We start from the raw sequence: 57,516 nt of genomic DNA, 5'->3' as shown, positions 1-57,516 counted from the left end.
TGTGATGAAGCATCTCCGACGACGAAGTAGGACAGGTAGTCCAGGATCTTGTACCCCAGCAGCGCCAGCAAGATGAGAGCCGCGCCGCGCAGGACCGACTCCCACCACTCCAGCGGCGTGGGCCAGGATGCCGACCGGAACCCGGACAGGAACCCGCCGGGAACGGCTCCAGCCGCGGCGCGCAGTTCGGCCGCGTAGTCCTGGGGCTGCTCGACAGTGATCTGGTCAGGATGTTCCCGGAGGTGTTCCTGCAGGTCGGCGATGAGCTCACGCCGACGACGCCACGGCACGTCCAGCAGGAGGTCGTCCACCGCTATGACGTAGTTCCGGATGGCTTCCGATGACACGGATGGGTCTTCGCCGGCAGATGCGGCGGATGGCTCAGCGCTGCTCACGTTCATTCCTCATCTCCAGGAGTCGGTTGACGACGCGGGCGAGCCGTGACCACTCTGCGTCGGCGGCGTCCAGGTCGGCTCGGCCTTTCGGGGTGATGCTGTAGTACTTGCGGGCGGGGCCGCTGGCCGACGGCTCCAGCCGGGCGGTGACCAGCCCGTCCTGCTCGAGGCGGCGTAGCACCCCGTAGACGGATGGGTCGCCCAACGGTGTGAGGCCTTCGCCCCGCAGGCGTTCCAGCAGCTCGAGGCCGTACAACTCGCGACGTGACAGCGCGGCCATGACGGCGATGTCCAGCACGCCCTTGAGTAGTTGACTCGATCTCACCTAGTCTGTATAGCATAGAACCGTGCATCGCACACAACCTCCACGTCGCGCCGCCACGGGGGCGGTCGCGGCGTGGAGGGCGTATCGACGCGGGAACTGGTGTCCTGGTCAGCCCGATGGCGGAGGACTCAGATGGAAACAGGCGGCGGAGCAAACTTTGACGATCGGCCTTCCAGCTCAGCGTGCGGGATGACGGCAGGCTGCTCAAGGCCCGGATCGCGCGTAAGGGTATCGAGTCCTCGCCCCGGCTCGGCCGGCATCGCTACGTCATTGAGCGTTGCCTGGAGTGGGTCACCCGGTTCCGGCGTCTGGTCCGCCGCTACGACCGCAAGGCTTCCCACTTCCGCGGATTCCTGCGCCTGGCCTGGCCTTCGACGGCGCCGGAACTGTAGGGCAGAGTGAGTCCGGCGGTGACCGCGGCCGGCAGACGCTGGTGCCGCCGGCGGGGGTGCGCGCAGCCCTGGTGCCGGCCGCGGTGATCGGCGGTTGCGCCGGGCTCTACCCGGCCATACGCGCCGCACGCCTCTCCCCCACCGAGGCGCTGCGCACGATGTGAAGAACGGGTACGGCCATCAGCGAACTCGGTCGGGTGCTGGAGGACTCCCGGGTCTTACTCGGCCTCCGGCGCCGTCAGGTATCCGGCGTCGAGCGTCTGCAGCAGCCAGACGACATGGGGGCGAGGGCCCCGCAGCCGGCAGTCTATCCCCTGGTCCGAGGCGAGCCGGTGGATGGCGGCGAGCACACGGGCGCCGGCGCAGTCGCAGAAGTCGACGCCGGCGATGTCCATCGTGATCAGCCGGGCCCGCGTGATGACCACGAGATCACGGAGCCGGGCGTAGAGGCCGGGCCCGGTCCCGCAATCGAGGTCGGTGCTGATGGTGATGGTCAGCCGGTCCCCCTCCTCCGTCGTGACCACCCCGGACGGAAGCGGCGTGGCGCCCGGCTCCTCACCTTCGTGAACGCCCAACATCATCACGGCTCCTCCACGTCCGGGCACGGCGTTCGGACTCGCGCCGGTGTCCCCTGAAGGATCGGACGTCGGCGACGGGGCGCCTAGTACGTTCTGTGCACATCCGGTGACTGCTGTGCGGAGAACGAAGCTCACGCGCCGCGCAGGACGGCGCTGGGCAGGACGCCGTAGGTGGCGCGATACGTCGCGGTGAACCGGCTGTGGTTGGCGAAGCCCCAGCTCGCCGCGATCGCCGACACGGTCGCGGTGGTGGGGTCGGCGTCAATGAGGGCCTGGCGAACATGATCCAGGCGCACCTGGCGCAGGTAAGCCGTCGGTGTGGTGCCGAGGTGGCGGCGGAAGGCCAGTTGCACCGCGCGGATGCTGACGTTGGCGGCCGCGGCGACGTCGGCGACGCCGATGTCGCTCCCGGCGTGACTGTCGATGTAGGCGACCGCCCTGCGCACCGTGGGGGTGGAGGCGTCGCGGCGGTCCTCGATCGTCGGCTCGGTGAGCGCCGTGTTCGGGAAGGTGGTCAGCGTCGCGGCCGCGAGCAGCTGAGCGGCGCTGGTAAGGACCAGCGGTGTGGCGACCTCGGGGTCGCCCAGCAGGTCCGCGACGTAGGACCGGGTCGCCCACCAGTGAGCCGAGGCCGCCGGCGACACGGGGTCGAGGCTGGTGAAGCTGATCGGTCCGCCGCGCCGGCCCGGCGCGGTGGCGGCGACCCGGGCGAGCAGCGCCGGGTCGATGACACAGTTGGCGATCTCTCCCGGGTACCAGCGGCAGGTGTAGAAGGCGTCCGGATGAGCCGCCAGGAACAGATCTCCGACGTCGTACCGCCGCTCGTCGAGACGGCAGGTCCGTTCGATCCGGGCGGTGGTGACCCGGGTGACCACGACGGTGTGCATCGGGTCGACCGCGAAGGTGCGGTCGGCGGGTTGCTCGACGACATCGATCGCGAACGTCCCGGCATCCGTACGCCGGTGACGCAGGAAGCGGCGCTGGTCGGCGCTGCGGATCCGCATGCGGGTGCCGTAAGCGCCGGCGAGGAACAGCTCGATGGCGTGCGGATCGGCCGACTCGAACGTGGTGGTCCGCGGGGCGGTCGTGCTCGTCGCCATCGGTACCCCTTCAGGCGCGCAGCGTACGGCCCGGTGATCGGCCGAAGACTCTGCGGTACTCCACGGCGAAACGGCCCGGGGCGGCGAAACCCCACCGCCGGGCGATCGCGGCGACCGTGTCCCCGCGCGACCGGTCACCGGCCTGGAGGTCGCGGTGGGCGCGCTCCATGCGGACCCGTCGCAAGTACGCCATCGGGCTGACGCCCCGGTGCCGGGCGAAACCCGCTTGCAGGCCCCGCACGCTGATGCCGGCCGCCGCCGCGACCTGCTCGAGGGTGAGCGGTTCAGCGGCGTACGCGTCCAGATACGCGATCGCTCGCCGTATCGCTGCCGGGGTGATGCGGCCGGGACCGGCGGCGTAGTCGACGCTCATGGTCGTGTTGGGAAAGACAGCAATCGCCACCGCGGCAAGGGACTGCAGCATGCTCTCGCGCAGCAGCGGATAGGCGATGGCGGGTTCCGGCCCGTCGAAGGCCCGTTCGAGGTATCCCACCGTGGACACCCAGTGCCGGTTGTGGGCGGCCGACAAGGGCGCGGTCGCCACGAAGCGGAAGTCCACCGGCTCGACGCCGAGCCGGCCCGCGGCCCGGGTCACCGCCGCGATCGGGAAACGGACCATCTGAACGTCGACCCGGTCCCATCGGATGGGTACCGAGGTGCTGGTCGGCAGCAGTACCGCGGTGCCGGGCGCGACGGGGCGGTAGTCGTGGTCCTCCCGGATGGCGTAGCGGCCCGCGGTGACGACCAGCGCCGCCACCTCGCCGAGGGCATCGACGGTTCCCTCGAGGGTTGCCCAGTTCCGCACGCGATCGACACCGCACCCGCCGACCGCTGCGGACTGCGCCCGGAAGACGAAGTCCGCTCGGTGGCGCACCAGTTGTGGCCGGTACTCGACATAGTCGCGGCTGAGAAGTTCCTCGGCCACCGCCAGGTCCTTCGTCTCCATCTCGGCACGCCGCACCGGAGTGTGCGTCAGCTCCACGGCAGCTCCTTCAGATGTCAACGCTAGGCCGGCTGTGCTCCCTCGCTACGCTTCTACCCTGGGAACGACCACCTATGTCGATCGATACCGATGGTCCCTCGATCGGACCACCGCAGGGCGGTGAAGGCCGCCTTCGCCGCCGAATACGGCCCGTTGCGCGTGCCGAGGCCGTCAGCCGCCGATGAGCCGAGGCCACCACGCAGGCCCTGCCTTCCACCGTGAGGATCGCGGCGGCGGCCGCGCCGTCGATCAGCGGCCCGAGAGTGATCTCGGCGGCAGCGAACCCGGTGGCCGCAAGCCGATCCTTCGTACGTCGGCCGGAACTCAGTTGAGGCCGTTGGCCTCTGCCCTGGTTTGCCGGCACCGCCAGATGCGGTCGGTCAGCCGCAGGTGAAGTACGGCGTTGGCCGCCGCCAGGACTGCCGCACGAGGTGCGGGCCGTCGGTGGCGCCGCCGGTCCTACGAGGGGGCCGCCGAGCGCTGAGCCCGTCGTTTCGGCTCCGGACGTCAAACAGCGCTTCGCGCGGGTGTGGATACGGGTGATTGCTGCGACCCGGGGCTTGTGGACCCTTCACGACGGGCGTCCGGAGGAGAAGACTTCAGAAGTCATGCACCACGCGCGATGACTTCACTCCTGAGGGTTTCGCTATGGATACCGGAGGAAACGCGGAGGTTTGCCCCCCGGGTTCAGCGAGTCGTCGCCCCGCCGCCAGAGACTGGCCGGACTCGCTCAAACCGCACCCGGCTCAGCCATCCCGGGAAGTCGCTGAGCACGTACAACTCGCCGTGCACGTCGGTACCGATCGCGGTCGGCTGGGTGGGGAAGTTGCCGATCGTGGCCGTCTCGTAGCCGCCGTCGCGCTTGGGCCGCACGGCGAACACACGAGGCGCGCAGTAGTCGCTCGCGACGTAGGTTCCCCACGCCTCGGGGGTCCGGGACCCTCGGTACACCACGCCGCCGATCACCGAGCAGCTCTCCGTGAGGAAGTGTTCGTACTCGAAGACCGGGTCGACGTACCGCACGCCGGGCCGGCATTGCTCCGGGTCGAAGACCGGGGTGCCCTCCTTGCAGGACCAGCCGAGGTTGGCCCCGCCCTGCCAGGGACGGATGTGGTTGATCTCTTCGATCAGGCCCTGGCCGACGTCACCGACCCACAGCGAGTTGTCGACCGGGTCGACGGAGAACCGCCACGGATTACGCAGCCCGTAGAGCCAGATCTCCGGCCGCGCGCCCGGCGTCCGGACGAACGGGTTGGTGGAGGGTACGCAGTAGGGCTTCGCCCCGCAGGTCCGGTTGACGTCGATCCGCACGATCTTGCCGAGCAGGGTGCCGAGGTCCTGACCGGCCTTGAACGGGTCGTTCGCGTGGCCGCCGTCGCCGGTGGACCAGTAGAGGTAGCCGTCGCGGCCGAACGCTACCTGTCCGCCGTTGTGGTTGCCGTACTCGGCGTGCTCCTGGGTGAGCAGCACCTGCAGCCGTTGCGGGGCGCCGATGGGCAGTCGCGCCAGGGTCAGCGCGCCGGCCGGCAGGCTCGTGTAGGCCACGTAGAGGATCCCGGTCCGTGCGAAGTTCGGCGCGGGCGTGATACCGAGCAGGCCGCGCTCGTTGTCCGACGTGTCGACGCGGGCGGAGAGATCGAGTACCGGCTCGAGCGCCAGGCCGGTGTCGGGGTGGTAGGCGCGGATAGTGCCGTTCTTCTCCGCGATCAGCATCCGGCCGTCCGGCAGCCCGGTGATCGCGATCGGACGCCGCAGACCGGAAGCCACCTGTTCGGACACCACGGTCAGCTCAGTGAGTGGCACCGGACGGCTGTGGGACATGCCAGCCGCGGCGGTGGCGGCCACCGACACCGAGGTCAACGGCAGCGCGGACAGGGCCAGAACGAGCAGGCCGGCCAGCATGGTGGCCGTGCAACGACGCCGTTGCGACATGGTCGGCTCCTTGAGCAGAGTGGCGGACGCAATACGGGAGCGCTCCCACGCTACATCGAACTTTGACAATATTTAAGCCGTCGTCTTGCTGAGTTCCGATTCGCTACCCTTGGTCACCACGCCCTCAGAAAGGGTCAGCGACTCCACGAGCGGGAGCAGCGCCAACCCGGTGACCGCTATCACCGTGCGCGTATCCGAAGTGTTGATCTCGAACACGTCAACCCCGACCGCAGAATCTCGCGCTGCGACTGATGCCCCAACATCAGCACGAGCGCCTGGTGCACCGGATCGTCCGGGTGGATCGGCCCGCCCGCCTCCGGCAGCCTGCCTGCGGGCTTCGGGCCGGTGGACGGCGGGTCAGCACGCCCCGCACAGCGGACCGCCGTGCGGGGCTAGAAGCATCTCACTGGCATCCCGATTAGGGGCCTCGGATGGCTACGGCCCGCCCGAGGAAAATCCACCCCACCGTGCTTGACGCCATCGTCGTGTGCGATCTGACAATCTGCGCGGCCAATCGCCGGTAGCGTCAGACACGTTGCCCGTATCGGCCCATTCGTAGGGTACTGGCGATGCGGCGTACTCGTGTTGCTGCGCCAGCGACGTGCCACGGGGCCAACTCCTGACCAGCCGAGCGCCGTGGGAGGCGGGCAATGGCCGGCGAAGAAGCCCTCGGCCAGGACTACGTGTTGCACGAGATCATCGGGCAGGGCGCCAGCGGCGTGGTACGGCGAGCGACCCATCGCGACGGCGGATCACCACTGGCAGCGAAGGTCTTCTGCCCCGAGCTGGCCGCCGACCGGCGGATCCGCACCCGGTTCCTGGAAGAGGAGGCCGTGCTGCGCACCCTGCGGCACGACGCGATCGTCGCGGTGCACGATCTGATCCTCGACCGCGGCCGGCTTGCGCTGTTGATGGAGTACGTCGACGGACCCGACCTGCGCCGGTACCTGGCTGATCAAGGCGGCACGCTGCCACCGGTGGACGCTTGCGCCATCACCGCGGACCTGGCCGCCGGGCTGGCGGCGGCCCACGCCCAGGGAATCGTGCACATGGATCTGAAGCCGGAGAACATCCTCGTTGATCCGCACACGCAGCCACCCTCGGTGAAGATCAGCGACTTCGGTGTGGCCGTCTGGTTGGTGGACGCGGGCTGGACTTCGACCTCCATCGGCGGCACCGCCGGATACCTGGCGCCGGACATCCGCGACGGCGGCCCGGTGACCGCCGCGGCGGACATGTTCGCCCTCGGCGTATGCCTCGTCGAGATGCTCACCGGTACCCGCCCTGAAGGCACCGAGGCGCCCTGCGTCGCCGACGTGCCGGATCCACTACGGGCCCTCGTACGCCGATTCCTGGCCGGCGACCCGCGGGACCGACCGACCGCCCGTGCCGCCGGCCCCCTGCTTCGCGAAGCCCTGCCCGCTCTGGCGGATTTGCGGGCTCTGCCGCCCGTTTCGTCGTCGCGTTGGGCTGCGGAGACCGTGCTGCGCCGTCGTTCACCGGAAACCAGCAGACCCGAGGAAGCGTCCGGTTTCCGCACCAAGCACCGGCGCATGACGATATGGGCGGCCGCCGCAAGCGGCGTGCTCCTGCTGGCTGCCGGTGCGATGGCCAGATTACTGGCGACACGAGTCGACCGGCCGCTCAAGGAGGGACCGCCGGCCGCCTCGGCGCCGGCCAGTCCGCTCGTACCGTCGACGCCTGCGCCGACGCCGATCGCCACTCCCGGCGTACGGCTCGGAACGCCGCTGCCGTCGACCGCCTCACCGCCAGTGGTTGCCGCGTATCAGGGCTGCCCGGCCGGTTACGTGTGCCTCTATCCCCGGGACGCCGGCTGGAACGACGGACGTCCGTCGCACATGTGGTACCGGTACGGCGCCTACGATGTCGAGGAGGAAGGCGTCCACTGGTTCTTGAACAACCAAACCGGTGGGGCCGTCGCTCGTAACTGCCGCAGTTCCCATGGCACTGACTGCCGTGGCGCTCAGTTGGCCGCTACCTGGTGGATGTACAACTACGACGGATACAAATCAGTTCTTCTCGAGCCATCCTGATCCTTGGCACGGCACAGGCGTGCCGTCCGGTATCGCGGAGTCGCGGCGCAGAGCATGCCGTTGTCACTACGGTGGCCCTAGAGGCTACGGCGCCGTTGCGGCAGCGAGCGACGCAGCGACGCAGCCATGGGACAGACGATGTCCTCAGGTTTCCCCGACGGGACGCGGCGACACCGCCGGTAAGGACCGCTGCGGCTTTGTGACACGGGTGACATGCGAGGCGAGTCGCCCGGTGAGGTGACTCATGCAGATCGTTTTCCGGGCCGACGACGGTGACCACGAGCTCGACGTGGAGCTGCGCAATCCCGATGCGACGCTCGGCGATCTTGTCCGAGCGGTGCGGGGAACACCCGTGCCGCCGTCGGTCGCCGTTGATGATCGGGTGGTGCCTTCCTCCTGCTTGGTGGTCGAGTCCGGGTTGCATGAGGGCGGCATCCTGACAGCGCCACCGGACGAACCGTCCGGCCCGGCGGCGGCGAACGAGGCGGGGTTCGAACTCGTTGCCGTCGCTGGTACGGAAGCCGGACGAGTGTTCCCTCTGGTGGCCGGACGGTCGTCGCTGGGCCGTGACCGGGCCGGCACGATCGTGCTGGACCATCCGACCGTCTCCCGGCACCACTGCGAGATCGAGCTCGCCGAGTCGGGCACCGGCACGATCGTCGACCCGGGATCCGGCAACGGAACACTCGTCGACGGGACCTACTTGCGACCGGTGGAAGCCGCCGAGGTCAGCCCAGGGTGCGTGATCCAAGCCGGTGCGCTGGGCTTCACCATCCGCCCGGTCGCCGCCACCGACCGGCCGCGTGGCCTGGACCTCAGGCGCCCGCCGGGCCTGGGGGGCACGGTCTCGTTCAACCGGCCTCCACGACCGGCCAGAGCGCCGATACCCGGGCCGATCGAAGTGCCGACCGAACCGGGTGAGCCGGCGAAGCCCCACTTCAGCGTCGTGTCGTTCGTCGGCCCGCTGTGCCTGGCCGTGCTCCTGATGAGGGTCAGTGCCGGGAAACTCGCGCTCGCCCTGGTAGCCGTACTGAGTCCGTTCCTCGTCGTCGGCATCTACCTGGAGTCGCGTCGGCGAAGCCAGCAGGGCGCCAAGCGGGACCGCCGTCGCTACGAAACCGAAGTCGGCGAGTTCGAGCGCCGCGTCGGCGAGACCGGGGTGGCCGAGCGTTCCCGGCTGAGGGAGCTGTGTCCCGACCCTGGTGAGATTCTCCGCCGTGCCGCTCTGCCGAGCGTGCGACTGTGGGAGCGACGAACGCAGCACGAGGACTTCCTGCGGCTTTTCGCCGGCCTGGCCGACCTGCCATGGCAGCCACCGGTCACGAACAGCGCCGCCAAACTTCCGCCGGAAACGGCAACGGCGCTGGAATCCAGCCGGCTGCGGGCCGCGCCGGTCTGTGTCGATCTGTCCCATGGCGGTGTCGTCGGCGTCGTCGGTGATCGCGCTGCCGCGCTGGCCACCGCGCGAAGCCTGGTCTGCCAGGCGGCCGTCCATCAGGGGCCCGCCGACCTGACGATCGGTGTCTTCGTCGACCCGGGCCGGGAACCGGACTGGGAGTGGTGCAAATGGCTGCCGCACACCCGCGGCACCAGCGGCGGTGACAGGTGGTTGTCCGCCCAGCGTGACACCAGCGACACGCTTCTCCGCGCGCTCGCCGGCGGCGCCGGGACAGGAACCGTGCTGGTCGTCCTCGACTCTGACGTTCTCACCGAAGGCAAGAACGCGCCCGCCCGGGATCTGCTGAGCGCCGCCGACGACCGAGGACACCACGCCTCGGCCGCGGCCACGGTGCCGGTCGCGGGGATCGTGGTCTCCTCCTCCGCGGACCGTCTGCCGGCCGCCTGCAACACCATCATCGAGGTCCTGAATTCAGACGGCGACGCTATCGTCCGCCGACCCGAGGAGGGCGCCGAGATCGGCGACGTCCTCCTCGCCGGTCTTGCGGTGCCGACCGCCCGCACCTGCGCGCGCAACCTCGCCCGGTTCGAAGACCCCGAACTGCACCAGCCCGGCGCCGGACTACCCGACAGCGTACGGTTGCTGCCGCTGCTGGAGATGGAACGAATCGATGCCGAGTCGATCCGCAAACAATGGCGGCTCACCGGGCCCACCGCCGGACCGGTGGCGCCACTGGGCGTCACCGAACGCGGCGTCTTCAACCTCGATCTCGTCCGTGACGGGCCGCACGGTCTCGTCGGTGGCACCACCGGCTCGGGCAAGAGCGAACTGCTGCGCAGTCTGGTCGCCGCGCTGGCCGTACGCATCGATCCGACGCACCTGACGTTCATCCTCATGGACTTCAAGGGCGGCGCCGCGTTCGACGAATGCGCGCGACTGCCGCACACCGTCGGCATGGTCACCGACCTCGACGAGCAACTGGCCGAACGGGCATTGCAGTCCCTGGAAGCCGAGGTCCAGTATCGGGAGCGGACGCTGCGCGCCGCCGGAGCGGACAATCTGCAGGAGTACCTCGCGCTTCATCTCCCGGAGCCTCTCCCCCGGCTGGTCGTCGTGATCGACGAGTTCGCGACGCTGGCGAAGGAGAACCCGGAGTTCCTCTCCTCGCTCGTCAGCGTCGCCCAGCGAGGTCGCACGCTCGGCGTACACATGATCCTGGCGACGCAGCGACCGGCAGGCGCGATCAACGACAACATCCGGACGAACACCAACCTGCGTATCGCCCTGCGCGTGCAGGACGCTGCCGACTCCGTCGACGTCATCGACAGGCCCGACGCGGCGGCACTGAGCCGGCACCTGCCCGGACGGGCCTACATCCGGCTCGGCCCCGGCGAGATCGTGCCCATCCAGACCGCCCTGGTCACCTGCGTGACCGACGAGAACGCCGACACAGCCGTCGACGTCGCGCCCTTCGTGTTCGGGCCGGCACTCCGCCCGAAGATCGAGGAGGCGGGCAGCGCGGTGGACCCGGCCGGCAACCCGGAGCCGCAAAGGTCGGACCTGGCGCGTCTCGTGGACGCCGCCATCGCGGCCAACCGGGCCGAGAACATCCCGCCGCCCCGGCGTCCGTGGCCGGAGCCGCTGCCGGCGCACATCGACGTCGCCGACCTGGTAGCCGCTGCCGTTCCAACACCGGGTGCGGCACGGGCCGTCGTAGCGCTCGCCGACGATCCCCGCCGGCAGACCCAATACCCCGCGGGCTGGGACCCTGTGGAGGGCAACCTGCTGATCTTCGGCATCCCCGGCAGCGGTACGACGACGGCCCTCGCCGACCTGGCGCTCAGCCTCGCCACCGTGCTCTCCCCGGAGGAACTGGAGGTGTACGCGCTCGACTTCGGAGCCGGCGACCTCAAGGCGTTGGAAGGACTGCCCCACACCGGATCGGTGATCCTCGCCGATGACCGCGAGCGGCAGGTACGGCTGGTCCGGCACCTGCGCGCTGAGCTCGACCGCCGGCGCGGCGGAGCACCACGCCGACGGACCCTCGTCCTGATCGACAATCTCTCCGCCATGCGCGCCGAGTTCGACGACACCGAAGGGCTGGAACTGATCGACGAGGTGACCCGCGTGTACGCCGACGGGACGGACATGGGCATCTCGTTCGCGGTGACGGCGGACCGGCTCAACACCGCCCCCAACGCCTGGATGTCGGTCACGACCCACAAGTGGTTGTTCCGGCTGCCCGACCCCTACGACTACGTGTCCGCCGGCCTGACCCGCAAGAACGTTCCGCAGCCGATACCGGGGCGGGCCGTCATGGTGCCGAGCGGGCTGCAGATCCAGTTCGGGCGGCCCACACCGTCGCTGATGGCAGCGGTCGCCGCCGTCGCCGCGCGGTACCCGCAAGCGACCCGCCTGGCGAGCCCGATCGGCATGCTGCCGGCCGAGGTGTCGTTCGCGTCGCTCGGTGCGATCAGCGACCTGACCAGTGAACCGTGGCGCATCCCGATCGGGATGCGCCAGTCCGACCTGGGGGTCGCCCACCTGGAACTGTACGAGGGTGATCACGCTCTGGTGACCGGGCCGGCGCGGTCCGGGAAGAGTCTCGCCTTGTGGACCATCGCCGCATCGCTGCGCACCGGGCAACAGGGCGGCGAACTGCATCTGGTCGCTACCGGCGGGCGCCGGTGCCCACTGCGGGAGTGCCCTGCATTGGACCGCTTCGCGACGGCCGGCGGTGAGGCTACGGCAGTGTTCGCGTCCATCCGAACCGTCACCGGCCCCGTAGTAGTGTTGATCGATGACGCCGAGAGCTTCGACGACGCGGACAGCGCGATCGCGGGCCTGTTCTCCTCTGGCCGCCCCGACCTGCATGTGATCGCCGCGGGACGCTCCGACTCGCTGAGGACGCTGTACGGGCACTGGACCTCGACCGTCCGGCGCTCCAAAACAGGACTCCTGCTACGGCCGAACGTCGACCTGGACGGCGACCTACTCGGCGTAACCCTTCCCCGTCGCACCCCAGTCCGAATGACCATCGGACGCGGCTACGCTGCGAACAACGGTGAACTCGACATGATCCAGGTCGCAGCGCCGCTTATCGGGTACCGACCACCGATTAGGCTAGAAGACCACTGAACAATCCCGGTTTCCTCCAGGAGGCAGGACAGAGGTGACGGGGAAGGTTTCTCAAGTGGCCGTCTGGCCGCCGTAGGTCACCGCGTTTGAGGACTGCGAGGATGCCTTCCCATCGTTGGAGCGATCTATGGCGGGTTGTGCGGTCAGGGAGGCGCTGGTCTGGGTGAGCCTCAGGCGAGGGCCCAGCCGGTGGGCTGCCAGGCGACGCCGCGGTTGAGCAGGCGGCGCGGGTTGAGGTCGGCGATGCAGGTGCGTGTAGCCACCAGGCGTTCGCGGTGGTGCCGCGGTATCGCAGTTCCAACAGCGGGCTTTTGCTCCGATCAGCCGGCCAATGGAGCGTTCGACCATCGGCCGGTAGTAGCCGGCACCGAAGATGCCGGTGCGTTTGCCGTCAACCGGCGGGTTACCCGGTCGGGCAGATCACGGTTCCGGCCAATTCATCAACGGTGAGCTCGTCGATCGTGTATCCACCGGGCGCGGCCGAGCGCAGGGGCAGGGTGCAGGTTTAATGATCGCCGTTCGCCCGGCCTCGGCCAGGGTGGCGCGGGCCTCACCGGTCTTGTAAGCGGTGTTTCCAGAATCTGGCACCTGCCGAGGCGATGATCATGTCGTTGACCAGCCAAAAGCGTCGCGGGCGTTCTGGTCGTCCCAGTCATGGGCATGACACCGCGCGGCGATGACCTTGGCACGCCCGGAACCTCCCGGCCGACCCGGAGCATTGCTGCGATCAGCTGGGCGAGTCCAGTAGAGCAGGCCTGTCAGACGCTGGCCGAAAAGATCACCCAGAGCGAAGCTCACGCTGGGGAACACGAGAATGCTGCTGCACCCGGCCCCGAGGAACGGGACCGGGACCGGGACGCCAGTCTTCCGCAAGTTCCGCGCGCAGAGTCCCCGATACTTCGATCGATTCGCCCAAGCGTGGAAGCGCAAAGGCCATCGTGCTGGGAATGTCCAGATCGACCCGCAATTGCGGGTCGGTAGCTAGGAGCACTTCCTCGCCTACTGAGGCGACAACTTCACCTGTCGCGCGGTACTGGACTCCTTCTAGCTGCACCAACTCCGCCGCATCTTTCGCCAACGACTTGCCGATAGATCCGCTCCGTTCAAGCCACAAATCAATGCGAACCACGTCGCCGATGCTGATCTGCCGCCATAACTCCCCGCTATTCATTACCACATGGCACGTAAGTAACGTGTTCGCAACCTCACCCTCCAACTGCCCTTCGTACTCATTAAATTCCGCCCACGGCTCAATCTTGCTTACCCTCATATCGTACATAATATGAAGAGTCATGAGAGTTTGGTGAATTTCTTGAAGTCCCCATTTTGGAATGTAGATATCCGACCCTTGTACTTCAGGACAGAAATGCCTTTCTGTCCAGCCGACCAAGGCGGAGATGATCCATCCTTTGCAACGAAGTACGCCGTCTTTTCACCTAGCACTCGAACCCCCTCCGGCGGCACGTTGGCCACAAGGCCATCCAGCGCGGTCGTGACTTCTGTTATTACATTCGGATCATTCACGTCGAAGGGCCCGCGTCCAGTGTACTCTTCGAGCTTCGCGAGGCGGTTGGTCTTGCCAGGCCCACCAGATCCGCTAGCGTAATCAATGATGTGTGTGACACCCTGGTTTTTACCGGACGCATCCACATTCCATCTGTCCAGCGCCCTTAATACATTGACCTGCTGCGCTGGCGTAAGTTTCGCGATGTACTTCGCGCCAAGCCCTGTGGTCTCCAATTTCCTAACCACCGCGCTTGCCGCCTTGGCCGCCGCGCCGGCCCCCTTGGCCGCCTTGGCCGCCGCGCCGGCCCCCTTGGTGCCCAGGACCGCCTCGACGACGCCGAACACCACTTGGCCGGATGCCCGAGCGGGGTCTTCCTTCCAGGTATCCCACGCCAGCAGCGATTTGCCGGTGTCCACCAGGGTCCTGCCGAGTTCGCCACGCTTGAGCCCGGGAAGGTCAGTGAACTCGTTTACAGCCGTCGTCAACGGGTTGAGCGCAAGTGCGAGTTTGCCCAAACCGATCCACGACGTACTGAACGTCTCCCAGTCCGTGAAGTTCACCATGCCATACAGGCTCTTGACGGTTCCCCAGGCGCCGTCGACCCAGACGCCCTTCAAGTAGCTCGTCACCAGCCTGTTCACGGTGGAGAGTGCCCCAGGAGCCCTCCCGGCTATGTCATCCCGCTCTGCCTGAGATACGGGTCGACCCCCGAGATGGCGATCCTGCGTGACCACTGCGAACAAGTCCGCAACGTCGTGGGCACGTTGCGTGAATCCGTCGAGCGACTCCCCGGCAATCTTCCGGCCGTTATCGCTGAGCAGTAGGCCTGAGGAGCCAAAGACGCCCACGGCGACGGTGTCCCAATTGTCTTGTAGCCAGTTGGGTGCCTCGCGTTCCCAGAGGTTGTGTCCCATCTGGTCGCGGTGCTTGCGGAGTTCGGCGTCGCTGACGGGCCGCAGGCCGAGGGGGTCGACAAGGTTGATGGGGTTGTTGCCGGCGTAGTGGTAAGGGTTGGCAGCCCAGGAGGTACCGGGCACGGGCGGACGTGGGTCCGGCTGCAGGAACGAACGGGTCGCAGGGTCGTAGACCCGGTTGCGGAGCCAAATCAGCCCGCCGAATTCGACCTCACCCCGGTAGCCCAATCGCGGCGCCGCGGTGGCGACAGTGCCCGATGGAGTCGGGGCGGCCGCGCCCCAGGGATCGCGCGCCTCGCCGATCGTGCCCTGCCAGTCGGGCGCCAGCCAAGTAATCTCCTCGGCGCCGGCCAACCCCCAGGGTGAGCCGTTGCCGATCACTGCTTTCCCGCCCATCCAGCACAACGGCGTGAGCGGATCCGCGGTGTCCCACAGCAGCGGTGTCCCGTTGACCTCAGCCAGTTCGCCGAGAGCGTCGACAACGGCTTCAGGCGCGAATTCGTCGGCGTCGTCAGAGCCCACGCTGTCGTCGCTGTCCGAGCTGGCTTCGGTCTCCGACACCCGTCGGCCTGAACCGTCGTACTCATACGTAGTCACGACGGACGCCTGTCGCCGGGAGATCAGCTGCCCGGCGACATCGTGTCGGTACTCAACGGTCCCGGCCGGAGAAGCCTCGTGCACGAGCCGACCGTTGGAGTCGTAGGTGAAGGCGAACGCGCCGGCGGGGATGGCGGCGGATGTCATCAGGCCGGCAGCGTCGTACGAAAAGAGTTGAACATCGCCATCTATGGCCCCGGAGGCGACGCGCCCCAGCGCGTCGCGCGTCAGCTCCGTCACCCGCCGCTTGCCGCCGGTCTCGACTTCGTAGCCCGTGAGCTCGCCATTGTCGTAGCGCCAGCGGGCACGCATGCCGTCGCCCGTGGCCCCCACCAGTCGCCCCGACAGGTCACGCTCCAGCTCGACGGTGCCCAGCGCGGGGTGGTGTAGGCCGGTGACGAGACCGGCCGGGTCGTAGGTGTACGTGGTCTCGGTACCGTCCGGGTAGCCAATCTCGGAGCGGTCCCCATCCTCGTTGTAGCGCCACCGCATGGCGAGCCCATCGCGGTGCCGCTCGACCAGCCGCCCAGCAGGGTCCCAGCACAGTCGGTGGCGGAAGGACCCGGGCTCGTCGATCACGACGGCCCGGCCGAGCGCGTCGCGCTCGATCGTGACCGGCGGCCGGCCCACCGGGCCGAACGCGCTGACCCGGCCGGCGGTGTCATAGGAGCACCGCATCCGGTTGCCGGCTCCGTCGACGTGCTCGGTCAGCCGCCCTGCGGCGTCGTAGGTCAGGGTAGCGGTCCGGCCAAGGGCGTCGGTCTCGGCGACGATCCGGCCGGCCTCGTCGTAGCGGCGGGTGACCGTGCCGCCCATGGGGTCGACGATCTCGATCGGCCAACCGCGTTCGTTGTAGGAGTAGCGGGTGGTACCGCCGTTCGCGTCGATCGCTTCGACGAGCCGTCCCGCAGGGTCATAGCTGAATCGGCGGAGGCCCGCGACCCGATCGGTGATCGACACCACGCGGCCCGCGGCGTCGTACCCGTAGCGGGTCGTCCCTTGACCCGTGGTCGTCGACTCCACTAGCCGGCCTGCGGCGTCATAGCTGAAACGTTCGACATCTCCCCCGGGTGAGACCCGCTCGGTGAGCCCGCCGTCGGCGTCATACCGGTGCTCCCAGCGCCGACCCGCACCGTTGATCCGGGCGGCTAGACGGCCGCATCGGTCATACTCGTACTCCACCACCCGGCCCGACGGCGACGCGACGCGACGGATTCGTCCGGCGAGGGTGTACTCGGTGCGGGTGATCGCTCCGGTAGGGTCTTCCACCGTGGTCGGCCGGCTGCATCGGTCATAGCTGGTGCGTGTCTGGCTACCGTCCGCACGGCGGTGAGCAAGGACGCGGCCCAGCGGATCAAGGTCAAAGGTGCTGGAGAAAGCCCCATCACTGACGGCAACAACCCGACCGGCCAGGTCCAAGGTGGTTGTGTGGCGCGTGCCGACCGGGTCGATGCTGTCGGTCAGGTTGCCGTTGACGTCGTACTCGCGCAGCCACATCGCACCGGCCGGGTCCGCAAGACTGGTCAGACGGGACAGCTCGTCGTAACCCAACTCCCACTTCGCGCCGTCCGGGGCGACCATCCCGATCAGGTTGCCGAAGGTGTCGTAGCGGCTGCTGGTGGCGTGACCGAGCGCGTCGACGAAGGCGGCCGAGTTGCCGTGCTCGCCGTAGTGGATCTCCTCCCGGGCGCCGGTCGGGTCTGTCACGCTCGTCATCCGCCCGCCTGGGGTGTGTCCGTAACGCCAGACCGCGCCGATCGGGTCGCGTCGTTCGAGCGGTTTTCCTTGTGCCTCATAGGCGAAGGTGGTGCGCCAGCCGGAGGGGGTGATGGTGGCGGTTATCCGTCCGGCGGGGTCGCGGTCGAAACGGGCGGTCTGCCCGTCGGCGTCGGTGGCGGCGACGACATTGCCGTCTCGGTCGAACGCGAATCGAAGCTCGACGCTGTCTGGGTCGCTGATTCGCTTGATCAGGCCACCGGCGACGGTCAGCTCCGTGACTCCGCCCTCTGCGTCGACGATTTCCGACGGGGTGCGCTCCTCGCCCTCGTAGCGGTACCGCGTGACCGCGTCGGTGGATGCGGCGACCTCCACGACCCGGTCCGCGTCGTCGTAGGAGAAGGTGAACTCGGCGCCGGTGGGCAGCACCCTCCGGACCAGGCGGGCCCGGCCGTCCCACTCCTGCACCGTCACCGCACCGTTGCGTTCGGTCACCGCGACGGGGTTGCCCCAGTCGTCGTAGTTCATGGTGAACCGCTCGCCGTGGCCGTCGATGACGGCGAGCAGCCGGCCGACCCGGTCATGGATGTAGGTGTTTGTGGGGCCTCCGACGTCGTCACTGGTGACGGTGACCCCACCCGGCAGGTAAGCGAAAAGCGTGCGCCGACCGAACCGGGACCGTTGCTCGATCACCCGGCCGACGGCGTCGTAGGTGTTGACCGCCTCGGCCACGCCGTCGGCGTCGGTCACCGAGACCAGGCGGCCGTTGTCGTCGACGTCGTAGCACCTCGTACCCGTCGCGCCTTCGACCTCCACCAGGTGTCCAGCCGGGTCGTAGCGGTAGGAGACGCGGCGGCCGTCCGAGCACGCCAGCGAGGTGATACGCGCACCGTCCCAGGCCACACTGAGGCGCTTGCCGGCCGCGTGCGTGAGTTCGACGAGCTGCCCGTCGTCGTCGTGCCGCAACCAGATCGCCGTGCCGGGCCCACGGTCGGCGCGCACCGGCAGCCCGGCGGCGTCGAACTCCCATCGTCCCCCGCCGAACCACTGCAGCACCCACCCGGACGGCAGCGCCTCCACCAGTGCGTTGACCCCGAGCACCCGGCCGTAACCCGCCCCCATCCGGGGAAACACGGCCCGCTGACCGTCCGGTCCTTCGTACTCCATGCCGTCGGGGCGGGGACGCAACCTCGCCGTCGCCCACGACGACCAGCCGGGACCGAACGGACCCGCACGGTCCGAGCGGCTGTTGTACGTACGGGTGAACCGCATTCCCTCCACCAGGCCGGTGAACGACAGGTCGTCCTCCACCTGGATGAAGTTGCCGCTGGCGGTGTTGACCGGGTCATTGGTGTAGCCAGTGGTCGGAGGCATGCCGTAGGCCACCGGATCGTCGAAGGTGACCGACGCCCGGCCGCCGCTCAGTCCGGCGCCCCGCAGGCTCGCCTTGATCGCCGCATCCGGCAGCCGGGACATGTTCCCGCTGCCTCCGGCGGCCTGGAACGCCGCCGCGATCTGCACCACCCATTGCGCGTCGACCTCGTTGAGGTCGAGGTAACGATCGAGCCCCCGCAGCAACGAGTCGGCATCGAAGTGTCCCCAGCTCGTTCCTGCGAGGAACTCGCGGTAGACCGCGATGAGCTTCGTGTGGTGCCCGCGCAGGGCCTCATCGGAGGCGCGACTCTTCGCGGCGAAGGCGTTCAGGTCATCGGGGCGAGCCGAGCTGATGGGCATGTCGACTACTCCCGGCCTCCGGCGACCGGCGCCGGCGCGGTGAAGTGGGGCTGCTTACCCGGGGGAGGGGCGGGCGGTTTGTCGCCCTCGCCCGTGAACAGCTCCTCGACCTTCTCGAGGAATCCTTCATTCTTCTCCCGCGCCGCCCACTCACGAGCCCGTTTCCGATTGTTCTGCTCCTCGCGAGCCAGCCCCGCCAGCTCATCCACCTGATTTGCGGCTGCCCGCATCGCCTCGGCCAGGCGCTGTGTGTCGCTCGTGCAGGTGCGCAGACGTCTGGTGAATTGCTCCGCGTACACGCCCCGCCATTCCCGTTTCGCCTCTCCGGCGATCGTGTTGCGCTGCGAAACCTGTCCCTCGAGGATCGCCGCGGTAGCCTGGAACTCCGCCGCGAGACGCTCTGCGGCAGCCCAGGCAAAGCGAACATCGTCCTCGATCGCTTCCATTTCGGCCATCACCCCTCCCGAGCCGGCCGGAGCCCTCACAGAGTGCTCGCGCGGCTTACCGATTCGTAAGTCCGACTGACACGGACCAGGGGGGCCAGTACGGTGAATTTGCGCTGAATACGTATAGGGAGGGAGAACGGAAATGGCAACCCGTGTACTTTCTACTGAACAGGCCAAAACCGCCATCAGTCAAATGCAGGCTATCATCAGCGGCGGACTGGCCGAGCAGATCACGAAGCTTGACGGTCAAGGTCAGACTCTTTCTGACTCGAACGTCTGGGATGGGCCCCTCGCGGAGCAGTTTCGCGGCCAGATATGGCCGGATACGAAGAAGGCTTTGGACCGGGCGCAAGAAGAACTCGGGCAGTTACGGGAACAGCTGAACAAAATTTCGCAGAACATCATGGCGGCTGGTGGTGGTGGCTGACGGCGGCATCCCCGTGCGGTTGAACCTGACCTTCCAGTACGGAGACAGCAGCCGTGGTCAGCAACAGGCTCGGTGCCGAGCGTGAGGGAGGCGTCCGTGGCGCAGGAGGAGACTCTTGGCCGGGACTACGTGCTCCACGAGGAGATAGGCCGCGGGGCGATCGGGATCGTCCGCCGCGCCACCCGCATCGACGGCGGTCCGCCGCTCGTCGCCAAGCTGCTTCGTCCCGATCTCGCCGACAACCGCGCGCTGCGCAACAGCTTCCTTCAGGAGGAGGCGGTCCTGCGTGGCCTGCAGCACGAGTTCATCGTCGAGTTGCGTGAAGTCGTCTTCGAACGCGGTCGGCTCGCGCTGCTTCTCGAGTTCGTCGACGGACCCAATTTGCGGCGTCACCTGGCCGAACAGGGCGGCACGCTGCCTGCTGCCGACGCCTGCGCCATCGCCAGTCAGGTCGCCACCGCACTGGCCGCCGCGCACGCCCAGGGCGTCGTTCATCTGGATCTGAAACCGGAGAACGTCCTCGTCGAACGAAACAGCCGGCCACCCAGGATCAAGATCACCGACTTTGGCGTGGGAGCGCTCGTGCTCGAGGCCGGGCACCGCGGCACCATAGGCGGCACCCCGGGATACGTAGCGCCGGAGCTGCGTGCCGGGGGATCCCCCACAGCAGCCGCCGACGTCTTCTCGCTCGGAGTGGTCGTAACGGAAATGATCACCGGCGCCCGCCCGGAAGGCGCCGACGGCGCCGATGGGCTTCCCGATCAACTTCGTACCCTCGTCGTGCAATGCCTGGCCGAAGATCCGCGAGATCGGCCGACGGCCCGCACCCTGGCCGCACGGCTGCGCGCCGCCACTGCGCCGCTGACGGGAAGCCCTGCGCATGCCGCCACGGCACCGGCGAGCCCGGGCGAGCCGACCAGAATCCGCCCATCCGCCGCGGGCGCCCGTCAGCCGGCCCCACGCGCGGATGCGCCGGCACGCGAAAGAGGCCGCGGGCCATTGATCACTCTGACAGCCGGCCTGGCCACCGCGCTTGTCCTGCTCGGCCTCAGCATGAACGCCACCGGGAACGATCCGGCACGGCGTGCGGAGACGGCGGCCGCACCGCCGCCGGTGGTGAACTCACCGACGGCCCTGGCGACGACGGCCACTCCGGGGCCGGAGCGCGCAGCCTATGCGGGACGGGTGAACGGGAACGACGCTGCCATCTCGATCGCGGTCCGCGGGGACAGGGCCATCTCGTACCTGTGCGACGGCACCCGGCTGGAGGAGTGGCTGCGGGGCACGGCCTCCGGCGGGCGGCTGGACCTCACCGGACGAAACGATTCACGGCTGCAGGCGACCTACGACGACGACGCGACCGTCGGAAGCGTCAGTGTGAGCGGGCGGCGGTTGACATTCGACATCGCTCAGGCGAAGCCGCCGTCGGGGCTGTACCGCGCCACCGCGAAGATCCGCAACGCGCGGATCGTCGGTGGGTGGATCCTCCTGCGCGACGGCAGCCAGGTGGGCATCGTGACCAATAACGGTGTCCCCGCACCGGCTCCCCGCCTCGACCCCTCCACCGGCACAGCCACCGTCGACGGCATGCTGGTCACCGCCGAACCGATCGAAGGCGGCGAATCCTGACCCCCGTCTTCGGACAGGAGAGAGTGAATGACCGCACCACCGCACGCCCGCTCGTCGCCGAGCCTTTCCGACGCCGCGAAACTCCTGATCCCGGTGGCGATCGGCAGCGCCGTCGCTGTGACGCTCGGCGTGTACGCAAGCCTGCACCGCCCCACCGGTGTCGCCGTGACCATGCTCGGCGTTTCCAGCCCACTGGCCGTCAAGGCCTGGCTCGCCTCGGCATCGGCCTTGCTCGGCGCGTTCCAACTGGCAACGGCATCGGCCATGTATGGCCAGCTTCCACGCGTGACCGCGCCCCCGTGGACCGGCACCGCACACCGCTGGTCAGGGCGGATCGCGTTTCTCCTGTCCATACCCGTCGCGGTTCACTGCCTCTACGCGTTGGGCCTGCAGAGCTCCTCTCCCCGGGTGCTGCTGCATTCCCTGCTGGGCTGCCTCTTCTACGGTGCCTTCACCGTCAAGATGCTCTTTCTGACCAAGCAGGGGCTCACCGGCTGGGCGTTGCCCACGGCCGGGGGGATCGTCTTCGCCGCCCTGACAGCGCTCTGGCTCACCTCATCACTGTGGTTCTTCACCGCCGCGCCGTGAAGGGCCGACCGGGCTCGCGGCAAGGACTCAGGTCAATTCGCGTCCTGGCGCCCTCGCTACCCCCACACATCGGGCACCGAATGGTAGAGACCTTGGTACGAAACCGGTTGGGATAACCCATCCGGCCCCCGAAGCCATCGGGACGAAGCTGAGATGAATCAGCAGGTGAGGGGTGCGAGCGAGGCCGGGCGGGACCCCGAGACGATCGGCTTGTTTCGACATGGACGACGCGAGGTTCGCCGTCTGGCCCACAGTCGCCGCAGTCGAACGCGATCATGTCGTGGCCTGCGGAAGGGCAGTCAGGGAAGTACACACCGATCGAGATAGTCCCTTCGGCATCCACTGCGTCGGTGGATCGAGGCGGGGTGCGGTAGGGGTCAGCCCACGGTTCTGGTGTCGTCGTGGCTGGGTGTGGTCGGGCAGTCGCGTAGGACGCTCCAGCCGAGCATTCCGGTGAGCTGTTCGATTCTGTTTCCGACGGTGACGCCGTTGTCGGTGATGTGGCAGGAGTGCATGCCGTTGTCGTGGCGGCTGTTACGCATCTTCAGGACGTTGAGAGCCCGGTCGATCTGTGTGCAGTGTTCGATGTAGCGAATTTGGACCACATTGTGGAACAGGTACATGAGTCCGACCAGGGGGTCTTCCATGGGTCCGAATGTTCTGGTCTCGCTGGTGACCCAGAGGCAAGCGCTGGCGGTGCGGACGATGCCGACGAGGCTGCGCAGGTAGGCGGGGAACCGTTCGGCTTCCCGGGCGGCGTGTGCCATCTCGGCCAGGCTGTCGATGACGACCCGGGCGGTCGTGCCGTCGGCGAGGCCATGGCGGATCACGGAGGCCAGAACGTCCAGGTCGAGGTTGCCCATCGGTACGTGGGAGATCACCAACTGGCCGCTGCTGCGGGCGGCCTCGAAGTCCCAGCCGAAGGTGTCTGCCATGTCGACCAGTTGGTCCCCGGGGTCCTGGAAGCTGATGTAGAGGCAACGCTCGCCTCGGGCCAGGCCCTCGGCGACGAAGTTGAGACAGCTGATGGTCTTACCAGCGCCGGAGGGACCGAGCACGAGGGTGGCAGCAGCGTGCGGTATCCCTCCACCCATCAAGGCGTCCAGACCGAGAATCCCGGAAGGGACTCGTTTCCCCTTCGGCGCTACCGTTTCGGGCAGGAACGACTCGACCCGGGGATACACCTGGAACCCGCCGGCGGTGATCTGTACGGTGTGCGTCCCGTTCAGATGGGTGGCGGCACGCATCTTGACCACGCGCAGGCCGCGCCGGTCGTTCGGTTCGCGGGACTGGTGCGTCAGCTGCACGATGCCGTCGGCCAGGGCGAACTCCACGCCGGTCTGCATGTCCTCGGGGGTATACTCACCGAGCAGGAGCAGTACCGCTCCGCTGTGGGCGACGCGGCTGGTCAGGTCGTAGAGCGCCATCCGCACGGCGTGATCGCTGACGAAGTCCCGCAACATCTTGGTGCTGTCGATCACCACCAGCACCGGCTGATCGTCGAGGGCCTTGCGGACCACTTCGTCGATCAGCGGTCCCAGGTCGGCCTTGCCGGTGTCGCGCAGCATGTCGCCCAGGTGCACGTACTCGATCTTCGACCCCAGAGCCGCGGCATCGAAAAACGGAAATCCGCTCAGGTGTTCGATGAGTTTGTCATGCGGCTCCGACAGGGTCGTATAACAGACGGCCTTGTGCTCAGCGGTGGCGTTGGCGAAACAGATCTGCTGGGCCAGGATCGTCTTCCCCGCCCCGGGAGGCCCGGTCAGGACCACCACCGAGCCCGGTTCCAGGCCGCCGCCGAGGATCAGGTCGAGGTCCGCCAGCCCGGTCGACAACCGCTTCACTGCGCGTCACGTCCTTCCCGGAGCAGACCTTCGGCAAGCTCAAGCAACTCGGCGTGCCGGCACGGCTTGGCCAGCACGGCGTCGGCGTCCGCCGCCAAGTGTGAGTCGCCGCTGACCACCAGGACCGGAATCGCGGTGGTCACGGGGTCGGCCCGCAGCGCTCGGATGAGTTCGACGCCGCTCATCACCGGCATCATCATGTCGGTCACCACCAGATCCGGCGGCGACTCGCGCACCGAGGCGAGAGCCGCCGCACCGTCACCTGCTTCGGCAACCTCGTGACCGGCCCGCGCAAACACCCGCCGCAGTATGAACCGTAAATCCGGCTCGTCATCGACCACCAGAATCCTGCCCACCGAACCCATCCGTTCACCAGAGCAGCCTCAGGCCCCCGACCATCGTCAGGATACTGGAATAAATAGCAATCGTAGGTAGATCATGCTATAGCGGATAAGCCAGATGATTGACATACACGGTTTCGGTGGTGAAGCGTTTCGGCTGGTCGCGGGCGGTTCGTCGCGGCCCGAGCGCATAGCCGGTCACATTCCGATGAAGCTCACTGTTTCTGTCATATCCGCCCGCCCGGTCCGCAGCCGTGGCACGCCTTCCTTCTCGAATCCCACCGCGACACCGCAGAACAGCGAGAGCCCGTCGCCGGGCCCGACTATCCGGCTGACAGTCTCGCGAAACATCGTCCACATCACCTGCGGACAGCTGTGCAGCCCTTCCGCTCTCAACAACAGCATGACCGTCTGCAGGTACATCCCCGCGTCCCCCCACTGCCCGGGCCCCATGGTCCGGTCGAGGTAGCAGAACAGTACAACCGGCGCCCCGAACGCGTCCGTGTTCAAGGCGGCGATCTTCATGGGCCGGGCGGGGTCGTCCCGCTCGATCCCGAGCGCCGCGTAGCGCTGCGCAGCCGCGGCGACAGCACGGTCCCGATACGGCGAGACCAGATCGGCCGGGTACATCGGATATTCCCGCTCGTCACCCGGGTCCCCGGCCCGCGCCCTGGCCGTCGCACGCCGCTTCAGCTCGGCCAAGGGCTCACCGGCCACGACATACACATGCCACGGCTGAAGATTCCCGCTCGACGGAGCCCGCGCCGCTGCCGTCAGCACTCGTTCGAGCACCTCCTTGGACACCGGCTCATCGCTGAACGCCCGCACAGCGCGGCGACTGTCCACAGCTTCGTACACGTCCAACGCCGTCTTGTCCTCTCAGTTGAGCCGCCGCCGACGCCCCCGGTCGCCAACAGGCTGGTGACGGCCCCCGGCCCCGGCATCCTCGAAGATCAGCCATACCAGATCACCGGGAACATTCTCTGCGGCCCGACTTGGACGCCGCTGAGGGACTCTCAGCGTGGGCTCAGGTACGCCGCCCTGCCGGTCCTCGCCTGCAAGGTGTGCCGCTGACGACGCCGGGCCACAGGTGCGGCGGTCAGGCCGCGGCCGCGATGGCGCCGCCGGCGGTGGCGACGCCCCACGCTGCCCTTGCCGGCCTCCGGGACCGGACCGGTTGGTAGCGGGGTCAGCCCGCCCGCCTTTTGACCCGGAGACCTACCGCCTGCGTCATGCCGTGGAATGCGGCACCAACCAGCTCAAACAACACCGAGCCTTGGTCACCCGGTACGACTCGCCGTCCGCTACGAAGCCACCCTCACCATCGCCGCTATCAACCAATGGCTGCGAGCACTACGCACACGGCCTAGGCGCCGAAGAACGTGTCTGGTCGGCGCCGATCGGCTGGACGTAGACCTCGCCGAAGCCTGCGTCGACGTACTGCTGCACCGACTGGGCGTGCTGGTCGAGGTCGAGCCCGACCGGCAGCGGCGAGTGCCGCTGGACCGTCCGCAACTGCGTCAATCGCGCACGCGCCGGCCCATCCGACCTGCGCACCCTCACAGCGCTCGTCCGCCGCGACGAGTTCCACGCGACAGTCCGCGACCACGCCGGCGGGCAGGACTTGGCCGGCGTTCCGGCCCAACGGTTCCCCGTCGACCGCACCGTCCGCTACTACATCGCCCGGCCCACCGGCAGCTGATCCGGGCCCGGCTAGAGCGTGTTTCGTAGTGCTCGCAGCCATTGGTCGGTAGCGGCGATGGTCAGGGTGGCTTCGTAGCGGACGGCGAGTTTGATGCCGCACTTCCACAGCGTGCCGCAGCCGGTAGGCCTCAAGGGCGAAGGCTGGTGGGCGTCCCGGTTGGCCTTGGACGTGTACGCATTGTCGGCCAGCACGACGTCCGGCCGGGCTCGTGGCCGACCGCCGCCGGCTCGGGGACACGCACCTTCGCGAGTACGGGGATGAATTGCGGGCTGTCGCCGCGTTGTCCGGCGGTCACCACCGCGGCCATCAGTTCGCGGCCTTGTTCGCAGGCCAGATGGGTTTTGGTGGTCCATCCGCCTCTCGGCCGGCCGAGCCCGTGATCTGCCGGCTCTGCCTGCACACCGCAAGGTGACTCTTTACGCGCCGTGCCGTCACGGCGGGGCCCCGCGGCCCGGGCACGCCACCGCCGATGACGGTGTCCGCGCGTGGATCAGAATCAGTTCACCTTGGTCAACGACTTTCCCGATCACACCGTGCTGAACACGGCATTGACATCGCTCACGGGCGGCCGCGGGGTCCGCGTCCGCGGGCGCGCGTCACTGCGCTGCCGTTCTGACCGTGCGGGCGCGGTAGTACCGGGCCTGGCGAAGGTTGTGGCCGCAGGACTCGTGGCAGTACCGCCGCGCGCGGTGACGCCGGACGAAGAGCATCGGGCAGCCGGGCCGGGCGCAGATGCGGACGTTGCCGATGTCTTCGCCGCCGAGGAACAGGATGCACCGGCTGGCGGTCGCGGCGACGAGGACGTCAGGGAGAGGACCTTCGTGGGAGAGCGTCCAGCCGGGCCCTTCGCTGCCGGCGCTGGCCTCCAGGATGAGGTGGGCGCGGGCGCGACGCGCCGATGCGTGCAGCGTCTGCACCGCCGTCGCGGTCTCGGGCCCGTACGGCGGGCGGGCCGGGCCGCGAACCGCGGCGGCGTGTTCGAGCAGCGCGCGGACGGCGTCTCGGACGCTGCGCAGGTCACGGGCCAGCTCGGCCGAGACCTCCCGCGGGAGCGTAAGCCCGGCCGCTGGCTGCGCGAGGGAGAACCAGGAACGGACTGCCGGCGGCGTCGCCAGAAAGTCCAGGTGCTCGTGCGGGCTGCGGTACAGAGAGTTGGCGAACTCGACGGCGAACTCTTCGCCGAGCAGCGGGAGTTCCTCCTTCGCGGCCGGCTGGGCTACTGGACCGCTCACGGGCTCCTCCGTCACGTCATAGTCCTGGCCAGCAGAGGCTTGCCGCCGCTATGCTGACGTCATATTGAACCATTTACCGTCAGCGAGATGGTTCCCGGATACGCCGAAGTCAACCCTTGGGAGAGGACGTGCAGGACACCGCGGGCGCGAGCGCACCGGAGTCGTCCGGCCCGTCGTCGACCCCGGTCCTGTCGGGCGGGCTGTCACGGCTCGTCCCGGTGGGCCAGGAGCACACGGCGGATCTGTGCCGGATAAGGGCACTCCCTGAGGTCCTGCGCTACTGGCGGAAACCGGACCCCGCATCCGGGTGGCCGCTGGACGATCCGGACGTCGTCCGGTTCGCCGTCGTCGTCGACGAGCAGGTCGTCGGCCTGATCCAGTACTCCCAGGAGGACCATCCGGACTACCGCCACGCGAGCCTGGACATCTTCCTGGACCCCGCGGTCCACGGGCGAGGCGTGGGGCGAGACGCGGTCGCGACGCTCGCCGCGCATCTCGTCGACGACCACGGGCACCATCGCCTGGTGATCGATCCGGCCACGGACAACCACGCGGCGATCCGCTGCTACACCGCGGTCGGCTTCCGTCCGGTCGGCGTCATGCGCCGCTACGAGCGCGACGCCGCGGGCAACGGCTGGCACGGCGGCCTACTCATGGACCTGCTCGCCGAGGATCTCCAGCGTGGCCCCGTGGTCGCGGGGCCTGGCTGACGCCTGCCCCCGCACGGCCAGCACCACCCACAGACCCACCCGCCGCGCGGCCCGTCCTTCGGCGGCGGCCGACCGATGGAGAACGACATCGACACGCCTCGCACCGCCCACACGGCAGACCTCACCGAGCAGGAACTCCTGGCGGTCCGCCGGCTCCTCGACGGCGCGTTCCCTGCCGACGAGGCGTACACCGAGCACGATCACGAGCACGCGCTCGGAGGCGTCCACGCGATGCTCTGGGAGGGCAATGAACTCGTCGCGCACGGCTCCGTCGTCATGCGACGGCTGCTGCTCGAAGGCCGGGCGCTGCGGACCGGGTACGTCGAGGCCGTGGCGGTACGGGCCGACCGGCGGCGACGCGGCCACGGCCACGCGATCATGGCGGCCTTGGAACGCGTCATCACGGGCGCGTACGACATCGGAGCCCTGAGCGCGAGTGGGATGGCCGGCGACTTCTACGCCTCCCGAGGCTGGCTGATGTGGCCGGGGACGGTATCCGTACTGACGCCCCGCGGCATCGAGCGCGCCGAGGACGAAGAGGGCGGCATCTACGTTCTGCCTGCCGGCGTGCAGCCCACCATCGGCGGCGACCTCGCGTGCGACTGGCGCGACGGAGAGCCTTGGTGACCCTCCACACCGCCAGCGCCTTCGTGCCACGCCGGCCTGCCACCACGTCGACGCTCGACCAGGTCAGAGAAGCCATCCGGAGGAGAAGCCACCGACCGACATCACCCCGGCCAGGCCCTCGAAGGGCCATCCCGGCCAACAATGATCGACTCTGCCGGGCCCAGTTTCACCCGCAGGGCCGCAACGGTCCGCTCCGGACAGCCAACCGGGTTGCAGCCATCCGCGAATCTCACCCAGCGTGACATCCATGAGCGTCGGCCGGCTTGGAAGGACCCTTTCCGAACCTTCGGCCGCAGCCGATATCCCCGGATCGGACACATCATCAGCCCTGACGCACCGTGACAATGAAGCCGTCGCCGACGGAGATCCGCATGACACGGGTGTCGATCATCTTGTTCGTCTCGGTGAGTTCGGTGTGTGCTACGTACTGGGCGATCAGAGCCGGACGGTGCGGCTGGTCGCTGCGCCGATGGTGTCGGTAGCCGTGACCACGACGCGGTACGTCTTCCTGGCGGTCAGCCTGCTGACCGTAGCGCTTGCGGCGGCGCGGTAGGTCTTGACCGTTACCCACGTCTTGCCGGAGAGACGCTGGATCCGGACGGTCTGTCCGGCCGCGCCGGTGATTTGCACTCGGATCGCTGTCTTGCTGTGGCGAGTGGCGTTCACCGCGGCGCTGGCTGTGAACGTCGACGCGGCGGAGGTCACGGCGGTGGTGGTCGTGGTGGCGGGCACCTTGAGGTAGACGGCGTAGCGGCCTTTGACCGGGTAGGGGTCGCTGATCACCGTTCCGCTGGAGGAGGTGGTTCGGGTTTTGCAGCCGGCCGGGTCGCAGACGTGGACGGCTTTGCGGGCCCAGGCCTTGCCGTGGGCCTTCACGGTGAAGGTCACGCGGACCTTGGTGCCGTAGCCGACCGTCTGTGCTTTCACGTTTGCTGTGATCACTGGCTTCACCAGCGCCGGCGTGGGCGCGGTGGGGACCGGCGAGGGCGGTGCGGGCGGCGCGAGGGTGGGAGACGTGCTGGGCGGCGGGGACGGTGTCTGGGCGGGAGTGGTCGGGGCGGGCGTCGGTGTCGCGGTGGTGGAGGGCGGCGCCGCCGGAGGCGTCGACGTCGCAGGCACGGTGGTGGGGCTCGGTGACGGTGCCGCCGTGGTGGGCAGCGGGCTGCTCGATGCCGGGACGGTCTCCCGCGGAGCGCCCGGGACGACCGTCCCGGTCGACGGGGACCGCGTCGGGCCGGTGGTGGCCGGGAGGATGGCGGCCAGTGCGGCGGCGGCGTCGACCCGGCCGTAGCCGTAGTCGCTGTCCTTGCCCGCGGTTCCCAGGTCGACCGCGGAAGTCTGCATCGCCTGCTGGACCTGGCCCGGGGTCAGCGCCGGGCGATGGCCCTTGAGGAGCGCGGCGAGCGCCGCGACGTGCGGGGCCGCCATCGAGGTGCCGCTCATGGACACGTACGCGTTGCCCGTGGCGGTCGGGTACGTGCTGATGATGTCGCTGCCCGGGGCCGTGACGTCGATGTAGTCGCCCCGGTTGGAGAAGCTGCTGTACTCGTCACCGGAGGTGCTCGAGGCGACCGCGATGACGCCTTCGTCGGCGGCCGGGTACGAGGTCGGGCTGCCGTCCGCACGGCTGTTACCGGCGGCGGCGACCACGACGACACCCTTGCTGCGGGCGTACGAGATCGCGTTGCTGACCGCGGCGCTGGGCTGGGCGCCGCCCAAGGACATGTTGATCACGTGGGCGCCGTGATCGGCGGCGTAGACGATGCCGGTCGCGGTGTCGGACATGTAGCCGGCGCCGTGGGCGTCGAGCGCCCTGATCGGCAGGATCTTCGCGTGCGGGGCCACCGCGGTGACGCCCGCACCGTTGCCGGTCACCGCGGCGATGATGCCGGCCACATGGGTGCCGTGCCCGTTCGGATCGGTGCTGACACCTTCCACATCTGCGACGAGGTCGATGCCGGGCAGAATTTGGCCGGCCAGGTCCGGATGGGCGGCGTCGACACCACTATCGATCACCGCGACCGTGATACCGGTGCCGGTGGAGGCCTGCCACGCTGGTGGCACGTTCATGGTGGTCAGCGACCACTGCCGGCTGCGGAAGACGTCGGTTCCGGCCGGCACGCCGAGAGCGGACACCGGCGCGTCGAGTTCGACACCGATCGCCCCCTGGGCCTGCTGGCCGGCGGTGACCGCTGCGATGGCGCCGGCTCGGTCGGTGGCCTGCCGGACGGTGACCACGGGGCGGCCGGCAGCGTCTCGGGCGGTGCTGAGGACTCGCGCCGGCTGTTCGGCGGAGACGATCTGCGGCACCAGTCGTTGCGGGTCCTCGGTGAGCCCGTACGTGACGGGCTGCCAGCTGGTGGTGCCGGACGGCAGAGCGAACGCGGCAACGGCAGCCAGCACACCCGTCGCCAGGGCACCGACGGCGTAGCGGCGCATGTGAACCCTCACTTTCGCTGTGTCTTCCGGTCGTTGGACTTCCTTGTCGGCCGGCCAGCACGATCGGCAAGAAGATCACGTGTTGCAGATGGGTTGCTGTGCGGCCGGTGGGGACAGCCGCGTGCCGATCTCGCTGCTGACCTACTCCGCGGATGCAGTGACCTGATCGCGATGGCGGACGTGACGGCCGCGCGAATTGTCCGTTCGATCGGGCTGGGAACTCGTCGTCGCGGTCACCGCATCGGCGATTGGCCGAACGGGACCGGATCCTCGCACCAGACTCCGACGACTTCGTCAGCAAGCCCTACGACCTACACCAACTCGTCGGTCTCGTCATCAGCCACCTGACCGCCCGGACGCGGACGGCGTGAATCACACTCAGCCCGAACCCTCGGACACGGGACTGCGCAACCTGCCGTCGGCATCCACCTTCGCCGGCGCGGCGTCGGCTCTGCGCCGCGGCTCCGCGGTATACGTGGCGTGCCGATTCTTGCCGGCCGCCTTCGCCTCGTACATGGCCAGGTCGGCGTGCCTGATCAAGGACTCCGCGTCGTCTCCGTCGGTGTACGCCGCGATCCCGATGCTCATGCGCACCTGCAACGTGACGCCGTGGGTGTCGACCGGCGGCTGCATGGCGGCGATGATGCGGTCGGCGGCCTCGCGTGCCGTCTCCTGATCCGCCGACGGGAGAAGCACCGCGAACTCGTCCCCGCCCAGGCGTGCCACCAGCCAGGGGCGGGGTGCGGCGTCCCGCAGACGCCGGGCGACCTCGATGAGCAGCTCATCTCCCGCCGCATGACCGAGCGTGTCGTTGACCGGTTTGAAACCGTCCAGGTCCAGGAGCAGCACCGCGGTGTCGTGCCGCGCGCAGGCGACGGACACCTGTTCGTAGAAGAGCGCACGGTTGGCCAGGCCGGTCAGTGGATCATGGGTGGCCTGATGCTGCAGCATCCGACGGTGCTCACGCAGGGAGTCGATCAGGTCCGCGTTGGCGCGGAAGGCGAAAATCTGCCGGCCCACGACCACGGTGGTCACCAGGACGGACCCGATCACCAACGCGGTGTTCTGGCGCCCACTCACGGTGTGGCTCAACAGCAGGACGTCGATGGCCGCGACCGCGACGTACGGCATGACGCTGAAGGTACTGCGGCGATCCGCCGGGACGGCGACCGCGGCCGGCGGTTGCAGGGCCGCCCAGACCACGAGAACGCCTTCCACCGTGCTGATCAGCGGGCCGACACCCAGCCAACGGGCCTCGTTCTCCAGGATTCTGGTCACCGCTGAGCCCAGTGCCCCGATCAGGACGAGCAGGCCCAGGGCCTGCAGCGACCGGATGGAGACCGCATCGGTGCCGGAGAGCATGAGCTTGACGACGGCCAGGACGGCACCCAGGCAGATGACACACACCAGCAGAGGGCCGATCACCGTACGCAATTGCGGATCCGACCCGATCATGGGACGGACCTGGAACTCCCACAGCACGGTGGCCGCCACCACCATGATCGTGGCGGCGTCGAGGCCGAGGCGGACCGCCTGACCACGGGCATGGTCAGCGACGGGAAGGCGCAGCAACGCCCAGATCGTCAGCAGCAGGGCGACCGCGACGAAACTCGCGGCCACGACCAGGTTCGCCGTCGTGGCGCGCACCGCGCCCGAGTTGACCGCATTGATGAGGCAGGCACCCGGGGTCACCAGAGCCGTGCCTACGGCGATCTGCGCCCAGAACCGCCGGCCGGCAACGGTCACCGCACCGGGCCGGGCGATCCGCCAGGCCGCACATGCCCCGAGGACCAGGGCGAAACCACCCGGGACCCACGCGATGTTCGGCAGCCATCCGGGGGCCAGCGCCTGCACGACCAGCCAGAGCGCACTGGCGCCGCACGCCGCGAGCAGACCGGTCGAGATGAGGCGCCGGTCGTCTCGCGGCACAGAACGGTGTACCGCTCCGCCGTCTCGCACCCTCGCCACCCCCCTGATCTCAATCGCCTGACCTATCGGCGCCGCGCGAACCGGAATGAGAGTCAGGAGGGTGCCAAGCAAGGAAGCGTCACATGAGATGCGGCTGGTCAGCACGTCGACCGGTCGCCGGGACCGCGACACCGCCCAGGGCGGCCACGATCGGCAGCACCGCCCGCCGCGGATTACGCAGCTCGCCATTCACGAACTCCTGCCTGAGCCCATTACCCACCACGACGAAGAAGACCGCCAGCAACCCGTCAGCCGCCCACTGCCGCACCGAGAGATCCAGATGCAGACCGGCCGGGCCGAACCTCACCGCACGCAACGATTCATAGGCGCCGGCCCACGGCGAGTTCGCCCACCCCAACGCGACCATCGCGAGAACAACCAGCAACACGCCACGACCAGCCGCTCCCCCAGGCCACGACCGGCCCGGCGCGCGTCCGGCGGCGAAGTGTCGATGCTCATGACGCCACCACCGGCGAAACAGCGAACGGCCGCACAGCAAGCCGTGCACAGCACGATGTCATGAAAAACCTTCCAGCAAGCAGAACCAGCGGTCACCGGCCCGAACGACAGGGCACGGCAACGCCGGAAAGAGAAGAGGGCTCCGCCCCGAACAGGGTTCGGTCAGACGTGCTTACGCACGCGACCCCGCGCCGGCACCCACGCAGCGCCCACCGTCAGCAAAAGACAGCGACAAGAAAGGCCCGAACCGCGTCTCTGCAGCTCAGGTCCTAGGAATTCGTGCGCCCGAAGGGACTCCAACCCTGACTTCTGATCCGTAGCTTCGTTCGCCTTGAGAATGGACCGTTGATGAGGGTCTCCGGCCCCGTCATAGCCGCCGTCAAGGGCGGATACCGGCCGCACCGAGTACCGCGGCGAGTCCGGCCGGGCTGCCGGGCCGGTGCCGGTGCAGCGCTTGCGGCCCAGCGCGGCGGGCCACGGACCGCAGCGCCAGCGCCACGATGATCGCGTCATCGGCATAGCCGATGACGGGGATGAAGTCGGGAATCAGATCGATCGGTACGGCGAGGTAGGCCAGCAGCAGCCACAGCCGCACGCGCACGCCGCGAGGCAGACCGGCATCGCCGGCAAGCCGCTCGAGCAGGCGCAAGAGGTCCGGCAGCAGCCGCAGCATCCGGGATCGCGACCCGACGCACCATCTCCCTCGGCCCGTTGATGCGAGCTGAGCAAGACGGTGTGCCCATGTCGTGGGCAGCGACGACGGCGGTGCGGTATTCGCGTTCCATCAGCGGATCAAGACCGCTGGTCGGCTCGTCGGGCGGCGTTGACTGGGCCGCGGTCGAGTGATCCGGATTTCGTGACGCCTTGACGCATGAGTGCTGGCCCACTTCGCGGAAAGTGGGCCGGCATCCAGCGGAGACCGTCAGTACCAGCGCGGCGTTACCGCAGCATCGACGCCAGCCGGTCGGCGACCAGCGCGTCGAACAAGCCGGTGGCCATCATCCAGTCGTCGTTGTAGACGGTGTCGAGGTATTTCTCGCCGCCGTCGCAGACCAGCACGACGATGGTGGTCTGCGGTCCTGCGGTCTGTGCCTGTTCGAGGGCCTTGTAGATCACGCCGCCCGCGGAGCCGCCGACGAGGATTCCGTAACGGCGAGCCAGGAAGCGGCAGGTCTCGAAGGCCTCCGCGTCGGTGACCTGCACGCCGTCGTCGATCAGGTCGTAGTCGATGAGGTCGCCGATCTCCGCGCCTTCGGGGGTGCCGGTGCCGGACTGGTAGTACGGTGCGCCGGTCGCTCCGAAGACCACGGATCCCCGCGGCTCGACACCGACGATCCTCAGGTGCGGGATACGTTCCCGCAGGCTGCGGCCGGTGCCGCACAGTGAGCCGCCGGTGCCGACGGCGCCGTACAGATAGTCGATCCGGTCGCCGAGGGCGTCGGTGAGTTCTCGGGCGACGGGCTTGTAGCTGTTGGGGTTGCCCTGGTTGAGGTGCTGTGCCGTCCAATAGGCGCCGTGCTCGATCGCCAGCCGCTCGGCCAGGGCGTCGCGTTCGGCGGTGGCCAGGGCGTCGTCGTCCCCGCCGACGTTGACGAGTTCGGCGCCGTACGCCCGCATGGCTCGTTGTTTGTCGGCGCAGGAGTGGTTGTCGACGACCGCGCTGAACTTGTACCCGCGTTCGGCGGCGATGAGCGCCAGGCCGATCCCGGTGTTGCCGGAGGTGGATTCGACCAGCCAGCCGCCCGGTTTGAGCAGGCCCTGCTCCTCGGCCTCGTCGACCATGTTGCGAGCTATCCGGATCTTGGCGCTGCCGGTCGGGTTGTACTGCTCCATCTTGAGCAGCACGGTCGCCATACCGTGCCTCACCGCCAGCCGGAGCAGGGGCGTGTTGCCGATCAGGTCGGAGATCTTGTCCGTGATCACCGTTCTCGCCTTCTGCAGATCTCGAGCAGCCGATGCACGAAGAGGTCGTTCTCCTCGGGCGTCGACAGCGAGGCTCGAATGAATTTCTGATATCCGGGCTCGCGCCACGCTTTGACGATGATCCCGGAGCGGTGCAGTTGCCGGACGACGTCGTCGGCGTCGCCTCCGGTGTCGATGAACAGGAAGTTGGCCGCCGACGGTGCCACGCGCAGCCCAGCGCCGCGCAGCCGGGCGGCGAGTCTGGCGATCTCCACGCCGGTGCGGCGCACGGTCTCGGCCAGGTGTGCCCGGTCGCCGAGAGCGGCGACGGCGGCGTCCTGGGCCAGTTGGTTGACGTTGTACGGGGTACGGACCCGGTCGAGTGCCTGGACCAGGGTGGAGTGGGAGGCGATGCCGTACCCCACCCGGAAGCCGGCGAGGCCGTAGGCCTTGGAGAAGGTGCGCAACACGATCCACGGCCGGTTGTGGTCGCGCAGCACCTCCACTCCGTCGGGATAGGCGGGGTTCGGGCGGGCGAACTCGCAGTACGCCTCGTCGAGCACCAGCAGTGCCGACTGCGGGGTGGCGGCGACGATGTGGTCCAGTTCCGCTCCGGTGAGCATCACGCCGGTGGGGTTGCAGGGGTTGGCGAGGAAGACGAGTTTCGGGGCGGCTGCCAGCGCGTGCCGCCACGCGGTGGCGTCGAAGCCGAACTCGCCGGTGACCGGGACCTTCTCGACCCGGGCGCCCATCATGCGCGGGAAGATCTCGTGCAGGCTGAAGCCGGGCGCTTGGGTGACGACCAGGTCCCCGGGGTCGAGCACCGCCTGGCAGAGCATTTCCAGGATGTTCTCCGAGCCGTTGCCGATCACGATGCGCCCGGCCGGCACCGCGAGGGTGCGTCCGATGGCCTCGGCCAGGCGTTTGGCGGTGGGATCGGGATACCGGGTGGTGGCGGCGAGGCGCCGGTGCACGGCGGCGGCTACCGCGGGTGAGGCCCCGAAGGGGTTCTCGTTGTTGGAGAGCTTGATGACCCGGGTCGCGCCGCTGGCGCGCGCCACCTCGTCCGGGTCCGCGCCGGGATCGTAGGCGGGCAGGCCCGCCACCTCCCGGCGCACCAGGGACTCGGTCGCGGATGGTTCACGGACGTGGGTCATGACGGACTCGGTTCCGCGGCGAGGTGACCCGTCGTCTGCCGAAGACGGTCGACACGCCTGAGGAAGGCGAACAGCAGGATGCCGGCGGTCGCCGCGAGCCCGATGGCCTGCCCGATCCAGACGCCCCGCACGCCCCAGCCTGCGCTCACCCCGAGCAGGTAGCCCGCCGGCAGCCCGATGAGCCAGTACCCGACCAGAGAGATCCGGAACGGTCCGGCGGTGTCGCCGACGCCGCGCAGGATGCCGTTGCCGATGTTCTGGCCGGCGTCGAAGATCTGCATGACGGCGGCGATCAGCAGCCCGGACGCGGTCAGCGCGATGACCTCGGCGTTCGCGGCGTACTCGGCCGAGATGAACAGCGACACGATCGCCTCCGGGATCAGCAGGTACGGGATCGCCACGACCAGCGTCGCGATCACACCCCAGGCCAGGCCCAGCAGTCCCAGCCGGCGGGCGCGGGCGTAGTCGGCATTGCCACCTGCCTCACTGATGTGGACCGAGGCGGCGTGCGAGAACCCGGCGGAGATCATGAAGACGATGTAGACGAGCTGGTTGAGTACGGTCTGCGCGGCGAGAGCCTCAACGCCGAGGGTGCCGATCAGCAGGGTGAGCACGCTGAAGAACCCGGCTTCGGAGGCGTAGGTGCCCGCGATCGGCAGCCCCAGACGCCACACGGAAGTGACCGCTTCACCGGGCCAGACCCACCGGCCGGATCCTTGCAGGTACGGACGGAGCGCGCTGTCGCGCCGGACGACCACGGTGAACGCCAGGAAGGACAGCAGGAACACCGTGACGGTGGCGATCGCGACGCCGGTGAAGCCGAACGCGGGCAGGCCGAACTTGCCGTAGATCAGCACGTAGTTCAGGCCGATGGTGAGACCGACGGACACGATCGTGATGGCCAGCAGCGGACCGGGCCGCTTCAGCCCGGTGGTGAAGTGCCGCAGGTTCTGGAACCACAGGCACGGCAGCATGCCGGGAGCCAGGATCATCAGGAAGTCGCCGGCCTTCGCCACCACCGCCGGGTCCTGACCCAGCCGGACGAGCAGCGGCCCGATCGACAGCAGCGCCACACAGAACACCACACCGCTGACCGTGGCCCCCAGGAAGCCGGCGAACAGCAGGTCACGGATCCGCTGCTGGTCGCCGCGGGCGTTAGCTTCGGCGACCAGGTTGCTGACGCCGGTGACGAGCCCGGTTCCGGTGGTGCGCAGTTGGTTGAACAGCGTGATGGCCAGGCCCGCGGCGGCGATCTCGAGCGCGCCCAGGCGGCCGAGCATCACGATGTCCACGGTGGTCAGCGCGACGTACGCGAAGTTGGTGAGGATGAGCGGGAACGCGAGGGTGAGCAGTGCCCGGGAGTTCGTGGTCCACCAACGGGTTTTCCCGGTCACCAGAACGTGACCCTCTGCCCGCGACCGCCGGCGAGTGCGCGATCGGCGATGTAGCGGCCGAGCGCGGCGTCGGTGACCGCCATGCCGCTGTTGTAGGCGAACACCACGTCGCGCGGATCCCGGCGGGCGGCGGCCCGTCCGAGCAGGATGTCCGGCAGTTCGGCGTCGACTTGCGGCAGGCTGCCGTCGGCGGCACGCAGGTCGTCGCCGGTGGCGTGCATCTGTGCGATGTCGGTCGCGATCCGGTAGTCCGCGCCGTGGTACACGTCGGCGTGCACGCCGTAGCCGAGCAGGACGGCGACCGACCCCGGTTTCATCGACTCGCGCCGGACCTCCTCGCGGACGGAGAGGCCGGCGGCGCCGATGACGATGTCGGCCTCACCGGCCGCCTTCTGCAGGTCGTCGGCGATCTCCACGTCGCGACCGCCGGCGCTGTCACGGACCGCGCGCAGCCCGTCGGGGTAGGTGCCGAACACCTGCAGTCGGTCGAGGTCCGGCAGTGCCGCGAGCAGCATCGGCAGCGCCATCTGTCCCTGCACGCCGGTACCCACGACAAGGGCGCTGCGGGCGCCGGGGCAGGCGGTGCGGGCGAACAGCGCGGTGGTGGCCGACGAGCGCAGCGGGCCGAGTGTGACCACGTCCATCAGCGCGATCGGCGCGCCGGTGGCGTCGTCGCAGAGGAAGACGAACGAGTGGAACCGGTAGCTGTCGCGGGTGCGCCGCGGGTCGAACTCGTAGACGGCTTTGAAGCAGACCGTGTCGCTGCTGGCGTCGCGGGCCACCATCGAGTAGCTCAGGGACCGGTGGCCGGGCGCTTCGATGATCGTCTTGACCGGGTTGTCGGACCCGGTCTCACGCAGCGCCCGGTAGGCGCGTTCGACGACCATGATCACCTGCCGATGGTCGAGGTCGAGGCCTTCCTGCTGGGATTGGGGTAGTAGCCACAGCTGTCCGGGAGGGGCGTAGCTGGGTGGCACGATCGGCATCTCCTTGTTCGAGGTCGGCGTCAGATCCGGTCCAGCCGCCAGCGCGGGGGTTTCCCCTCGCCGGCGGAGCGCAGGACGACCTTCAGCGGTAACCGGGCGTCGTGGAAGGGCGATTCGTTGGAGTCCATCTGGTAGCCGGCGGTGTTGAGGTAGACGAGATGGTCACCGCGCCGCACCGTCCGGGGGAACGCGATCTTTCGCCAGGTCAGCAGGTCGCTCTCCAGGCAGGTGGAACCGGCGACACAAGCGGGGAACACCTCGCCGGCAGCGGGGTGGGGTGCCAGCAGTACCGGGTCCGGCAGGTAGTCGCTGTCGAACCACTGTTCGGACAGGCTGAAACTGCTCCCCGCCACGGTGACGATGGCGTAGCCGTCGGTGTCACGCCGGTCGTCGACCTGCTGGACGCGGAACAGGGTGAATCCGGCCTGGTCCAGCAGGGCGCGGCCGGGTTCGACGATGAACCGGATGCCGTCGCGGTCCGCCCTGTCCGCCAGGCTCTCCCGGTCGTTCACCGGATGTCTCATGATCTCGCGTACGGCCTGGCCGGCGGGCTGCCCGCCGTACGGGTAGAAGTCCTTGAACTCTTTGTTCGCGTGGTAGTGACGGGGCTCGTTCTGCTGGAGGAACTCGTCCCACCGTTGTGGATCGACATAGCGCACCGGCAGCCCACCGCCGATGTCGACGATCCCGGCGGCCGGTGAGCCACGCCGCCGCGCGTCGACGCAGTGGCCGATCATCTCGTTCGCCGCCAGCGCGCGCTCGGCGGTGGAGTAGCCGGCGAGGTGGAACGAGAATCCACGCAGAGTGACGAACTCGGCGAGCTCGGCGCACAGGTCCGTGGCGGCGTGGCGTTCCCGCGCGGCCATACCGAACCGGCTTGTGGGCTGACTGTTCACTCGCGTTCGCAGCAGGACCCGGACCGTGGTGCGCGCCTGTCTCGCGGTCGCGGCCAGCCGGCGCAGTTCGCTGAGGGAGTCGACGGCGACCAGACAGCCGTGCTGGACGGCGAGAGCGTGCAGCGTGTCGTCCTTCTCCGGCCCGGAGACGCCGATGCGGTGCCCGGGAACGCCGCCGGACAGAGTGTTGACCAGTTCCGGAGTGCTGGCGACGTCGACGCCGATCCCGAGCGCGGCGGCCGACCGTACGTAACAGTCCGCCTTGTTCGCCTTCTTGGCGAACAGGATGTCGGCGTCGGCGCCGGACTCGGCGAACGCCTCTCGGAGCACGGCGACGTTCTCCTCGAAGACCTCCGGGAGCACGACGTGCAGCGGCGACCCCAGTCCGTCCACCAGGCTCTCCAGCAGGACTTGCTCGGAGTCCAGGAGCGCCGAGACAGCGGGGTGCCGGCGAGCCGTGAGGGTGAAGGGCAGTTCATTCATCGACACCTCCGGATACTGACGGCTGGCCCCACATTCCTACATGAAGTTGGGAATCGTTTTCAAGAGGGGTCACACGAAGCGGGCCATCCATGGCCGCGAGCCTTCAGTTCGATCGAGGCCGGCTGATAGCATCCGCCAGATGAAAATGAAAACGGTTACATCCTGGCTGGCCGCCTCGACGCTGATCGTGCTGACGGGCTGCGCGAACGACGGGTCCGCCGAGGCCGGCAAGACGCAGACGAAGACCGGTGAGGTCACGACGACCTACCCGCTCACCATGAAGAACTGCGGCACGGACGTGACCGTCAAGGCGGCGCCCCAGCGGGCCGTCACACTGAACCAGTCAGCGGCGGAGATCCTCATCAGGCTGGGCCTGGGTGACCGGATCGTCGGCTCGGGATACGAGATCGACAAGGCACCGGACGACATCGCCGCCCAGTACAAGAAGATTCCGATCCTGTCCGCGCCCGGCGCGGAGATCAAGCACGAGGCGCTGCTGCAGGCACAGCCCGACTTCGTGTACAGCTCGTTCGCGAGCATGTTCACGCCCGACCAGTCCGGGGAGCGCGCCGAACTGCACAAGCTCGACGTGCCCACCTACCTCACGGAATTCGACTGCGCCACGCACCAGACCGTGGCCGGCGCGGACTTCAAGCTGCTGTTCGAGGAGTACCGCGACCTGGCCACGATCTTCGACGTGCCGTCCGCCGGCGAGAAACTGGTCACCGAGCAACAGGCGGTGATCGACAAAGCTTTGGCGGCCAAGAAGATCGACGGCACTCCGAAGGTGATGTGGTTCTACTCCACCTACGCGGGAACCCCGTGGGCCGCCGGACCCGGCGGGCTGCCGCAGCACATCTGCGGGCTCGTGGGCGTGAAGAACATCTTCGACGACGCCGAGACCAAGTGGGCCGAGGTGAGCTGGGACGAGGTCGCGGCCCGCAACCCCGACGCCATCATCCTGGCCGACCTGACCCGCGGGGAACCCAACGACACCGCACAGGAAAAGATCGACCTGCTCAAGAAGGACCCGCTCACCAGCAAACTCGACGCCGTGGCGAACAACCGGTTCATCACCATCCCCGGCCGCTACATGGACCCCAGCCACGGCAGCGTGCACGCGGTTCCCGCACTCGTCGACGGCCTGGCCGCGATTCAGTGACCAGCCGCGCATGATGACTATGCCGGTGACGGCTGATCAGGCTCCGCCACGCTCCGGGCGCGCATCGCGCGTCGTGCTGCTGATTCTGGCCGCCGCCGGGCTGCTCGCGTCGGTCGTCGGGGCATCGCTGTTCGGCACCGCGAACCTCGGGCCGCTCGTGGTGGTTCCCCGGGCCGGCGGGCTCGTGGGGCGGGGGGGTTCCCCCCCCGCCGCGCCACTGCCGAGACTGCTGGACGCCCTGATCTGGGAGTCCCGCATCCCGCGGGTGCTGCTCGCCGCCGCCGTCGGCATCGCGCTGGCGGTCTCCGGCACGGTCCTGCAATCGGTCACCAGAAACGCGCTGGCCGACCCCTATCTGCTGGGAGTCTCCTCCGGCGCTTCCACGGGCGCGGTCGCCGTCCTCATGCTGGGCATCGGCGCCGGCGGCCTCTCCCTCTCGGCTGGAGCGTTCATCGGCGCCCTGGTCTCCTTCGGGGTGCTGCTGATCCTGCTCGGCGGGGGCCGCGTCGCCAACCCCGCCCGCGTCGTACTCACCGGCGTACTCGTGTCGCAGTTCTTCGCCGCCGTCACCTCGGTCGTCCTCATGGTCAGCGGCGACGCGAACTCCACCCGCGGCTTCACCTACTGGCTCCTCGGTTCCCTCGCCGGAGCCCGCTGGCAATCGGTGATCATCACCGGTGTGATCGTTCTGATCGGCGTCGTCGTGGTCCAATTCTTCGCTCCGGCGCTCGACGCCTTCACCTTCGGCTGGGACTCCGCCGCCGCGCTGGGTATCAACGTCACCGCCGCCCGGATCTGGCTGATGATCCTGACAGCCGTCATGACGGCCGCCGCCGTGGCAGCCTCCGGCGCGATCGGCTTCCTCGGACTACTCGTTCCGCACGCCGTCCGCATCATGGCCAGCCCCATGCACCGCGGCCTGCTGCCCCTGTCCGCACTCGTCGGCGCCACCTTCCTCATCTGGGTCGACACGTTCGCGCGCACCGCCTTCTCACCCCATGAGCTCCCGGCAGGCGTCATCACCGCACTGCTCGGCGCACCCGCCTTCGCGCTGGTGCTACGGCGGGTGGCGTCCTGATGGGCCGGATCACCGCCACCGGCCTGTCGTGGTCGGTCAAGGGTCACCGCCTGCTCCACGACATCCACCTCGACGCCCGCGACGGGCAGATCGTCGGGCTCCTCGGCCCCAACGGCTCCGGCAAGACCACCCTGCTGCGCCTGCTCGCCGGACTGCGTCGCCCCGACACCGGCACCGTCCGATACGACGGCACCAACCTGCGTGACCTCAACCGTCGCTCGCTCGCCCGCAGACTCGCCGTCGTCGAGCAGGACATCTCCACGCATGACCACGTCAGCGTCCGCCAGGTCGTCGAACTCGGCCGCACGCCCTTCCGCGGCCGATTCGACGCACTGACCACCCACGATCAGCAGATCATCGACGCGGCGCTGGAGCGGACCAACATCACGGACAAACAGCACCGGAGCTGGCACACCCTCTCCGGCGGCGAGAGACAGCGCACCCAGCTCGCCCGAGCCCTCGCACAACAACCCCGGGAGATCCTGCTCGACGAGCCCACCAACCACCTCGACATCCGTCACCAGCTCGAACTCCTGGAACTGCTGACCACTCTCGAGATCACCTGCGTCATCGCCCTGCACGACCTCAATCTCGCCGCCCGCTACTGCGACCACATCGTCATGCTCGACCACGGACGGGTCGTCGCCGCCGGCACCCCGGACATCGTGCTCACCGCCGAGCTGATCGCGTCGGTCTACGGCGTCGACGTGCTCGTCGACCGCGAACCCACCACCGGAGTCCTTCGTGTCACCTATCTGGCTCCGACGGGCATCGGCCAGCCGGTGAACCAGACCTGATCGAGCCGGCTCGAACGCTCAGGACCGCATCAACGCGTACGGGACCGGCCGTGCCCCAGCTACATGAAGGATTTCCCGACGGATGGGCAGAAGCCCTCAACGGACTGATGCCGGTGGGGTGGGGAGATCCTCTGTCCGGTCGGCCCGCCGGGCCAGCAGTGCCGGGTCGTGGCTGACCAGTAGGACGCCCATACCGGTGCGCTGCTGCTGTTCGGTGATCACCGTGGCGACGAGCGCTTGGGTGGAGGCGTCGAGCATGGTGGTGGCCTCGTCGCACAGCAGGTAGCGGGGTTCGTGCGCCAGTGACCGGGCCAGGCACGCGCGCTGCAGCTGGCCGTCGCTGACCGCGTGCGGGCGCCGGGTCAGCAGGTCGGCGGTGAGCCCGGCCCGGTCGGCGAGCTCGGCCACCCGGCCGGCGACGTGCTCGCGGGGACGCCGGAGCGCGCGCAGCGGTTCAGCGATCAGGTCGGCCAGGCTCAGCCGTGGGTCGGCGGCGGCGCGGGGGCTCTGGAACAACACCGCGATTCTGGTACGGACGTCGGCGGGCACCCGGTGCCGCGCGCCGTCGATGCGGTCGCCGTCGAGGCTGACGTGCCCGGCGTCCGGGGTGTGCAGCAGCGCGAGGACACGCACGAGGGTGGACTTGCCGCTGCCGGACGGACCGCGCAGCCCCACCGTCTCCCCCGCTCCGATGGACAGTGACACGTCGTCGAGAACGCTGTGTCCGCGGTAGCCGGCCCGGATCCCGGTGGCGGTGAGACTCACGCGACGGCCTCCGAGACGAGTGGATGGTGGCAGGCGACCGGCCCGCCGGGCCGGCTGGCGCACGCCGTGTCGGCCCGCGGGCAGCGGGCGGCGAAGGCGCAGCCCGGCGGCAGCGCGGTGAGCATCGGCGGGTGCCCGGGGATGGGGGTGAAGGCGCGGTCCGGCAGGGCGTCGAGCAGCGCTGCCGTGTACGGATGGGCCGGTGCCGCGAAAACGTCGGGGGCGGGCCGGTGTTCGACGATCCGGCTGGCGTACATGACCGCGACGGTGTCGGCGACGCGTTCGGCCGCGGCGAGGTCGTGGGTGATCAGCAGGACCGCACCGCCGTTGTCGCACCGGCGGCGCAGCAGGTCGAGGGTGTGGTCGACGAGCGGCCGGTCCAGGCCGGTGGTGGGTTCGTCGGCGATCAGCAGCGGCGGGTCGCTGGCCAGGGCGAGAGCGGTGACCAGCCGCTGGGCCATGCCGCCGGACAGCTCGAACGGATACCGGTCCAGCGCGTGGGCGTCGAGGCCGGCGTCGGCGGCGACGGTGTCCGCCAGGCCGGGATCGCGGCGGTGGGCACGCAGGGTTTCGGCGAGCAGGCTGCGGCCGGTGCGCACCGGGGTGAGCGCGGTGGCCGGGCTCTGCGGGACCAGGCCGAGTCGCCGGCCGCGGATCTCACGGGCGAGGCGTTTCTCGCCGCAGCGGAGCACGTCGACCTCGCCCATCAGGGCTCGGCCGGTGACCTCGGCGTTGCGGGGCAGCAGCCCGAACAGCGCGTGGGCCAGCACCGATTTGCCGCACCCGGATTCGCCGACGACGGCGAGCAGTTCGCCCGGCCGTACGCTCAGGGTCAGGTCTGTCACGGCCTGGACCACCGCGTCGCGCAACCGGAAGCGCACGCTGAGCCCGTCGATCTGTAGCAGGGTCACAGGTTCAGCTCCGCTCGCACTCGGGGATCGAGCCGGTCGCGCCAGCGGGCGGCGAGCGCGGCGATGGCCAGGGTGACCATGACGATGACGGCGCCGGGGACGATGCTGGCCCACCAGGCGCCGGTCAGCAGCGACCGCTGCCCGTCGTTGATCATGTTGCCGAGCGACGCCAGGTGTGGCGGCAGGCCGAGGCCGAGGAACGACAGTGACGTCTCGTGCCAGACGGCGTGCGGGATCATCAGCGTGGTGGCCAGGGCGATCTTCGGCAGGATGTGCGGGAGCAGGTGCCGGCGCAGGATCCGGGCCCGGCTCGCGCCGCCGGCGATCGCGGCGTCGATGAACGGCCGGGTCCGCAGCGACAGCAGCTCGGATCGGACGATGCGGGCGGTCGACAGCCAGTGGGTCAGCGCGATGGACAGGATCACCGCGCCGAGGCTGGGCCGCAGCATCGCCACGATGAAGATGCCCAGCAGCAGGTGCGGCAGCGCCGAGATGGTGTCGACGACGCGCATCAGCAGCCGGTCGGGCCAGCCGCCGAGCAGCCCGGCGATCCCGCCGACCAGGCCGCCGATCACGGTCGCGACGACGGCGGCGACCAGACCGACCAGCAGCGAGACCCGCAGGCCGTAGAGGCTGCGGTGCAGCCCGTCACGGCCGAGGTCGTCGGTGCCGCCGGGATGGGCGAGCGACGGCGGCTGGGCGATGTTGTCCAGGGCGATGGCGCTCTGGTCGAGCGGCCACAGCAGCGGCGCGGCCAGACCAGCGAGCACGGCGCCGGCGAGCACGAGTGCCGCGAGTGTCGTGCCGACGTGGCCGGACCGTAGCCGCAACGTCCGGCGGCGCGGGCGGGCAAGGGCGAGGTCAGCCATCGATGCGCACCCTCGGGTCGGCGGCGGTGTAGGCCAGGTCGGTGGCGAGGTTCGCCGTCAGCACCATCGCGGTGGTGATCAGGGTGATCGCGGCGAGCAACGGGAAATCGCTGCCCAGTGCCGCCTGCACACTGACCGCGCCCAGCCCGGGCAGCGAGAACACGGTCTCGACCAGCACCGACCCGCCGACCAGCTCGGGCAGGTGGGTGCCGACCAGGGTGAGGAACGGCAGCAGCGCGGTGCGCAGCGCGTGCCCGAACAGCACGGTGCGCCCGGCGAGCCCCCGGGCCCGGGCGGCGAGGACGTGGTCGTCGCGCAGGCTCTCGGCGACCGAGTCCCGCACGAACAGCAGGAACCACGGTGTCTGCGAGACGGCGAGAACGGTCACCGGCAGCACCAGATGATGCGCGACGTCACCGACACCGGTGCCGGTGGCCCGCACGTCGGTCAGGCCGCCGGCCGGGAACCAGCCCAGTGCCAGGGAGAACACCGCGATCGCGGCCAGAGCCAGCCAGAACACCGGCATCGACTCGACCGCGTACGCTCCGGCGCGCAGCCCCCGGTCGAGCAGGCCCCCACGCCGGTACGCGGCGATCGTGCCCAGCAGCAGGCTGCCGGCCAGCACCACGGCGAGGGTGATACCGATCAGCAGCAGCGTCCATCCGGCGCGGGCGCCGATCACCGCGGCGACGTCCTCGTGCCGGGTGGTGGACCAGCCCAGGTCGCCTTGCAGCAGGTTGCCCAGCCAGCGCAGGTACCGCACGGGCAGCGGGTCGTCGACGCCCCAGTTGGCGCGCAGCTCGGCCATGTTCTCCGGGCTGGTGGTGAAGGCGGCCGCGCCCGCGTACTGCATGGCCGGGTCCATCGGGGAGGACGCGCCGAGCAGGAACATGCCCACGCTGGTCGCGAACAGCACCGGGACGGCGACGGCGAGCCGCCGCCGAATCAGCTTGATCATGTACGGGTCCAGGTGTTGATGTTCCACCAGAGGCTGTTGGCCACGTCGTGCTCATGCGGCTCGACACGCGGCGTGACCCCGGCGACGTCGTCACCGACCACGTAGGTGTGCTGCAGGTAGGTGAGGAACACCCACGGCACGTCGGCGGCGAGCTGCTTCTGGAACGTCGCGTACGCGGCCTTGCGGTCCTCGATCGCGGCCTGGTCCCGGCCGTCCTGCAGCGCCTTGTCGGTCACGGCCGACGTGTAGGAGCCCGGGTTGAAGAAGCCCTGCTCGGCGAAGTGCGAGCGGAACAGCTTGAAGGAGACGAAATCCGGGTCGTACGGCGTCCCGAACCCCATGATCAGCGCGTCGGACGTCATCCGGGGGGTGATCGCGTCCCAGGTCAGGCCTTCCGGTCTCACGTCGATACCGATCTTCTTGGCGTCCGCGGTCACCGCCAGGGCCAGTTCCTTACGCAGGCTGTCGGTCGCCGGGTACATCAGCGTGAACGCGGCCCGCTGCCCGCCCTTGGCCCGGATCCCGTCCGCACCGGCCACCCAGCCCGCCTCGTCCAGGATCGTCGCGGCCGGGGTGGCGGCCGGATCCTGGGTCACCGCGTATTCCGACGTCGGGGGAATCGGCCCGTACGCCGGCTCCCCCGCACCCGCCAGCACGCCGGCGACCATCGCCGCGCGGTCCACACCCGCGTTCAGAGCCCGGCGGACCGCGAGATCGCCGGTGACCGGGTTCTTCATCGGCAGCATCACACCGCGGTAGTCGGCGGTCGGCACCTTGACCGTCTTGGCGAAGCCGGCGGCCTGCTTCGGCGCGAGCTCGACCGCGTCGAACTCTCCGGCCCGGGCCCGCTGCGCCCGCACGTTGTCATCCGGCACGAACGCGACGACCACGCCCCGGTTGGCCGGCTTGCCACCCCAGTAGGCGTCGTTCGCGGCCAGTTGCAGGCGATCACCAGGCGTCCAGGACGTCACCCGGTACGGGCCGGTGCCGATCGGCCGCTGGTTGAACGCGGCCTTGTTGATGTCCTGGCCGGTCAGCGCCTTCGCCGGCACGATGCCGAGGGTGAGCCGCTGCAGGAACGGCGCGTACGGGTACTTGAGCGTGAAGACCACGGTGGACGCGTCCGGCGCCTCGACCTTCGTGAGCATGTCCAGGTCGGAGCGCAGCGTGGAGTCGACCGTCGGATCCAGCACCGACTCGTAGGTGAAGACGACGTCCCGCGCGGTCAGCGCGGTCCCGTCGTGGAAGCTCACCCCACTGCGCAGCGTGGCGGTCACGGTGGTGCCGTCCACCCGGGGAAGCTCCGCGGCGAGAGCCGGGACGAGGGCGTTGTTTCCGTCCCGGGCGACCAGGCCGTCGAAGATCAGCGAGGCGCCGTCGGACCCGTACCCGAGGACCGGGTTCAGCGTGTCCGGCTCACCGGAGGTAGCGACCACGAAGGTATCGCCGGCCGCACCCGATTCGGCAGTGGACGCCGCGGAACAACCGGCGAACAGCAGCGTGGCAACAGCGAGGACGCCGGCCAGGAGGGGAACACGAGAGCGAGGTCGCGACATAGTCGCCATGATTACCTAATTGCCAATGACTGGCAATAACTTGGTTGATCTTGTAGTCCGCGACACCCTCATGTGCCGGCCGATGCCCACACAGGGCGTGGCGATGACGATCACCGGAGCCGGGAGGAGCCGCCGGATCGGCTGTGGTTAGGGTGTGGGCGCCGTGGTGTTCGGGAAGCCGGTGTGATGCCGGCGCGGCCCTCGCCACTGTGATCGGGATTGCCGTCGGCCCTCGTCGTTCGCGAGGTCACTGGGTTCATCGCCTGGGAAGGCCGGCCGCCGGCAGCTGTACCCGTCAGCCAGGAGACCGGCCACGGCACCGAAAGACCCGTCCACGAGGTGTTGGAAGGCGGTCCCGCTGTGCGGTTCCCCATGTCCTGGCGCGTTGCCGTGCCGTTGTCCCTGGTCACCGTCCTGCTCGCCGGCTGCTCCACCGCCGGCGACCCAGCGGCCGCACCGTCGGCGTCGGCCGGCCCGGCCGCGGTCACCAACTGCGGAACCCCGGTCACGGTCAGCCGGCCACCGGCGCGGGTGGTGACGATGAACCAGCCGGCCACCGAGATCATGCTGGCGCTGGGTCTGCAGGACCGGATGGTCGGCACCGCCTACCTCGACGACGAGATCCTTCCGGACTACGCGGCCGCGTACGCGAAGATCCCCGTCCTGGCCAAGGAGTACCCGGGCAAGGAGAAACTTCTCGAAGCGGAGCCGGACTTCGTCTACGCCGCGTTCAGCAGCGCGTTCAGCGACGAGGGCGTCGGTGACCGCGCCGAGTGGCAGAGACTCGGCGTCGGCACCTACATCTCCCCGGCGGGCTGTCCGAAACAGACCCGCCCGGCGAAGCTCGCGATCTCGGATGTGTTCGCGGAGATCCGTGAGATCGCCGCGATCTTCGGGGTGAGCGACCGGGCCGAGGCGTTGATCGCCGGACAGCAGGCCCGCATCGACAAGGCGGCCGGCAGCACCAAAGGCGCACGGGTCGTCTGGTGGGACGGCGGCAGCGACGCGCCGAGCGTCGGCGCCTGCTGCGGTGCACCCGACATGGTCATGACCGCGGCCGGCGTGACCAATGTGTTCGCCGACGCGACCGGCAGCTGGGCCGACACCGGTTGGGAGACCGTCATCGAACGCGATCCGGACGTCATCGTGCTGGTCGACGCGTCCTGGGATCCCGCTGACAAGAAGAAGGCGTTGCTGGCCGGGCACAGCACCCTCAAGGACCTTCCGGCGGTCAGACAGCAGCGGTACGTGGTCATCCCGTTCTCCTCCACCGTTGCCGGGGTCCGCAATGTCCGCGGCATCGAAGCCCTGGCGCAGGGCGTCGCCGCCCTCCCGGCCAAGGCCGGAAGCTGACCACCGTCACGGACCGGCCGACGGTGCGCCCCGCGCGGGTGCGCACCGCCGGCACGGCCGCTATCACGCTGACTCTCGTGGCCGGGCTGCTGGTCTCAGTGGGCGCTGCGGTCACGGTCGGCCCGGCGGACCTGTCCATCGGTACGGTCTGGGCCGTCATCGGCGAGCACCTCGGTCTCGCCCAGGCTGATGTGTCGGTGCTGCGCGACCACATCGTGTGGGACCTGCGGCTGCCCCGGGTGCTCGCCGCCGCGGCCGTCGGCGCCGGGCTCGCCGCGGCCGGCGCCGTCATGCAGACCGTCACCCGCAATCCGCTGGCTGACCCGTACCTGCTCGGCGTCTCCTCCGGGGCGGCGCTCGGCGCGGTGCTGGTGATCGTCGCCGGGATCGGCGGTGGCATGGTCGCGGTCAGCGGCGGCGCGTTCGCCGGCGCCCTGGCCACCTTCGCGGTCGTGGTCCTGATCGCCGGGCGCCGAGGTGCGCTCTCCCCGGCCCGGGTGGTGCTGACCGGCGTGGCCATCGCGCAGCTTTGCGCGGCCTGCACCTCGTTCGTGATCATCTGGGTGGGCGACCCGAACGCCACCCAGAGCATCACCTTCTGGCTGTCCGGCTCCCTCGCCGGAGCCACCTGGGCGAAGCTCGCCTGGGCGATCCCGGCACTGGCAGCCGTGCTGCTGCTCGTCCTGACGCAGGCCCGCACCCTCAACGCGTTCGCCTTCGGTGAGGAAGCCGCGGCGACACTCGGCGTCGACGTGACCCGCACCCGGTGGCTGCTGCTGATCGCGACCGCGCTGCTGACCGCCGTACTGGTGGCGATCAGCGGCGCGATCGGCTTCGTCGGGCTGATCCTTCCGCACGCCGCGCGGTTCCTCGCCGGCCCGGACCACCGCCGCCTGCTGCCGGTCGTCGTCCCGGCCGGCGCCATCTTCCTGATTTGGGTGGACACCGCCGCACGGACGGTGTTCGAGCCGAGGGAGCTGCCGGTCGGTGTGCTCACCGCACTGCTCGGCGTCCCGGCCTTCCTGATGCTGCTGCGCCGCCGGGAGGTTCGCGGCTGATGCTCGAGATCACCGACGTGTCCTGGGCTGTCCCGGCCGCCCGCATCCTCGACCACATCACCTGCACCGTGCCGGCGGGCAGCCTGGTCGGGCTGCTCGGCCCGAACGGCTCCGGCAAGACCACCCTGATACGGGCGGTCGCCGGCCTGGTCCGCCCCGACACCGGAGCCATGACGATCGCCGGGGACCACATCGCCGGGCTGCGTCGCCTCGCACTCGCCCGCCGCATCGCGCTGCTCGCCCAGCACGCCGACACCGACCTGGACCTGACCGTACGCGACGTGGTGCTGCTCGGCCGGATCCCGCACCGCCGGTCCCGCTGGTCCGACACCGCCGACGACCACACCGCAGTAGCGGAAGCGTTGACCCGGGTGGACCTGGCCGGGTTCGCCGACCGCACATGGCTCACCCTGTCCGGCGGGGAACGCCAGCGCGCCCAGCTCGCCCGAGCCTTCGCGCAGGAACCGGAACTACTGCTGCTCGACGAGCCGACCAACCACCTCGACATCGGCCATCAACTGCAACTGCTCTCCCTGGTACGCCGGGCGAAGGTCACCACCCTCGCGGCACTGCACGACCTCAACCTGGCCGCCATGTTCTGCGACACGGTGGTGGTGCTGCACCACGGCCGGGTCGTCGCCACCGGCCCGCCCACCGAGGTGCTCACCTCCGGCCTGCTCGCCGGCGTGTACGGCGTCGACGCCGAGGTGCGGGTACACGACGGCCGCACCGTGATCTGCTACCGGCCGCCGTCATGACCCGCCACGTGCTGCTGGTCGCCCGGTCGGTGACCCATCACGGCGGCCACGACGCGGTCCACCGGCTGGCCGCCACCGTCGGGGCCGCGAGGGGCGTACCCGTGCGCGCGTGTTTCCTGGACGGCGCCGAGCCGTCGCTGCACGCCGCACTGGACACCGCGGTCGCCGAAGCCGCGGGCGACGTGCTGCTGGTGCCCGCTCACCTGCCGCCGGACCGCTATCTCGACACCTGGATCCGCCGGGCCATCGCACACTGGCGGCAAACCCGCGGCGACGACCTGCCGATCGCCGTCACCGCGCCGCTGGCAGGCCAGCCTGCCCTGGCCGACGCTGTCGCCCAGGCGATCGCCGGCGCGCACGCGCCGCTGACCGGCAACCCCGGACCGTTCCGCAGCCCATCCTGGTCGCAGATCACCCGGCACCGCAGGCACGTGCTGGTCTGCCGCGGGCCGCGCTGCACCGCCTACGGCGCGGGCGACGTCGCCGCCGCGCTCGGCGACCGCCTCGCCGAGCACCGGCTCGGCGACGACGACGTGCTGGTCACCGCCACCGGCTGCCTGTTCCCCTGCAACCTCGGCCCGCTGGTCGTCGTGCACCCCGATGACACCTGGTACACCGGCGTCGACCCCCACACGGCCGTCCGGATCGCCGACGAACACCTGCGCGACGGCCGGCCCGTGGACGACCGGCCGAGCCGACCGGCCGGCTGAACCCGTCTCACCACAGCAACCGGGCGCGCTCCCAGCCGGGTATGGCGGATGGCCTGCATCAAGGTGCGGCGTAGTCCGATCGCGTCCGCGGCGTGGAAGATGCCGTACGGGTGGATGACGAGCGTGCCGTCGGCCGTGGTGGCCGTCATCGCGTTACCTTCCGTCACCCGGTGTGTCTCCGAGACGTACGTCATTGCCGCGGATAGGTGTGTCATGGTCCGGCGAGCCCGGTCGGTCGCCGTGCCGGTCAACCGCTGGCTCGTCGCTTGCGGGTCAGGTGACCGACCGCGCGTCATCGCGGGGCGGATGAACGCGACGCTCGCGTGAGAAACGGTCGCCCGGTCGGGTCTGTCGTCCGCCGACGACCGATCCCACCGCTGGAGATCATCGAATCCTCATGGTCGGTCCGAGATGCTGCTCATGCGGGTCGTGGGGCCCGCCGGACCGAGGAGACGGCATTGACTGAGCAATTCGTGGACATCACCGACGACGAGGTACGCCCCGCCGGGCGTCGGTGGCTGGCAGGAACCCCGGGCTGGGCGCTCCTTCTGCTCACGGCGGTGACCATCGGGCTCACGCTGATCGCATGGGCGGTCCCCGGCGGCTGGTGGCGGGCACAGCTGGCCGCCGGGGCGGCGTGGGGAGTCCTCGGGCTGCTCTGGGCGGTTCGGCTGGGATTCGGGCTGGTGCTCGCTCGTGCGGAGGTACGGCGGCGGTGGCCGCGATGGGCGGTCGTGCCGTTGGCCGTGGCGGTGACCGCGGCGCTTCTGGCCACCAGGACACCGATACGGATCGGGGTGGTGCTGGCCGGTGACGACATGCGGACGTTCGCGCAGCGACCGGGATCGCCGCAGCCACAGCGGGTGGGCCCTTACCGGGTCGCCGCCGCCGAGCACCTGCCCGGCGGCGGGGCGCGGTTCCTGCTCCGTGATTCCGGCTTCCTGGATCCGTCGGGCTTCGCTTTCAGCCCGGTCGGCCCCCCGCCGATGCTGGGAGAGGACATGTACACCCCGCTCGGTGGCGGTTGGTACGTCTGGACCCAAAGTTGGTGATCGCTGACCGTAGGGTAGGACCGGTGCGGGTGTTACTGCTGGAGGACGACCGGGAGCTGGCCGGGGCGGTCGCGGGGGCGCTGCGCCGCTCGGGGCTCGCCGTCGACGTCGCGGTGACACTGGCGGCGGCCGACGAGGCTTTCGACCTGACCGCGTACGACGCCGCGATTCTGGACCGGACCCTGCCCGACGGTGATGCGCTGGACCTGGTCCACCGACGCCGCGGGCAGGGCTGGCAGGTGCCGGTGCTGTTCCTGACCGCCCGCGACACGGTCGCCGACCGGGTCGCCGGATTCGAGGTCGGCGGCGACGACTACTTGGTCAAGCCGTTCGCGGTGCCGGAGCTGGTGGCCCGGGTGCGTGGTCTGTGCCGCCGTTCGGGCACGACTCGCCCTGCCGTGATCGAGGTGGCGGACCTGCGGATCGACTCCGCTCGCCACGAGGTCCTGCGGGCCGGGGTACGGCTGACGCTCACGCCGAAGGAATTCGGCGTGCTGGAGTTGCTCGCCGCCCGGCAGGCGACGGTGGTGACCCGCACCGACCTCGTCGAGCACTGCTGGGACGAGATGGCCGACCCGATGTCCAACGTGGTCGACGTGGTCGTCGCCCAGCTGCGCCGCAAGCTCGGGCCGCCGGCACTGCTGCACACGGTGCGCGGGGTCGGGTACCGGCTGGACGCCGGATGATGGGCCCGGCGCCGGTACCGGTGATTCGATCGCTGCGCCGCCTGCGCCGGTTGTTGACCGCCTGGTTCACCGCCGTGATGCTCACCGCGCTGGCTGTGCTGCTTGTCGTCGTGGCCGGCGGCGCGGCGCCCGAGTACGGACCCGGCAGCGGGCTCACCGGCTTCGTCGCCGTGCTGGGTGGCCTCGTCGTCGCCATGCTCGGGGTCGCCGCCTGGTCCCTGCTGGGCCATCTTCTCGCACCGGTGACCCGGTCCCTGCAGGCACAGGAGTCGTTCCTGGGGGCAGCCGCTCATGACCTGCGTACCCCGCTCGCGACCCTGGCCGTGCTGCTCGACACTGTCCGGCACGGCGGCGCTGAGCGCGAGGAGGCGCTGGACCGCGCGGTCCGGCTCGCCGCCCGCAGCGGCGGTATCGTCGACGATCTGCTGCTGCGGGCCCGGCTGGCCGCCGGCACCCGGGCCTTGGAACCGCAAGCGGCGCGCCTGGACCAGCTCGTCGAGGGCGTCCTGGCCGACCTGGCCGACACCGACCCGACCGTGACCGAGGATCCGGACGGCTCGACGACCGTGACCGTCGACGTCGGCCGTCACCGCGTCACGCTGATCGCGGCGCCGACCATCGCCCACCTTGACGCGCCGCTCGCCGAACGCGCCGTCACCAACCTGGTGCGCAACGCGCTACGTCACGGGCACCTCCCGGACGTGCCGGCCGCCGTCCAGGTGACCGTCGCCTCCGCCGATGACGTCGCGACCGTCACCGTCGCTGACGACGGCCCCGGGCTACGACCGCCGGAACTACGTGCGGGACTGGGCCTGTCCCTGGTCCGCTGGGTCGCCCGCGTCCACGGTGGAGCCCTGCTGTTGGGCACCGGCCCCGCGCCCGGCACCCGGATCCGACTGGCATTCCCGTTGGGCGGGGCGAGGCCCGCTCATCGGCTATGAGCGGATGCCGGGCACGGTGCCCCACGATCACCTACGTGGCTAAGTCATTTCCTGCGTTTCTCGGACTCCCCGTGGCGACGCTGACGTGCAAGCATTGTCATATGGATAAACAGGCCGCTGACCTCGACAGCCCTCAGAGTCGCTCCGCCCGCTTCGGCAGGCTGCCAGCGCGCGTCCGCCCGGATGCCACCGTGGAGATGGTCGAGACCTCACCACCTCAGAGCAGGCCGCAGGCAGCGGGCACTGAAGAACAACGTCAGGTGTTGCTCGCCGGCGGCTGATGGCACCAACACGCGCTCATCGGCTAGTTCAGCACGTCTGACAGTCCAGAGACCTATCACGGAGCGTCACGGCCCGGCGAGTCGTCCGCGCACGCTCGGCGGCAGAAGAGGTCATCGGACATGAAGCTGACCTTGCCGGACATCGACGATGACGAGAGCTGGCTATTCTGTGTCGATGTCGACCGTGATCGTTTTTGAGACCCACTCGTGGAGCGAGGACAACGACCGCGGTATCGCGACTGGTTGGTTGCACGGCCGGTTGTCAGCACGAGGCCGGATCCTGGCGGCCGAGCTTGGCCAACGACGGCGCGACGATGGCATTTCAGCTGTTTTCGCATCAGACCTGGGCCGTGCGGCCGAGACCGCAGCGATTGCCTTCGAGGGCAGCGCCGTTCCCATCCTCCATGACTGGAGGCTTCGCGAGTGCGACTACGGATCCAGCAACGGCATGCCGGCGGCTCAGCTGCACGAGCATCGCGAACGTTACCTCGATCAGCCGTATCCAAGCGGTGAAAGTTGGCGGCAGGCGGTTGGGCGTGTGGGCCGGTTCCTGACCGATGTGCCGACACGATGGGACGGCCAGCGAATCCTGGTAATCGGGCATGTCGCTACCCGCTGGGCACTGGACCATCTGGTCGAGGATGTTCCGCTGGAGAAGCTCATGGCAATGGACTTCGGATGGCGCGAGGGCTGGGAGTACCAGCTTCCCTCTTCTGGATGACTTCCCCGCCACGACAACGGATGTTTTTGGGTGGCGTTCCACCAGTCATGAACGAACTCTCATCGGCTAGTTCCGGTAGCACGGCGGCGCCTACGCAGCGTGGCCGAACTCCGGGGGCTGGCGCGCACGATCGGCGGCAGATCCGTGTGGCTGCCGAGCGCTTGCATCCATCGACATGGGAGCATCCGCCTATGAACAGCTGGGCTCGGCCACTCGACGGCATGAACGCGCTGGTTGTCGGAGGCGGTGGCGAAGGAATCGGGCGGGCGATCTCGCGTGCGTTCGCCTCGGCTGGTGCGGCTGTCGCCATCGCCGACATTGATCCCGACCGCGCACGAGATGCCGTCAAGGAGCTGACCGGATCAGGCACCCGCGCTTTTGACCTCGCCGGGGATGTACGGTCCCGATCGGCCATGAACGACTTCGTCGCCGCCACCGTCGCTGAATTCGGCCGGCTCGACACCCTCGTGACCGTCGTGGGCGGCCAGCTTGCGTTTGTGCCGGCGGTACGGCTTCACGAGATGAGCGACGACGACTGGGATCTCGCGTACGAGATGAACCTCGGTTATGTGGCGCGCGCGGCCCGCGCGGCAATCCGTGCCTTCCTGGTCCAGGGCCAGGGTGGGTCCATCGTGAGTGTCGGTTCAGTAACCGGGGTCATGGCCGCGCCGAAGCAGGCCGGCTACGGCGCGGCCAAAGCCGGCCTCGTGAGTCTCGCCAAGACCGTCGCCGCCGAGTACGCCGGCGACGGGATCCGCATGAACATCGTGGCTTGCGGCGCCATCGCAACGGCGGTAGCAAACTCCGCGCAACCCGCCGGCGACGTGCCCGAGATTCCGATGCGCCGGCTCGGCGTACCTGACGATGCCGCCGCGGCTGCCGTCTATCTGGCCTCACCCCTGTCCTCCTACGTGACCGGACAGAGCGTCGTCGTCGACGGGGGCGTCACCGCGCGAGGCCCGTTCTCTGCGTGATGTTCCGGACCGGTCCCCGAGAGTCACGGCTCGGCGAGTATGCGGATCGTGGCTTGACCATCCGTGTTCTGGGCCGACAACACGCGACTCGCCCGCGATCGCATCGCGACCGTCTTGGAAGCAATCACCTCGGCTGACGGGGCGGTGCTGGTGCCCTGCGCCGGAGGCCGGGACCGGACAGGGATGATCTCCGCGATGTTGTTGCACATCGCCGGCGCGACGGATGAGGCCATCATCGAGGACTACACGGCTGGGTGGCGCGGCGCAGGAGCGTATGCGGGCCACGGCTGGGTCTACGACCCGGACCAGGAAGCTGGCAGCAGCATCGGCACGGGCCGACGAACCTGGAGGAGGAGTTGGAGCATCAGATAGTCGACAGGATGCCCGCCCTGCGGGAGTGGATCGCGACGTTCGACAGCGCCTGTCTCTTGCAGCCCGACGACCTATATGCCCTCAAATCGCGCTGCTCTGGGCCGGAACGTGAACACGCACACCAGGTACCTCGAGCAGGATCGGACGCCGGACGATCGCGAAACACTCCGCAGCCTATTCAGGCTGCAAAGGCAGCGTTGAGGTTAGGCGTGTGACCCCTGCTCAGGCAGGTTGCACGCGCTCAGCGGCAGAAGAGGACGGCTGACCTAGCCAGGAAGCAGTGACCGGATCAAAAATCTCGGCGACATAGCCGATCAGCACGGCGTCGGTGACCGCGCTATTCGGTGGAGGACATTCCTCGAGGCGTGCATACTTCGCGGAATGGTTACCTCGGATGTGGCCTTGGCCTTGCAGTGGCTGGCTGAGGCGGCGATTACACCGCTCGGTCCCGGTCGGTGGCTGGATAGTGAGCCGCCTGTGGTGGAGATGACGAACGACGAGGTGGCTTTCTCCTGCTC

The 57,516-nt window shown here is 69.2% G+C and carries 52 protein-coding genes, 2 pseudogenes and 1 riboswitch (1 of these 55 only partly in view); of the genes and pseudogenes, 23 read left to right on the top strand and 31 right to left on the bottom strand.

Annotated elements, in window-relative coordinates:
• Both QLQ12_RS40095 and QLQ12_RS40090 read right to left on the bottom strand, forming a co-directional pair.
• Nucleotides 1-395, bottom strand: the 5' portion of a protein-coding gene (locus QLQ12_RS40095; protein ID WP_282766232.1) for a hypothetical protein. Its footprint begins 247 nt before the window's first position; only the first 395 of its 642 coding nucleotides appear in the window; its start codon is at nt 393-395; its stop codon lies beyond the left edge, outside the window.
• Nucleotides 382-720 carry a PadR family transcriptional regulator gene (locus tag QLQ12_RS40090; protein ID WP_282766231.1) on the bottom strand — a complete coding sequence of 113 codons (339 nt, stop codon included), beginning with the start codon at nt 718-720 and terminating at the stop codon, nt 382-384. The genes QLQ12_RS40095 and QLQ12_RS40090 overlap by 14 nt, the downstream gene beginning before the upstream one ends.
• A gap of 212 nt (nt 721-932) precedes the next feature.
• On the opposite strand from QLQ12_RS40090, the pseudogene QLQ12_RS40085 reads away from it, so the two are divergent.
• Nucleotides 933-1,112: pseudogene (locus QLQ12_RS40085) on the top strand (hypothetical protein); the annotation flags it as partial.
• A 56-nt stretch (nt 1,113-1,168) separates the two neighbouring features.
• Nucleotides 1,169-1,276 carry an ABC transporter permease gene (locus tag QLQ12_RS40080; RefSeq protein WP_282766273.1) on the top strand — a complete coding sequence of 36 codons (108 nt, stop codon included), beginning with the start codon at nt 1,169-1,171 and terminating at the stop codon, nt 1,274-1,276.
• 54 nt (nt 1,277-1,330) lie between these two features.
• Here QLQ12_RS40080 and QLQ12_RS40075 read toward each other — a convergent pair whose 3' ends face one another.
• The 5 genes from QLQ12_RS40075 to QLQ12_RS40055 all read right to left on the bottom strand — a co-directional run bounded on the left by QLQ12_RS40075 (nt 1,331) and on the right by QLQ12_RS40055 (nt 5,920).
• On the bottom strand, nt 1,331-1,693 hold the full coding sequence (locus QLQ12_RS40075) for an STAS domain-containing protein (RefSeq protein ID WP_282766230.1): 363 nt from the start codon (nt 1,691-1,693) through the stop codon (nt 1,331-1,333).
• A gap of 128 nt (nt 1,694-1,821) precedes the next feature.
• Nucleotides 1,822-2,790 (bottom strand): helix-turn-helix domain-containing protein, encoded by a 969-nt coding sequence (locus QLQ12_RS40070; protein WP_282766229.1) that lies wholly within the window; start codon nt 2,788-2,790, stop codon nt 1,822-1,824.
• A 10-nt stretch (nt 2,791-2,800) separates the two neighbouring features.
• Nucleotides 2,801-3,772 carry a helix-turn-helix transcriptional regulator gene (locus QLQ12_RS40065; protein WP_282766228.1) on the bottom strand — a complete coding sequence of 324 codons (972 nt, stop codon included), beginning with the start codon at nt 3,770-3,772 and terminating at the stop codon, nt 2,801-2,803.
• Between the two features lie 687 nt (nt 3,773-4,459).
• A complete protein-coding gene (locus QLQ12_RS40060) occupies nt 4,460-5,704 on the bottom strand; it encodes a PQQ-dependent sugar dehydrogenase (RefSeq protein ID WP_282766227.1) in 1,245 nt (414 codons plus the stop codon).
• A 72-nt stretch (nt 5,705-5,776) separates the two neighbouring features.
• Nucleotides 5,777-5,920, bottom strand: coding sequence for a hypothetical protein (locus tag QLQ12_RS40055; protein ID WP_282766225.1), 144 nt, complete (start codon nt 5,918-5,920; stop codon nt 5,777-5,779).
• Between the two features lie 434 nt (nt 5,921-6,354).
• On the opposite strand from QLQ12_RS40055, the gene QLQ12_RS40050 reads away from it, so the two are divergent.
• Nucleotides 6,355-7,758: a serine/threonine-protein kinase gene (locus tag QLQ12_RS40050; RefSeq protein ID WP_282766222.1), complete on the top strand. Its 1,404-nt coding sequence runs from the start codon at nt 6,355-6,357 to the stop codon at nt 7,756-7,758.
• A gap of 244 nt (nt 7,759-8,002) precedes the next feature.
• Complete coding sequence (locus QLQ12_RS40045; RefSeq protein WP_282766220.1) at nt 8,003-12,295, top strand: FtsK/SpoIIIE domain-containing protein; 4,293 nt, start codon at nt 8,003-8,005, stop codon at nt 12,293-12,295.
• 778 nt (nt 12,296-13,073) lie between these two features.
• Here the strand turns inward: QLQ12_RS40045 and QLQ12_RS40040 are convergent.
• From QLQ12_RS40040 to QLQ12_RS40030, 3 genes are read right to left on the bottom strand one after another with little or no spacing between them, the layout of a single operon-like run.
• Nucleotides 13,074-13,565: a hypothetical protein gene (locus tag QLQ12_RS40040; protein WP_282766219.1), complete on the bottom strand. Its 492-nt coding sequence runs from the start codon at nt 13,563-13,565 to the stop codon at nt 13,074-13,076.
• A gap of 20 nt (nt 13,566-13,585) precedes the next feature.
• Nucleotides 13,586-18,763 (bottom strand): DUF6531 domain-containing protein, encoded by a 5,178-nt coding sequence (locus tag QLQ12_RS40035; protein ID WP_282766218.1) that lies wholly within the window; start codon nt 18,761-18,763, stop codon nt 13,586-13,588.
• A gap of 5 nt (nt 18,764-18,768) precedes the next feature.
• Nucleotides 18,769-19,218: a hypothetical protein gene (locus QLQ12_RS40030; protein ID WP_282766217.1), complete on the bottom strand. Its 450-nt coding sequence runs from the start codon at nt 19,216-19,218 to the stop codon at nt 18,769-18,771.
• Between the two features lie 133 nt (nt 19,219-19,351).
• Here QLQ12_RS40030 and QLQ12_RS40025 point away from each other — a divergent pair, with 133 nt between their 5' ends.
• The 3 genes from QLQ12_RS40025 (at nt 19,352) to QLQ12_RS40015 (ending at nt 21,853) form a co-directional block, all read left to right on the top strand.
• Nucleotides 19,352-19,636 carry a pyrophosphorylase gene (locus QLQ12_RS40025; RefSeq protein WP_282766215.1) on the top strand — a complete coding sequence of 95 codons (285 nt, stop codon included), beginning with the start codon at nt 19,352-19,354 and terminating at the stop codon, nt 19,634-19,636.
• A gap of 96 nt (nt 19,637-19,732) precedes the next feature.
• The gene (locus QLQ12_RS40020) at nt 19,733-21,265 is read left to right on the top strand and encodes a protein kinase domain-containing protein (protein WP_282766214.1); all 1,533 of its coding nucleotides are present in this window, start codon (nt 19,733-19,735) and stop codon (nt 21,263-21,265) included.
• Between the two features lie 27 nt (nt 21,266-21,292).
• The gene (locus QLQ12_RS40015) at nt 21,293-21,853 is read left to right on the top strand and encodes a DUF6529 family protein (protein ID WP_282766212.1); all 561 of its coding nucleotides are present in this window, start codon (nt 21,293-21,295) and stop codon (nt 21,851-21,853) included.
• Nucleotides 21,854-22,230: 377 nt separating this feature from the next.
• On the opposite strand, the gene QLQ12_RS40010 is transcribed toward QLQ12_RS40015, so the two are convergent.
• The 7 genes and pseudogenes from QLQ12_RS40010 to QLQ12_RS39975 form a co-directional block, all read right to left on the bottom strand.
• The gene (locus tag QLQ12_RS40010; RefSeq protein WP_282766211.1) at nt 22,231-23,697 is read right to left on the bottom strand and encodes an ATPase domain-containing protein; all 1,467 of its coding nucleotides are present in this window, start codon (nt 23,695-23,697) and stop codon (nt 22,231-22,233) included.
• Nucleotides 23,694-24,062 carry a response regulator gene (locus QLQ12_RS40005; RefSeq protein WP_282766210.1) on the bottom strand — a complete coding sequence of 123 codons (369 nt, stop codon included), beginning with the start codon at nt 24,060-24,062 and terminating at the stop codon, nt 23,694-23,696. Before QLQ12_RS40005 ends, QLQ12_RS40010 begins: the two co-directional genes overlap by 4 nt.
• A gap of 174 nt (nt 24,063-24,236) precedes the next feature.
• Entirely contained in the window at nt 24,237-24,896 is a 660-nt protein-coding gene (locus QLQ12_RS40000) for a nitroreductase (protein ID WP_282766270.1), read from the bottom strand.
• A 495-nt stretch (nt 24,897-25,391) separates the two neighbouring features.
• The gene (locus QLQ12_RS39990) at nt 25,392-25,562 is read right to left on the bottom strand and encodes a hypothetical protein (RefSeq protein ID WP_282766272.1); all 171 of its coding nucleotides are present in this window, start codon (nt 25,560-25,562) and stop codon (nt 25,392-25,394) included.
• Between the two features lie 189 nt (nt 25,563-25,751).
• Nucleotides 25,752-25,874 (bottom strand): hypothetical protein, encoded by a 123-nt coding sequence (locus QLQ12_RS39985; RefSeq protein ID WP_282766271.1) that lies wholly within the window; start codon nt 25,872-25,874, stop codon nt 25,752-25,754.
• A 21-nt stretch (nt 25,875-25,895) separates the two neighbouring features.
• Nucleotides 25,896-26,116: pseudogene (locus QLQ12_RS39980) on the bottom strand (transposase); the annotation flags it as partial.
• A gap of 223 nt (nt 26,117-26,339) precedes the next feature.
• Nucleotides 26,340-26,975, bottom strand: a complete 636-nt coding sequence (locus tag QLQ12_RS39975) for a CGNR zinc finger domain-containing protein (RefSeq protein ID WP_282766209.1) — start codon at nt 26,973-26,975, stop codon at nt 26,340-26,342.
• 128 nt (nt 26,976-27,103) lie between these two features.
• Between QLQ12_RS39975 and QLQ12_RS39970 the strand changes: the two genes are divergently transcribed.
• Nucleotides 27,104-27,685, top strand: coding sequence for a GNAT family N-acetyltransferase (locus QLQ12_RS39970; protein WP_282766208.1), 582 nt, complete (start codon nt 27,104-27,106; stop codon nt 27,683-27,685).
• 75 nt (nt 27,686-27,760) lie between these two features.
• Nucleotides 27,761-28,312: a GNAT family N-acetyltransferase gene (locus QLQ12_RS39965; RefSeq protein WP_282766207.1), complete on the top strand. Its 552-nt coding sequence runs from the start codon at nt 27,761-27,763 to the stop codon at nt 28,310-28,312.
• 435 nt (nt 28,313-28,747) lie between these two features.
• Here QLQ12_RS39965 and QLQ12_RS39960 read toward each other — a convergent pair whose 3' ends face one another.
• Entirely contained in the window at nt 28,748-30,751 is a 2,004-nt protein-coding gene (locus QLQ12_RS39960; protein WP_282766206.1) for a S8 family serine peptidase, read from the bottom strand.
• A gap of 248 nt (nt 30,752-30,999) precedes the next feature.
• Here QLQ12_RS39960 and QLQ12_RS39955 point away from each other — a divergent pair, with 248 nt between their 5' ends.
• Nucleotides 31,000-31,122 (top strand): hypothetical protein, encoded by a 123-nt coding sequence (locus tag QLQ12_RS39955; protein WP_282766204.1) that lies wholly within the window; start codon nt 31,000-31,002, stop codon nt 31,120-31,122.
• Nucleotides 31,123-31,129: 7 nt separating this feature from the next.
• Here the strand turns inward: QLQ12_RS39955 and QLQ12_RS39950 are convergent, their stop codons facing one another.
• The 8 genes from QLQ12_RS39950 to QLQ12_RS39915 form a co-directional block, all read right to left on the bottom strand.
• A complete protein-coding gene (locus QLQ12_RS39950; RefSeq protein WP_282766202.1) occupies nt 31,130-32,680 on the bottom strand; it encodes a diguanylate cyclase domain-containing protein in 1,551 nt (516 codons plus the stop codon).
• A 118-nt stretch (nt 32,681-32,798) separates the two neighbouring features.
• Nucleotides 32,799-33,227, bottom strand: coding sequence for a Na+/H+ antiporter NhaA (locus QLQ12_RS39945; protein WP_282766201.1), 429 nt, complete (start codon nt 33,225-33,227; stop codon nt 32,799-32,801).
• 330 nt (nt 33,228-33,557) lie between these two features.
• Nucleotides 33,558-33,851, bottom strand: coding sequence for a YkvA family protein (locus tag QLQ12_RS39940; RefSeq protein ID WP_282766200.1), 294 nt, complete (start codon nt 33,849-33,851; stop codon nt 33,558-33,560).
• Between the two features lie 266 nt (nt 33,852-34,117).
• Nucleotides 34,118-35,101 (bottom strand): PLP-dependent cysteine synthase family protein, encoded by a 984-nt coding sequence (locus QLQ12_RS39935; RefSeq protein ID WP_282766199.1) that lies wholly within the window; start codon nt 35,099-35,101, stop codon nt 34,118-34,120.
• The gene (hisC, locus tag QLQ12_RS39930; RefSeq protein WP_282766198.1) at nt 35,098-36,237 is read right to left on the bottom strand and encodes a histidinol-phosphate transaminase; all 1,140 of its coding nucleotides are present in this window, start codon (nt 36,235-36,237) and stop codon (nt 35,098-35,100) included. The genes QLQ12_RS39935 and hisC overlap by 4 nt, the downstream gene beginning before the upstream one ends.
• Complete coding sequence (locus QLQ12_RS39925; protein WP_282766197.1) at nt 36,234-37,631, bottom strand: MATE family efflux transporter; 1,398 nt, start codon at nt 37,629-37,631, stop codon at nt 36,234-36,236. The genes hisC and QLQ12_RS39925 overlap by 4 nt, the downstream gene beginning before the upstream one ends.
• Complete coding sequence (locus QLQ12_RS39920) at nt 37,628-38,608, bottom strand: ornithine cyclodeaminase family protein (protein WP_282766196.1); 981 nt, start codon at nt 38,606-38,608, stop codon at nt 37,628-37,630. The genes QLQ12_RS39925 and QLQ12_RS39920 overlap by 4 nt, the downstream gene beginning before the upstream one ends.
• 29 nt (nt 38,609-38,637) lie before the next feature.
• Entirely contained in the window at nt 38,638-39,996 is a 1,359-nt protein-coding gene (locus tag QLQ12_RS39915; protein WP_282766195.1) for an alanine racemase, read from the bottom strand.
• A 145-nt stretch (nt 39,997-40,141) separates the two neighbouring features.
• Here QLQ12_RS39915 and QLQ12_RS39910 point away from each other — a divergent pair, with 145 nt between their 5' ends.
• The 3 genes from QLQ12_RS39910 to QLQ12_RS39900 all read left to right on the top strand — a co-directional run bounded on the left by QLQ12_RS39910 (nt 40,142) and on the right by QLQ12_RS39900 (nt 43,033).
• Entirely contained in the window at nt 40,142-41,158 is a 1,017-nt protein-coding gene (locus tag QLQ12_RS39910; RefSeq protein WP_282766194.1) for an ABC transporter substrate-binding protein, read from the top strand.
• 73 nt (nt 41,159-41,231) lie between these two features.
• Nucleotides 41,232-42,236: a FecCD family ABC transporter permease gene (locus tag QLQ12_RS39905; protein ID WP_282766193.1), complete on the top strand. Its 1,005-nt coding sequence runs from the start codon at nt 41,232-41,234 to the stop codon at nt 42,234-42,236.
• On the top strand, nt 42,236-43,033 hold the full coding sequence (locus QLQ12_RS39900; protein ID WP_282766192.1) for an ABC transporter ATP-binding protein: 798 nt from the start codon (nt 42,236-42,238) through the stop codon (nt 43,031-43,033). The genes QLQ12_RS39905 and QLQ12_RS39900 overlap by 1 nt, the downstream gene beginning before the upstream one ends.
• A gap of 96 nt (nt 43,034-43,129) precedes the next feature.
• On the opposite strand, the gene QLQ12_RS39895 is transcribed toward QLQ12_RS39900, so the two are convergent.
• Genes QLQ12_RS39895 through QLQ12_RS39875 form a run of 5 tightly spaced genes read right to left on the bottom strand, consistent with a single transcriptional unit; the run spans nt 43,130 to nt 48,092 of the window.
• Nucleotides 43,130-43,798: an ABC transporter ATP-binding protein gene (locus tag QLQ12_RS39895; RefSeq protein ID WP_282766191.1), complete on the bottom strand. Its 669-nt coding sequence runs from the start codon at nt 43,796-43,798 to the stop codon at nt 43,130-43,132.
• Complete coding sequence (locus QLQ12_RS39890; RefSeq protein WP_282766190.1) at nt 43,795-44,709, bottom strand: ABC transporter ATP-binding protein; 915 nt, start codon at nt 44,707-44,709, stop codon at nt 43,795-43,797. The genes QLQ12_RS39895 and QLQ12_RS39890 overlap by 4 nt, the downstream gene beginning before the upstream one ends.
• Nucleotides 44,706-45,578 carry an ABC transporter permease gene (locus QLQ12_RS39885; protein WP_282766189.1) on the bottom strand — a complete coding sequence of 291 codons (873 nt, stop codon included), beginning with the start codon at nt 45,576-45,578 and terminating at the stop codon, nt 44,706-44,708. The genes QLQ12_RS39890 and QLQ12_RS39885 overlap by 4 nt, the downstream gene beginning before the upstream one ends.
• Entirely contained in the window at nt 45,571-46,536 is a 966-nt protein-coding gene (locus QLQ12_RS39880) for an ABC transporter permease (RefSeq protein WP_282766188.1), read from the bottom strand. The genes QLQ12_RS39885 and QLQ12_RS39880 overlap by 8 nt, the downstream gene beginning before the upstream one ends.
• Complete coding sequence (locus QLQ12_RS39875; protein ID WP_282766187.1) at nt 46,533-48,092, bottom strand: ABC transporter substrate-binding protein; 1,560 nt, start codon at nt 48,090-48,092, stop codon at nt 46,533-46,535. The genes QLQ12_RS39880 and QLQ12_RS39875 overlap by 4 nt, the downstream gene beginning before the upstream one ends.
• A 147-nt stretch (nt 48,093-48,239) precedes the next feature.
• A riboswitch (cobalamin riboswitch) is annotated at nt 48,240-48,422 on the top strand.
• 42 nt (nt 48,423-48,464) lie between these two features.
• Between QLQ12_RS39875 and QLQ12_RS39870 the strand changes: the two genes are divergently transcribed.
• The 10 genes from QLQ12_RS39870 to QLQ12_RS39825 all read left to right on the top strand — a co-directional run bounded on the left by QLQ12_RS39870 (nt 48,465) and on the right by QLQ12_RS39825 (nt 56,998).
• Nucleotides 48,465-49,445, top strand: a complete 981-nt coding sequence (locus QLQ12_RS39870; RefSeq protein ID WP_282766186.1) for an ABC transporter substrate-binding protein — start codon at nt 48,465-48,467, stop codon at nt 49,443-49,445.
• A 23-nt stretch (nt 49,446-49,468) separates the two neighbouring features.
• Complete coding sequence (locus QLQ12_RS39865) at nt 49,469-50,503, top strand: FecCD family ABC transporter permease (protein ID WP_282766185.1); 1,035 nt, start codon at nt 49,469-49,471, stop codon at nt 50,501-50,503.
• On the top strand, nt 50,503-51,261 hold the full coding sequence (locus QLQ12_RS39860; RefSeq protein ID WP_282766184.1) for an ABC transporter ATP-binding protein: 759 nt from the start codon (nt 50,503-50,505) through the stop codon (nt 51,259-51,261). The genes QLQ12_RS39865 and QLQ12_RS39860 overlap by 1 nt, the downstream gene beginning before the upstream one ends.
• Nucleotides 51,258-51,971, top strand: a complete 714-nt coding sequence (locus tag QLQ12_RS39855) for a (2Fe-2S) ferredoxin domain-containing protein (protein ID WP_282766183.1) — start codon at nt 51,258-51,260, stop codon at nt 51,969-51,971. The genes QLQ12_RS39860 and QLQ12_RS39855 overlap by 4 nt, the downstream gene beginning before the upstream one ends.
• 458 nt (nt 51,972-52,429) lie before the next feature.
• Nucleotides 52,430-53,023 carry a hypothetical protein gene (locus QLQ12_RS39850; protein WP_282766182.1) on the top strand — a complete coding sequence of 198 codons (594 nt, stop codon included), beginning with the start codon at nt 52,430-52,432 and terminating at the stop codon, nt 53,021-53,023.
• A gap of 23 nt (nt 53,024-53,046) precedes the next feature.
• Complete coding sequence (locus QLQ12_RS39845) at nt 53,047-53,709, top strand: response regulator transcription factor (RefSeq protein ID WP_282766181.1); 663 nt, start codon at nt 53,047-53,049, stop codon at nt 53,707-53,709.
• A gap of 20 nt (nt 53,710-53,729) precedes the next feature.
• Nucleotides 53,730-54,650 (top strand): sensor histidine kinase, encoded by a 921-nt coding sequence (locus QLQ12_RS39840; RefSeq protein ID WP_282766179.1) that lies wholly within the window; start codon nt 53,730-53,732, stop codon nt 54,648-54,650.
• A 456-nt stretch (nt 54,651-55,106) separates the two neighbouring features.
• Complete coding sequence (locus tag QLQ12_RS39835; protein WP_282766178.1) at nt 55,107-55,652, top strand: histidine phosphatase family protein; 546 nt, start codon at nt 55,107-55,109, stop codon at nt 55,650-55,652.
• Between the two features lie 221 nt (nt 55,653-55,873).
• Nucleotides 55,874-56,626 (top strand): SDR family NAD(P)-dependent oxidoreductase, encoded by a 753-nt coding sequence (locus QLQ12_RS39830; RefSeq protein WP_328518341.1) that lies wholly within the window; start codon nt 55,874-55,876, stop codon nt 56,624-56,626.
• Between the two features lie 63 nt (nt 56,627-56,689).
• Nucleotides 56,690-56,998 carry a tyrosine-protein phosphatase gene (locus QLQ12_RS39825; protein WP_282766175.1) on the top strand — a complete coding sequence of 103 codons (309 nt, stop codon included), beginning with the start codon at nt 56,690-56,692 and terminating at the stop codon, nt 56,996-56,998.
• The last annotated feature ends 518 nt before the right edge of the window (nt 56,999-57,516 follow it).

The organism is Actinoplanes sandaracinus (genome assembly GCF_030009775.1).
GTDB classification, from domain to species: domain Bacteria; phylum Actinomycetota; class Actinomycetes; order Mycobacteriales; family Micromonosporaceae; genus Actinoplanes; species Actinoplanes sandaracinus.
Note: the sequence above shows the minus strand (reverse complement) of the source record. Positions and strands in the feature narration are given on the sequence as shown.

Bases quoted from the DNA above. Each gene is read 5' to 3' on its own strand.
- QLQ12_RS40015 (WP_282766212.1), top strand. From the start codon at position 21,293: ATGACCGCACCACCGCACGCCCGCTCGTCGCCGAGCCTTTCCGACGCC.
- QLQ12_RS40050 (WP_282766222.1), top strand. From the start codon at position 6,355: ATGGCCGGCGAAGAAGCCCTCGGCCAGGACTACGTGTTGCACGAGATC.
- QLQ12_RS40035 (WP_282766218.1), bottom strand. From the start codon at position 18,763: ATGCCCATCAGCTCGGCTCGCCCCGATGACCTGAACGCCTTCGCCGCG.
- hisC (WP_282766198.1), bottom strand. From the start codon at position 36,237: ATGACCCACGTCCGTGAACCATCCGCGACCGAGTCCCTGGTGCGCCGG.
- QLQ12_RS39855 (WP_282766183.1), top strand. From the start codon at position 51,258: ATGACCCGCCACGTGCTGCTGGTCGCCCGGTCGGTGACCCATCACGGC.
- QLQ12_RS40075 (WP_282766230.1), bottom strand. From the start codon at position 1,693: ATGATGTTGGGCGTTCACGAAGGTGAGGAGCCGGGCGCCACGCCGCTT.
- QLQ12_RS39885 (WP_282766189.1), bottom strand. From the start codon at position 45,578: ATGGCTGACCTCGCCCTTGCCCGCCCGCGCCGCCGGACGTTGCGGCTA.
- QLQ12_RS39860 (WP_282766184.1), top strand. From the start codon at position 50,503: ATGCTCGAGATCACCGACGTGTCCTGGGCTGTCCCGGCCGCCCGCATC.
- QLQ12_RS40060 (WP_282766227.1), bottom strand. From the start codon at position 5,704: ATGTCGCAACGGCGTCGTTGCACGGCCACCATGCTGGCCGGCCTGCTC.
- QLQ12_RS39960 (WP_282766206.1), bottom strand. From the start codon at position 30,751: ATGCGCCGCTACGCCGTCGGTGCCCTGGCGACGGGTGTGCTGGCTGCC.
- QLQ12_RS39875 (WP_282766187.1), bottom strand. From the start codon at position 48,092: ATGTCGCGACCTCGCTCTCGTGTTCCCCTCCTGGCCGGCGTCCTCGCT.
- QLQ12_RS39940 (WP_282766200.1), bottom strand. From the start codon at position 33,851: ATGCTGCGGCTGCTGCCGGACCTCTTGCGCCTGCTCGAGCGGCTTGCC.
- QLQ12_RS40070 (WP_282766229.1), bottom strand. From the start codon at position 2,790: ATGGCGACGAGCACGACCGCCCCGCGGACCACCACGTTCGAGTCGGCC.
- QLQ12_RS40040 (WP_282766219.1), bottom strand. From the start codon at position 13,565: ATGAGGGTAAGCAAGATTGAGCCGTGGGCGGAATTTAATGAGTACGAA.
- QLQ12_RS40045 (WP_282766220.1), top strand. From the start codon at position 8,003: ATGCAGATCGTTTTCCGGGCCGACGACGGTGACCACGAGCTCGACGTG.
- QLQ12_RS39965 (WP_282766207.1), top strand. From the start codon at position 27,761: ATGGAGAACGACATCGACACGCCTCGCACCGCCCACACGGCAGACCTC.
- QLQ12_RS39880 (WP_282766188.1), bottom strand. From the start codon at position 46,536: ATGATCAAGCTGATTCGGCGGCGGCTCGCCGTCGCCGTCCCGGTGCTG.
- QLQ12_RS39910 (WP_282766194.1), top strand. From the start codon at position 40,142: ATGAAAACGGTTACATCCTGGCTGGCCGCCTCGACGCTGATCGTGCTG.
- QLQ12_RS39830 (WP_328518341.1), top strand. From the start codon at position 55,874: ATGAACGCGCTGGTTGTCGGAGGCGGTGGCGAAGGAATCGGGCGGGCG.
- QLQ12_RS39835 (WP_282766178.1), top strand. From the start codon at position 55,107: ATGTCGACCGTGATCGTTTTTGAGACCCACTCGTGGAGCGAGGACAAC.
- QLQ12_RS39900 (WP_282766192.1), top strand. From the start codon at position 42,236: ATGGGCCGGATCACCGCCACCGGCCTGTCGTGGTCGGTCAAGGGTCAC.
- QLQ12_RS39915 (WP_282766195.1), bottom strand. From the start codon at position 39,996: ATGAATGAACTGCCCTTCACCCTCACGGCTCGCCGGCACCCCGCTGTC.
- QLQ12_RS39870 (WP_282766186.1), top strand. From the start codon at position 48,465: ATGTCCTGGCGCGTTGCCGTGCCGTTGTCCCTGGTCACCGTCCTGCTC.
- QLQ12_RS40005 (WP_282766210.1), bottom strand. From the start codon at position 24,062: ATGGGTTCGGTGGGCAGGATTCTGGTGGTCGATGACGAGCCGGATTTA.
- QLQ12_RS40025 (WP_282766215.1), top strand. From the start codon at position 19,352: ATGGCAACCCGTGTACTTTCTACTGAACAGGCCAAAACCGCCATCAGT.
- QLQ12_RS40030 (WP_282766217.1), bottom strand. From the start codon at position 19,218: ATGGCCGAAATGGAAGCGATCGAGGACGATGTTCGCTTTGCCTGGGCT.